Source organism: Micrococcus sp. EYE_212, assembly GCF_023147585.1.
Lineage (GTDB): Bacteria > Actinomycetota > Actinomycetes > Actinomycetales > Micrococcaceae > Micrococcus.
Genome location: NZ_JAHXOZ010000009.1, coordinates 55,599 through 113,269 on the forward strand (window position 1 = coordinate 55,599; position 57,671 = coordinate 113,269).

General features: G+C 73.2%; 46 protein-coding genes (1 of these 46 only partly in view). 32 read left to right on the forward strand and 14 right to left on the reverse strand.

From position 1 onward, the window contains the following. The first annotated feature begins 86 nt into the window (after positions 1 to 86). From KZX60_RS07365 to KZX60_RS07390, 6 genes are read left to right on the forward strand one after another with little or no spacing between them, the layout of a single operon-like run. Positions 87 to 2,993 carry a DUF4040 family protein gene (locus KZX60_RS07365; RefSeq protein ID WP_248116946.1) on the forward strand — a complete coding sequence of 969 codons (2,907 nt, stop codon included), beginning with the start codon at positions 87 to 89 and terminating at the stop codon, positions 2,991 to 2,993. Further along, positions 2,990 to 3,460 (forward strand): cation:proton antiporter subunit C, encoded by a 471-nt coding sequence (locus KZX60_RS07370; protein WP_248116948.1) that lies wholly within the window; start codon positions 2,990 to 2,992, stop codon positions 3,458 to 3,460. The genes KZX60_RS07365 and KZX60_RS07370 overlap by 4 nt, the downstream gene beginning before the upstream one ends. Further along, positions 3,457 to 5,145: a monovalent cation/H+ antiporter subunit D family protein gene (locus KZX60_RS07375; RefSeq protein ID WP_248116949.1), complete on the forward strand. Its 1,689-nt coding sequence runs from the start codon at positions 3,457 to 3,459 to the stop codon at positions 5,143 to 5,145. The genes KZX60_RS07370 and KZX60_RS07375 overlap by 4 nt, the downstream gene beginning before the upstream one ends. A 32-nt stretch (positions 5,146 to 5,177) precedes the next feature. Next, positions 5,178 to 5,579 (forward strand): Na+/H+ antiporter subunit E, encoded by a 402-nt coding sequence (locus KZX60_RS07380; protein WP_248116951.1) that lies wholly within the window; start codon positions 5,178 to 5,180, stop codon positions 5,577 to 5,579. Then, entirely contained in the window at positions 5,576 to 5,860 is a 285-nt protein-coding gene (locus KZX60_RS07385; RefSeq protein ID WP_248116953.1) for a monovalent cation/H+ antiporter complex subunit F, read from the forward strand. The genes KZX60_RS07380 and KZX60_RS07385 overlap by 4 nt, the downstream gene beginning before the upstream one ends. Before the next feature lie 13 nt (positions 5,861 to 5,873). Next, positions 5,874 to 6,251 carry a monovalent cation/H(+) antiporter subunit G gene (locus tag KZX60_RS07390; protein ID WP_248116955.1) on the forward strand — a complete coding sequence of 126 codons (378 nt, stop codon included), beginning with the start codon at positions 5,874 to 5,876 and terminating at the stop codon, positions 6,249 to 6,251. 39 nt (positions 6,252 to 6,290) lie between these two features. Here KZX60_RS07390 and KZX60_RS07395 read toward each other — a convergent pair whose 3' ends face one another. Further along, positions 6,291 to 6,824 carry a hotdog fold thioesterase gene (locus tag KZX60_RS07395; protein ID WP_248116957.1) on the reverse strand — a complete coding sequence of 178 codons (534 nt, stop codon included), beginning with the start codon at positions 6,822 to 6,824 and terminating at the stop codon, positions 6,291 to 6,293. A gap of 44 nt (positions 6,825 to 6,868) precedes the next feature. On the opposite strand from KZX60_RS07395, the gene polA reads away from it, so the two are divergent. From polA to rpsA, 4 genes are all read left to right on the forward strand, one after another. Further along, the gene (gene polA / locus KZX60_RS07400; RefSeq protein ID WP_248116959.1) at positions 6,869 to 9,697 is read left to right on the forward strand and encodes a DNA polymerase I; all 2,829 of its coding nucleotides are present in this window, start codon (positions 6,869 to 6,871) and stop codon (positions 9,695 to 9,697) included. After that, a complete protein-coding gene (locus KZX60_RS07405) occupies positions 9,681 to 11,099 on the forward strand; it encodes a GNAT family N-acetyltransferase (protein ID WP_248116961.1) in 1,419 nt (472 codons plus the stop codon). The genes polA and KZX60_RS07405 overlap by 17 nt, the downstream gene beginning before the upstream one ends. A gap of 23 nt (positions 11,100 to 11,122) precedes the next feature. Further along, positions 11,123 to 12,436, forward strand: a complete 1,314-nt coding sequence (locus KZX60_RS07410; RefSeq protein ID WP_248116963.1) for a GNAT family N-acetyltransferase — start codon at positions 11,123 to 11,125, stop codon at positions 12,434 to 12,436. Between the two features lie 123 nt (positions 12,437 to 12,559). Next, complete coding sequence (gene rpsA, locus KZX60_RS07415; protein WP_248116965.1) at positions 12,560 to 14,020, forward strand: 30S ribosomal protein S1; 1,461 nt, start codon at positions 12,560 to 12,562, stop codon at positions 14,018 to 14,020. 107 nt (positions 14,021 to 14,127) lie between these two features. On the opposite strand, the gene KZX60_RS07420 is transcribed toward rpsA, so the two are convergent. Next, the gene (locus KZX60_RS07420; RefSeq protein WP_248116967.1) at positions 14,128 to 15,369 is read right to left on the reverse strand and encodes a class I SAM-dependent methyltransferase; all 1,242 of its coding nucleotides are present in this window, start codon (positions 15,367 to 15,369) and stop codon (positions 14,128 to 14,130) included. Then, positions 15,347 to 16,081 (reverse strand): YigZ family protein, encoded by a 735-nt coding sequence (locus tag KZX60_RS07425; RefSeq protein ID WP_248116969.1) that lies wholly within the window; start codon positions 16,079 to 16,081, stop codon positions 15,347 to 15,349. Before KZX60_RS07425 ends, KZX60_RS07420 begins: the two co-directional genes overlap by 23 nt. Before the next feature lie 137 nt (positions 16,082 to 16,218). On the opposite strand from KZX60_RS07425, the gene coaE (KZX60_RS07430) reads away from it, so the two are divergent. The 9 genes from coaE (KZX60_RS07430) (at position 16,219) to KZX60_RS07470 (ending at position 27,606) form a co-directional block, all read left to right on the forward strand. Continuing rightward, complete coding sequence (gene coaE / locus KZX60_RS07430; protein ID WP_248117067.1) at positions 16,219 to 18,594, forward strand: dephospho-CoA kinase; 2,376 nt, start codon at positions 16,219 to 16,221, stop codon at positions 18,592 to 18,594. A 17-nt stretch (positions 18,595 to 18,611) separates the two neighbouring features. Beyond that, on the forward strand, positions 18,612 to 19,250 hold the full coding sequence (coaE, locus tag KZX60_RS07435) for a dephospho-CoA kinase (protein ID WP_248116971.1): 639 nt from the start codon (positions 18,612 to 18,614) through the stop codon (positions 19,248 to 19,250). Between the two features lie 38 nt (positions 19,251 to 19,288). Then, positions 19,289 to 21,427 carry an excinuclease ABC subunit UvrB gene (gene uvrB, locus KZX60_RS07440; RefSeq protein WP_248116973.1) on the forward strand — a complete coding sequence of 713 codons (2,139 nt, stop codon included), beginning with the start codon at positions 19,289 to 19,291 and terminating at the stop codon, positions 21,425 to 21,427. Next, positions 21,424 to 22,776, forward strand: a complete 1,353-nt coding sequence (locus KZX60_RS07445) for an MFS transporter (RefSeq protein WP_248116975.1) — start codon at positions 21,424 to 21,426, stop codon at positions 22,774 to 22,776. Before uvrB ends, KZX60_RS07445 begins: the two co-directional genes overlap by 4 nt. A 28-nt stretch (positions 22,777 to 22,804) precedes the next feature. Beyond that, positions 22,805 to 23,479 (forward strand): hypothetical protein, encoded by a 675-nt coding sequence (locus tag KZX60_RS07450; RefSeq protein WP_248116977.1) that lies wholly within the window; start codon positions 22,805 to 22,807, stop codon positions 23,477 to 23,479. Next, positions 23,476 to 24,195, forward strand: a complete 720-nt coding sequence (locus KZX60_RS07455) for a hypothetical protein (protein ID WP_248116979.1) — start codon at positions 23,476 to 23,478, stop codon at positions 24,193 to 24,195. The genes KZX60_RS07450 and KZX60_RS07455 overlap by 4 nt, the downstream gene beginning before the upstream one ends. Before the next feature lie 84 nt (positions 24,196 to 24,279). Continuing rightward, positions 24,280 to 25,071, forward strand: coding sequence for a putative hydro-lyase (locus tag KZX60_RS07460; RefSeq protein ID WP_248116981.1), 792 nt, complete (start codon positions 24,280 to 24,282; stop codon positions 25,069 to 25,071). A gap of 37 nt (positions 25,072 to 25,108) precedes the next feature. Further along, positions 25,109 to 26,152 carry a TerC family protein gene (locus KZX60_RS07465; RefSeq protein ID WP_248116983.1) on the forward strand — a complete coding sequence of 348 codons (1,044 nt, stop codon included), beginning with the start codon at positions 25,109 to 25,111 and terminating at the stop codon, positions 26,150 to 26,152. A gap of 200 nt (positions 26,153 to 26,352) precedes the next feature. Beyond that, on the forward strand, positions 26,353 to 27,606 hold the full coding sequence (locus KZX60_RS07470; protein ID WP_248116985.1) for a TerC family protein: 1,254 nt from the start codon (positions 26,353 to 26,355) through the stop codon (positions 27,604 to 27,606). 39 nt (positions 27,607 to 27,645) lie between these two features. Here the strand turns inward: KZX60_RS07470 and KZX60_RS07475 are convergent, their stop codons facing one another. Genes KZX60_RS07475 through KZX60_RS07485 form a run of 3 tightly spaced genes read right to left on the reverse strand, consistent with a single transcriptional unit; the run spans position 27,646 to position 32,497 of the window. Further along, positions 27,646 to 29,136, reverse strand: coding sequence for an alpha/beta fold hydrolase (locus KZX60_RS07475; RefSeq protein WP_248116986.1), 1,491 nt, complete (start codon positions 29,134 to 29,136; stop codon positions 27,646 to 27,648). Beyond that, the gene (locus KZX60_RS07480; RefSeq protein WP_248116988.1) at positions 29,133 to 31,784 is read right to left on the reverse strand and encodes a DEAD/DEAH box helicase; all 2,652 of its coding nucleotides are present in this window, start codon (positions 31,782 to 31,784) and stop codon (positions 29,133 to 29,135) included. The genes KZX60_RS07475 and KZX60_RS07480 overlap by 4 nt, the downstream gene beginning before the upstream one ends. Before the next feature lie 29 nt (positions 31,785 to 31,813). Next, complete coding sequence (locus tag KZX60_RS07485) at positions 31,814 to 32,497, reverse strand: MBL fold metallo-hydrolase (RefSeq protein WP_248116990.1); 684 nt, start codon at positions 32,495 to 32,497, stop codon at positions 31,814 to 31,816. A 330-nt stretch (positions 32,498 to 32,827) separates the two neighbouring features. Between KZX60_RS07485 and uvrA the strand changes: the two genes are divergently transcribed. From uvrA to secG, 12 genes are all read left to right on the forward strand, one after another. Then, positions 32,828 to 35,710, forward strand: a complete 2,883-nt coding sequence (gene uvrA, locus KZX60_RS07490) for an excinuclease ABC subunit UvrA (RefSeq protein WP_248117086.1) — start codon at positions 32,828 to 32,830, stop codon at positions 35,708 to 35,710. A 42-nt stretch (positions 35,711 to 35,752) separates the two neighbouring features. After that, positions 35,753 to 36,436, forward strand: coding sequence for a lysophospholipid acyltransferase family protein (locus KZX60_RS07495; protein ID WP_248116992.1), 684 nt, complete (start codon positions 35,753 to 35,755; stop codon positions 36,434 to 36,436). After that, a complete protein-coding gene (gene uvrC, locus KZX60_RS07500; RefSeq protein ID WP_248116994.1) occupies positions 36,429 to 38,393 on the forward strand; it encodes an excinuclease ABC subunit UvrC in 1,965 nt (654 codons plus the stop codon). The genes KZX60_RS07495 and uvrC overlap by 8 nt, the downstream gene beginning before the upstream one ends. Then, positions 38,390 to 39,286 (forward strand): RNase adapter RapZ, encoded by an 897-nt coding sequence (rapZ, locus tag KZX60_RS07505; protein WP_248116996.1) that lies wholly within the window; start codon positions 38,390 to 38,392, stop codon positions 39,284 to 39,286. The genes uvrC and rapZ overlap by 4 nt, the downstream gene beginning before the upstream one ends. Beyond that, positions 39,283 to 40,329, forward strand: coding sequence for a uridine diphosphate-N-acetylglucosamine-binding protein YvcK (gene yvcK, locus KZX60_RS07510; RefSeq protein WP_248116998.1), 1,047 nt, complete (start codon positions 39,283 to 39,285; stop codon positions 40,327 to 40,329). The genes rapZ and yvcK overlap by 4 nt, the downstream gene beginning before the upstream one ends. A gap of 53 nt (positions 40,330 to 40,382) precedes the next feature. Continuing rightward, positions 40,383 to 41,345: a DNA-binding protein WhiA gene (whiA, locus tag KZX60_RS07515; RefSeq protein WP_248117000.1), complete on the forward strand. Its 963-nt coding sequence runs from the start codon at positions 40,383 to 40,385 to the stop codon at positions 41,343 to 41,345. Positions 41,346 to 41,543: 198 nt separating this feature from the next. After that, the gene (locus KZX60_RS07520) at positions 41,544 to 42,170 is read left to right on the forward strand and encodes a superoxide dismutase (RefSeq protein ID WP_248117002.1); all 627 of its coding nucleotides are present in this window, start codon (positions 41,544 to 41,546) and stop codon (positions 42,168 to 42,170) included. Positions 42,171 to 42,305: 135 nt separating this feature from the next. Beyond that, positions 42,306 to 43,316: a type I glyceraldehyde-3-phosphate dehydrogenase gene (gene gap / locus KZX60_RS07525; protein WP_248117004.1), complete on the forward strand. Its 1,011-nt coding sequence runs from the start codon at positions 42,306 to 42,308 to the stop codon at positions 43,314 to 43,316. 167 nt (positions 43,317 to 43,483) lie between these two features. Next, positions 43,484 to 44,479, forward strand: coding sequence for an IS481 family transposase (locus tag KZX60_RS07530; RefSeq protein WP_206450552.1), 996 nt, complete (start codon positions 43,484 to 43,486; stop codon positions 44,477 to 44,479). 40 nt (positions 44,480 to 44,519) lie between these two features. After that, a complete protein-coding gene (locus tag KZX60_RS07535) occupies positions 44,520 to 45,767 on the forward strand; it encodes a phosphoglycerate kinase (RefSeq protein WP_248117006.1) in 1,248 nt (415 codons plus the stop codon). Between the two features lie 2 nt (positions 45,768 to 45,769). Further along, positions 45,770 to 46,558 carry a triose-phosphate isomerase gene (gene tpiA, locus KZX60_RS07540; RefSeq protein ID WP_248117008.1) on the forward strand — a complete coding sequence of 263 codons (789 nt, stop codon included), beginning with the start codon at positions 45,770 to 45,772 and terminating at the stop codon, positions 46,556 to 46,558. An 83-nt stretch (positions 46,559 to 46,641) separates the two neighbouring features. Continuing rightward, positions 46,642 to 46,893: a preprotein translocase subunit SecG gene (gene secG, locus KZX60_RS07545; RefSeq protein WP_248117010.1), complete on the forward strand. Its 252-nt coding sequence runs from the start codon at positions 46,642 to 46,644 to the stop codon at positions 46,891 to 46,893. Positions 46,894 to 47,031: 138 nt separating this feature from the next. Here the strand turns inward: secG and KZX60_RS07550 are convergent, their stop codons facing one another. The 5 genes from KZX60_RS07550 to tkt are packed head-to-tail and all read right to left on the reverse strand — an operon-like array spanning position 47,032 to position 54,497. Continuing rightward, positions 47,032 to 47,973, reverse strand: coding sequence for a glucose-6-phosphate dehydrogenase assembly protein OpcA (locus tag KZX60_RS07550; protein ID WP_248117012.1), 942 nt, complete (start codon positions 47,971 to 47,973; stop codon positions 47,032 to 47,034). Then, the gene (gene zwf, locus KZX60_RS07555; protein ID WP_248117014.1) at positions 47,970 to 49,541 is read right to left on the reverse strand and encodes a glucose-6-phosphate dehydrogenase; all 1,572 of its coding nucleotides are present in this window, start codon (positions 49,539 to 49,541) and stop codon (positions 47,970 to 47,972) included. Before zwf ends, KZX60_RS07550 begins: the two co-directional genes overlap by 4 nt. Continuing rightward, positions 49,531 to 51,138, reverse strand: a complete 1,608-nt coding sequence (locus KZX60_RS07560; protein WP_248117016.1) for a glucose-6-phosphate isomerase — start codon at positions 51,136 to 51,138, stop codon at positions 49,531 to 49,533. Before KZX60_RS07560 ends, zwf begins: the two co-directional genes overlap by 11 nt. 41 nt (positions 51,139 to 51,179) lie before the next feature. Next, positions 51,180 to 52,295: a transaldolase gene (gene tal / locus KZX60_RS07565; protein WP_248117018.1), complete on the reverse strand. Its 1,116-nt coding sequence runs from the start codon at positions 52,293 to 52,295 to the stop codon at positions 51,180 to 51,182. A 21-nt stretch (positions 52,296 to 52,316) separates the two neighbouring features. Then, complete coding sequence (tkt, locus tag KZX60_RS07570) at positions 52,317 to 54,497, reverse strand: transketolase (RefSeq protein ID WP_248117021.1); 2,181 nt, start codon at positions 54,495 to 54,497, stop codon at positions 52,317 to 52,319. A gap of 234 nt (positions 54,498 to 54,731) precedes the next feature. On the opposite strand from tkt, the gene KZX60_RS07575 reads away from it, so the two are divergent. Continuing rightward, positions 54,732 to 55,718 (forward strand): heme o synthase, encoded by a 987-nt coding sequence (locus KZX60_RS07575; protein WP_248117023.1) that lies wholly within the window; start codon positions 54,732 to 54,734, stop codon positions 55,716 to 55,718. 84 nt (positions 55,719 to 55,802) lie between these two features. Here the strand turns inward: KZX60_RS07575 and KZX60_RS07580 are convergent, their stop codons facing one another. The 3 genes from KZX60_RS07580 to KZX60_RS07590 all read right to left on the reverse strand — a co-directional run. Then, positions 55,803 to 56,756 (reverse strand): COX15/CtaA family protein, encoded by a 954-nt coding sequence (locus KZX60_RS07580; RefSeq protein ID WP_248117025.1) that lies wholly within the window; start codon positions 56,754 to 56,756, stop codon positions 55,803 to 55,805. A 63-nt stretch (positions 56,757 to 56,819) separates the two neighbouring features. Continuing rightward, positions 56,820 to 57,572: an ABC transporter permease gene (locus KZX60_RS07585; RefSeq protein WP_248117027.1), complete on the reverse strand. Its 753-nt coding sequence runs from the start codon at positions 57,570 to 57,572 to the stop codon at positions 56,820 to 56,822. Further along, positions 57,569 to 57,671: the final stretch of an ABC transporter ATP-binding protein gene (locus KZX60_RS07590; RefSeq protein ID WP_248117029.1), read on the reverse strand. The gene runs 863 nt beyond the window's last position; only the last 103 of its 966 coding nucleotides appear in the window; the start codon falls outside the window, past its right edge; it ends in the stop codon at positions 57,569 to 57,571. Before KZX60_RS07590 ends, KZX60_RS07585 begins: the two co-directional genes overlap by 4 nt.

Below are 57,671 nucleotides of genomic sequence, written 5' to 3' on the forward strand. Positions count from 1 at the left end.
GAGCCGCCCCTGAGCCGGCCCGCCGCGGACCTCCCTCCGCCCGTGGGCCCCACCGGCCCACGTCCGACGTTCCTCGACCATGCGGGGTGTCCCACTTGCTCCTGATCAGCCTCTGTCTCACCGCCCTCGCGGTGGCGGCCGCCGTCCCGCTGGGACGGTGGCTCGGCCGCGACGCGGGATGGGTGCTGGCCGTGCCCCTCCTCGCGGCCGCCGGCGTCCTCCTCTCCTCCTGGACGGGGGAGGCCGTCCGCGAGCACCACGCCTGGATCCCCGCGATCGGGGTGGACCTCGACCTGCGCCTGAACGGGCTCGCGCTCGTGTTCTCGCAGATCGTGCTCGTGATCGGCGCCGGCATCCTGGCGTACTCCAGCCGCTACCTCGGCCGGGACCGCGAGAAGGAGCGCCACGGGACGTTCTACCTGCTGATGACCGTCTTCGCCGCCTCGATGCTCCTCCTCGTCCTGGCGGACAACCTCGTCGTGCTGTTCGTCGCGTGGGAGTTCACCTCCTTCACCTCGTTCTTCCTGATCGGGCGGGCGGGGGAGAAGGGCCGCGAGCCGGCGATCCGCACGCTCCTCGTCACGGTCGCCGGCGGCCTCGCGCTGCTGGGCGCGGTGGCCGTGATGATCGTCCAGGCCGGGACGGCGTCCCTGTCGGACGTGCTCGCGGCCGACCTCTGGCGCGACCCGGCGGTGAGCACCCTCGTGGCGGTCCTGCTCGCGGTGGCGGCGTTCACCAAGTCGGCGCAGTTCCCCTTCCAGGCATGGCTGCCCGACTCGATGGTCGCGATCTCCCCGGTCTCGGCCTACCTGCACGCCGCCGCCATGGTGAAGGCCGGCGTGTTCCTGCTGCTCGTCTTCAGCCCCGTGCTGGCCGGCACCGCCGTGTGGTCCACCCTGCTGATCGCCTCAGGCCTCACCACGGCGATCTTCGGAGCCGTCTCGGCCATCCGCCGCCATGACCTGAAGGGCCTGCTCGCCTACTCCACGATGAGCCAGCTCGGCCTGCTCGTGACCCTGATCGGCGTGGGCACCCCGGCCGCCCTCACGGCGGCGATCGTCCACACCGCGGCGCACGCGCTCTTCAAGAGCGCCCTGTTCATGCTCATCGGCATCGTCGACCACCAGGCGGGCGGGCGGGACCTGCGCGACCTCGCCGCCCGGAACGTCCGCATGCCCGTCACCGGGACGGCGATCGTGCTGGCCGCCGTCTCGATGGCCGGCGTGCCGCCGCTCTTCGGCTTCGTCTCGAAGGAGGGGCTGCTGGACGCGGCCCTCGACACGCCGGGGCCGGCGTGGACGGCCTGGGTCGTCACGGGCGGGATCGCCCTGGCCTCCGTCTTCACGTTCGCCTACTCCGGGCGTCTCGTGCTCGGCGCGCTCGGCCTGTGGGGCAGCAGCCCCACGGGCGCGCGCCACACGTGGCAGTCCGGCCGGGGCGAGCCGGTGCACGACCCCTCGTCCACGTTCTGGGCCGTCCCGGCGCTGGGCGCGCTGGCCGGCCTCGTCCTGGGGCTCGCCCCCGGGGTGCTGGACGAGCCGCTCGGGGAGGCGGCGACGGCCGCGGCGGGCCTGCCGGTCCACCCTCACCTGGCCCTGTGGCACGGGCTCACCCCCGCCCTGGGCGTCTCGGCCGCCGTGATCGCGTGCGGCCTGCTCCTCGTCGCACTGCGCCGCCCCGTCGAGCGGATCGCCTCCCACGTCGAGCTGCCCCTGTCCGGTCTCGCCGCCGTGGACGGCGTGCGCCACGCCCTCGTGGACATCGGCGCCTTCGTCAGCCGCGCCTCCGGGACCATCGCCCCGCGCGGCCACCTGCTGACGCCCGCACTCGTGCTCGGCGTCTTCGCGGTGGCGGGCGTCCTCACGGTCGAGGACCTCCCGGCTGTGGTGGGCCAGCCCTCGCGCTGGCACGACTGGGCCCTGGTCCTCCTCGTGGGCGCGGGCGTCGTCGCCACCATCCGCGCCAAGACGCGCATCGCGGCGATGGTCGTCGTGGGCGTCGTGGGCTTCGGCGTGACCCTGTGGTTCTTCACCCTCGGGGCCGTGGACGTCGCGCTCACCCAGCTCCTCGTCGAGGTCCTCACGGTGTGCGTCATGGTGCTGCTGCTGCGGCGCCTCCCGGCGCGGTTCCGCACGGACGGCACCCCCCGCCGGGCGGGGGCCGTGGTGGCGGCCCTCATCGCTGGCCTCGCGTCCATGCTGGGCGTCCTCGCCTTCACGGGCCGCGGCGGGGTCTCGGAGATCTCCCGCTACTACCTGGAGCACTCCTACCACGACGCCGGCGGGTACAACGTCGTCAACGTCATCCTCGTGGACTTCCGAGCCCTGGACACCTACGGCGAGATGACGGTGCTGGGCGTCACCGGCCTGACGATCGCCGCCCTCCTGATGAACCGGCGCCCCGCGCCGCCGCGCCCCTCCGCCGTGGACCTGAACTCACCGCTGGCCTCCGTGCGGGAGAACCTCGTCTACGCCCGGACCTTCGGACGCGCGCTGAGCCCTGTCATCATCGCCCTGTCCCTCCTGCTGTTCTTCCGCGGGCACTACGAGCCCGGCGGTGGCTTCATCGCGGCGCTCGTGGGCGGTGCCGGGTACGCCCTGATGTACCTGGCCGCGGACACGGGGACGGCGCGTCGCCTGCAGTGGCCCTACATGAGCCTGATCGGCGGGGGCATCACCCTCGGCTCGCTCGCCGGCCTCGCCGGCTACCTCACCGGCAAGGGCTTCCTGGGCTCCGCGAGCGTCACGGTGCTCGGCTATGGCGTCTCCACCACGCTCGTGTTCGACCTGGGCGTCTATCTCTCCGTCATCGGGCTCGTCGTCGCCGCGTTCGCGCTGCTGGGCGGGGACGAGGCGGAGGAGGAGTCCGACGAGCACGGCCCGGTCGACGACGGCGCCCCGCCGGGAGTCCTCCCCGCGCCTCCCGGGGCACCGATCACGGCCGTCGCCCCGACCACCACGATCACGACGACACGAGAGGGGGCCTCCCGATGACCATCGCCATCACCGTGGGCCTGCTGATGTTCGGGGCCGTGTACCTGTTCTCCAAGCGCGAGCTGCTGCGCGTGATCCTCGGCATGGTGCTGCTGGGCCACGCCGCCAACCTCGCGATCATCGCGGCCGGCGGCACCGACCGTCGGACACCCCCCTTCACCCCCGGGGGAGCGGTCCCCGAGGGGGCGGCCGATCCGCTGCCGCAGGCCTTCGTGCTCACGGCCATCGTGATCTCGTTCGCCATCACCGTGCTGCTGCTCGTGCTCGCCGTCACCGGCCGCACCGACGACGCCACGGCGGACCCCCACGAGACACCCGATGCGCTGGAGGCCGCGGCCTCCGACGCCCGCTTCCCCGCGGCGGAGCGCAGGGCCGCCGCCGAGGAGCTGCGCAGCGGCGCCATCCCGCGCGTGTCCGCGCGGGCCGCCGAGCCGTCCGCCCCGCACGGTCCGGGGGCACGCGCATGAGCGACCACGCCGTCGGGCTGCTGCTGCCCCTGTTCGTCGCCCTTCCCCTGCTCGCGGCGGGCCTGCTCGTGATCGCCGGCGAGCACCGCCGACTGCATCGGGGGGCCCTCACGGCGCTCCTCGCGCTCACCGCCGTGGCCGGCACGGCCCTGCTCGTGCGGTCCCTCGACGGCTCCGTCGCGGCCGCCGGGGTGGGCGGCTGGCCGGACGGGGTCGCGATCCCGTTCGCCGCCGACACGCTCACCGCCCTCATGCTGACCCTCACGAGCGCCCTCACCCTTGTGGGCGCGGCCTTCGCCTACGGCTCCCGCGTGGCCAACTCGGTCCACTTCGCCCCGCTCATGCTCGTCCTCGTGGCCGGCGTGAGCGGCGCGCTGCTCACGGCGGACCTCTTCAACCTGTTCGTGTTCATCGAGGTCATGCTGCTGCCCTCGTACGGGCTCTTCGTCCTCTCAGCCAACCGCCGCGAGCCGCTGCGCCGCGTGGACGGCGCCCGTCTCTACGTGACGCTGAACCTGCTCACCTCCACGATCCTCGTGACCGGCGTGGGCTTCGTGTACGCGCTCACCGGCACCGTCAACCTCGCGGCCCTCGCCGGGGCGGCCGCCCGGGACGAGCGCGTCGCCCTCGCCGCGGGGCTCGTGCTCTTCGCGCTCTCCATCAAGGCCTCGGTGCTCCCCCTCCACGGCTGGCTGGCCCGCGCCTACCCGTCCACATCGCCCGCCGTCACGGCGATCTTCGCGAGCCTGCACACCAAGGTCGCGGTGTATGCGATCTACCGGATCTACTCCGTGGTGTACGACGGCGACCCGCGGCACCTCTGGCTGCTGCTCACCCTGAGCCTGCTCACGCTCGTGGTCGGCGCCGTCGCCTCCGTGGGCGAGCACGGCACGCGCTCGGTCCTCTCGTGGCAGATGGTCAGCGGCATCGGCGGCATCCTCCTGGGCGTCGCCCTCTCCACGCAGGCCGGACTGTCCGCCGGGCTCTTCTACCTGATCCACCACATGGTGGTGATGGCCTGCCTGCTCACGGCCACCGGTGCGATCGAGGTGCGGTACGGGACCGGCCGCCTCGCGGACCTGCAGGGCCTCGCCCGGCGCGAGCCCCTGATCGCCACGGCGTTCTTCGTCGGCATGCTCTCCCTCATCGGCATCCCCCCGTTCTCCGGCTTCGTGGGGAAGCTGATGCTCGCGGTGGCCGGCGTCGAGGCGGGTCGGACCGTCATGGTGACCCTGCTGCTGGCCTCCTCGCTCGTGAGCCTGTGGGCGCTGTTGCGCGTGTGGAACGCGTGGTTCTGGGGCGAGCCCCGGGCCCCGCACGGACACCGCGAGCGGCTCGCGACGTCGGCGATGCCCGTCGTGAGGGCGGGGCAGAGCGCCCTCCCGGAGCCGGCCGGCTCCGCCGCGACGGGCCGCGGGTCGAGCACGGACACCGAGCGCACCGAGTCCTGGATGTCCTCCGAGGCCCTCGACGCGCCCACGGGCGTGCTGCCCGTGGTGCTCTCCCCGGACGAGGACGCCCACCGATCGCGCATCCCGGTGCGCCTGGCGGCCCCGGCCGTCCTGATGGCCGCCACGACGCTGGCCCTCGGCCTCGGCGCCCAGGGCCTGTGGACCCTCACGGACCAGGCCGCCGCCGGCCTCGTGGACCCGAGCGCCTACATCGAGGCGGTGCTCGGCCTGTGACCCCCACTCCGCAGACCTCAGGGAGGCCCGGCATGACCCCCACGGACGGGACGGTGGACCTGCGCCCGGGCACGAAGGGCGCGCTCTCCTGGCCGGTGCGCTGGCTCGTGTTCTGGTGCTGGTACGCCTGGGCGCTGGTGACGTCGTCCGGCGCCGTGCTGCACGACCTGATCACGCCCGGCGACCAGGCCCGCTCCGGGATCGCCCGCGTGCACACCAACTGCCGCACGGACCCGGAGCTGACCCTGCTCTCGACGCTCATCACCCTCACCCCCGGCACCCTCACGCTGGGCACCCGCCGTGAGGCGGACGGCCGGCGCCTGCTCTACGTCCACGGCCTGTACGCGGACGACGCGGACGCACTCCGCGAGGAGATCCATGACATGGAGCGGCGCATGCTGCATGCGATGCGCCGCACGGGGGTGACCGCATGAGCGCGCTCGACTACGAGTGGTCCCACCTCGGCATCGACATCGCCCTGGTCCTCCTGCTGGTCTCCGCCGTCGTGTCGGCGGTCCGGATCCTGCGCGGGCCGCTCGATGCCGACCGCGCCGTCTCCGGCGACCTGCTCAGCTTCAGCGTGATCGGGATGGTGGTGCTGTTCGGCGTGCGCGCCGGGAATCCGTTCACGTTCGACCTGGTCCTCGTGGCGGCGATCGTGGGCTTCCTGTCCGGCATGTCCCTGGCCCGCGCACTCACGCGCGGAAAGCGATGAGGAGGTCCTGACGATGGACGCCTTCCTGACGGTTCTCGGCTCGATCATGGTGGTGGGGGGAGCCCTCGTGTTCCTCGGCGCCGCCGTCGGGCTGATCCGCTTCCCCGACCCCTACATGCGCATCTCGGCCACCGGCACCGCCGGCGGCGTGGGCATGATCCTGATCGTGGTCGGCGCCCTCCTGCACATGCCGAGCGTGTCGAACCTCGTGAAGGTGGTGCTGATCGTGGTGCTCCAGCTCGGCAGCGCCGCGGTGGCCACCATGGCCCTCGGGCGCTCGGCCTACCTCACGGGCGTGCCCATGGCCTCGGGCCACTACGACGAGCTCGCAGCGGACACCCCGGGGCGCGAGCACGGCGAGCCGGCGCCGCGGGCCGCCGACGCGGACTGAGGGGCTCCGGCGCGGTCGGAGCGGCCGTGGCGTGGTGCGTCAGCCCTGGCGGGCGAGCACGAGGTTCGTGATGCGGGCCGTCGAGAGGCGGCGCCCGTCCTCGCCCGTCATGACCACCTCGTGGGTGATGAGCGTGCGGCCCACGTGGACCGCCGTCGCCGTGCCGGTGACGGTTCCGGCGCGCGCCGCGGCGTGGTGCGTGGCGCCGATCTCGATGCCCACGACGTTGTGGTCCCGCCCGGCGGCGACCTTGGCGGCCACCGAGCCCAGCGTCTCGGCCAGCACGAGGTGGGCGCCGCCGTGCAGCAGGCCCACGGGCTGCTCGTTGCCGGCCACCGGCATGGTGGCGACGGCGCGCTCGGCGGTGAGCTCCGTGAACACGATGCCCATCTTCAGGGCCAGCGGGCTGACGCCGGCCCCGCCGAGGGCGTCCTGCAGCTCGGGCGGCAGGCCCGCCGCGGCGGAGAGCTCCGCGAGCTGCTCGGGCGTGAACCGCGGTCGCACCCCCGCCCGGAAGGTGAGGTCGGCGAGGGCGGCCGGGAGGTCGGGGCTGCAGGCGGGGGCGTCGGTCATGGGCACTAGGCTGGCACCTGGACCACGAGAGGAGCAACGAGACCATGGGTGAGACCGCCGCGGCCGAGACCGGCACCTCCGAGACCCGGCCGCGCCTGCTGGTGCTGGACGGCCATTCGATGGCGTTCCGCGCCTTCTACGCGCTGCCGGCCGAGAACTTCGCGACCGACACCGGTCAGCACACCAACGCGGTCTACGGCTTCACGGCGATGCTGCTGACGATGATCCGCCAGCAGGCGCCCACCCACGTGGCGGTCGCCTTCGACCTCTCCGGGCCCACGTTCCGCTCCGCCGAGTACGCGGAGTACAAGGCGGGCCGCTCGGAGACCCCCGCCGAGTTCGCGGGGCAGATCGAGCTGACCGTGAAGGTCATGGAGGCCCTCGGCATCCCCACCCTCACGGTGGAGGACTACGAGGCGGACGACATCGTGGCCACGCTCTCCGCCCGCGCCGAGGCCGCGGGGTGGGACGCCGTCGTCGTGTCCGGGGACCGGGACGCGTTCCAGCTCATCTCCGAGCACACCACGGTCCTGTACCCGAAGAAGGGCGTCTCTGACATCCCGCCGATGGACGCGGACGCCGTCATGGCCAAGTACGGCGTGAGCCCCGCCCAGTACCCGGACCTCGCCGCGCTCGTGGGGGAGTCCGCGGACAACCTGCCGGGCGTGCCCGGCGTCGGCCCCGGCTTCGCGGCCAAGTGGATCAACGCCTACGGCGGGCTCGAGGGCGTGCTGGAGAACGCGGACAGCATCACCGGCAAGAAGGGCGAGGCCCTGCGCGCCCACCTCGAGGACGTGCGGCGCAACCGCCGGCTCAACGCCCTCGTGCGGGACCTCGACCTGCCCGTCGACCTCGAGGCCATGGCGCTGACGATGCCGGACCACGACACCGTGTCCGAGCTCTTCGACGCCCTCCAGTTCAACCGCATCCGCGACCGCGTCTTCGAGGTGTTCTCCGAGCGCCTCGGCGCGGACGCCCCCGCCGCCGAGGTCGAGGAGGCCCCCGAGCACGTGGTCGCGACGACGGCCGCGGACCTGGGCGGGTTCCTCGCCGCCCACGCCGGCGCGCTGCTCGGGGTGCACGTCGTCGTGGACGGCCCGGACATGCTGCCGAAGCGCAAGGTGCCCGTGCCGGGCACCCACGGCACCCCCGTCGGGGTGGCGTTCGCCGCCGACGACGCCGCGCTCTACGTGGACCTCGACGCCGAGGGGCCGGACGCGGAGCTCATGGCGGCCGTGCGCGACGCGCTCGAGGACGCCGGCACCGCCAAGGCCGTGCACGACCTCAAGCGCACCGTGAAGGCGCTGGCCGCCCCGACCCGGCCGGCCGGCCTGGGGGAGGGAGCCGTGATCGGCGGGGTCGAGGACGACGTGCTCCTCTCGGCCTACCTGATCCAGCCCGACCGCCGGGACGTGGACCTGGCCTCGCTCGCCGAGGCGCACCTGCGCACTCCGCTCGCCGCGCCGGCCACGGGGCAACCCGCCTCCGCCCAGGGCGAGCTCGACCTCGACGGCGGAGCCGCCGCGGCCGAGCGCGCGCAGCGGGCCACAGACGCCGTCCGCGCCGCGTGGGTGGTCCGCCGCCTCTCCGCCGAGTTCACCCCCCAGGTGCTCGAACGCGGCGCCCAGCGGCTGCTCCAGGAGATGGAGATCCCGCTCGCGCGCCTGCTCGCGCGCATGGAGCTGGCCGGGATCGCCGTGGACCGCGACCACCTCGAGGCGCTGCGCGCCGACTTCGCCGAGCGCGCGGACGCCGCGAAGGAGTCCGCGTGGGCCTCGGTGGCGGAGGAGACCGGGGGCATGGAGGTCAACCTCGGCTCCCCGAAGCAGCTGCAGGAGGTCCTCTTCGAGCGCCTCAACATGCCGCGCACCCGCAAGACGAAGACCGGCTTCTCCACGGACGTGGACTCGCTGCAGGACCTGCTCGAGCAGACGCAGCACCCCTTCCTGGAGAACCTCATGGCGCACCGCGACGTCACGAAGCTCCGCCAGACCGTGGAGGGCCTGCTGGAGACCGTGGCGCCGGACGGGCGCATCCACACCACCTACTCGCAGACCGCCGCGGCCACGGGCCGCCTCTCCTCCCTGCACCCCAACCTGCAGAACATCCCTGTGCGCACCGAGGCCGGCCGACGCATCCGCGAGGCCTTCACGGCGGGCGAGGTGGACGGCACGGAGGCCGTGCTGCTCTCGGCGGACTACTCGCAGATCGAGATGCGCATCATGGCCCACCTCTCCGAGGACGCCGGCCTCATCGAGGCGTTCAACATGGGGGAGGACCTGCACAGCTTCGTCGGCTCGCAGGTGTTCGGCGTGGACCCGCACGAGGTGAGCGCGGAGCAGCGCTCCAAGGTCAAGGCGATGAGCTACGGGCTCGCGTACGGACTGAGCTCGTTCGGCCTGTCCAAGCAGCTGAAGATCTCGGTGGACGAGGCCCGCGGCCTGATGAAGGGCTACTTCGACCGCTTCGGCGGGGTGCGGGACTACCTGCGCGACGTCGTCGCCCAGGCCCGGCAGGACGGCTTCACCTCCACCATCGAGGGGCGGCGCCGCTACCTGCCGGACCTGAACTCGGACAACCGCCAGCTGCGGGACATGGCCGAGCGCGCCGCCCTCAACGCCCCGATCCAGGGCTCGGCGGCGGACATCATCAAGCGGGCCATGCTGGACGTGCAGGCCGGCCTTGAGGAGCAGCGCCTGCGCTCCCGCCTCCTGCTCCAGGTCCACGACGAGCTCATCCTCGAGGTCCCGCGCGACGAGCTCGCGGCCGCCACGGCCCTGCTCAAGGAGCGCATGGGGCGGGCCGCGGACCTCTCCGTGCCGCTGGACGTCCACGTCGGCGAAGGAAGGACCTGGCATGCCGCAGCCCACTGACACCACCGCCCCTCGAGAGTCCTCCGGCCCCACGGCGCCGCCCGATCCGGCCGGCGCGCTGGCCGAGAACGGGCTCGAGCTGCGCCCGGTGCCCTCCCCGTGGGAGGCCGGGCTGGCGGACCCCGAGGCGCCGTTCGACCTTGCGCGCCGCTGGGACGACGCCCCCGCCGTCCGCCGGCACACGGCCGTCCTGCAGCGCACCTTCCACGAGGTCGGCGACCCGGAGCTGCGCCTGGCCGACCGCTTCATCGGCGTCGAGCAGGGCGACCGCCGCCGGCTGGTGGGCGTCTACCCTGTGGGCGCCGACCCGGACGCCGTCGACCCGGTGGGCACTCTCGTGGACTTCACGAAGGACCTGAATGTGGGCGCCGGGCGCCTCCTGCCGGCCTGGTGCATCTCCGAGGTGACCGTCTCGCCCACGCACAGGCGCCGCGGGATCCTGCGCGCCATGATGTCGGACTCGCTGCGCCGCGCCCGTGAGGCGGGCGTGCCGATCGCCGCGCTCACCGCCACCGAGGCCACCATCTACCGCCGCTTCGGCTTCGGCGTCTCCACGTACTACCGCTCCGTGTGGCTCGACGTCACCCGGGGGATCCAGCTGCGCGGCGGCCGCCCCGAGGGCGACTTCCGGTTCATCGAGCCCACCACGTCGGGCGAGCTGATCGAGGGCCTGTGGCGTCGGGCCTTCGAGGGACAGCTCGGCTCGGTCGAGCGCATCCGCTTCCACGCGGCCAAGGAGACGGACCGGGACCCGCGCGTGGACGAGGGCCGGCCGCAGGGGCTGCGCGGCGTCGTGTTCTCCGGCCCCGACGGCACGGACCGCGGCGTGGCCGTCTACCGGGTGACGGGGGAGACCTCCGAGCTCGTGGCGGACGAGCCCGTGACCGCCACCGTGGTGGCCCTGTGGGCCGCCGACGCCGAGGCCTACCGGGCCCTGCTGGAGTTCCTCGGCAACCTCGACCTCGTGGTGCGGCTGCGCCTGCCCTCGGTCCCCAACGACCGCATGCTCGAGTTCCTCGTGCGCGACGAGTCCCGGATCTACACCCGCGGCGTCCACCACCACCTGTGGCACCGGATCCTGGACGTCGCCGCGTGCTTCGAGGCCCGTCCCTACCTCCACGACGGCGCCGTGGCCGTGACGGTCGAGGACGACCTCGGCCACGCGGCCGGCACGTGGGAGATCTCGGCGGCGGACGGCCGGGGGCGCGTCCGCCCGGCGGACGAGGACCAGGCCGAGCTGACCCTCGACGTGGCGGAGCTGGGCTCCGTGCTCCTGGGCGGGGTGCAGGCCGAGGTCATGCGCGAGGCGGGCATCCTGCGCGAGCACCGCCCCGGCGCGGCCACGGACCTGGACACGCTCCTGCGCCAGCCCCGCCTGCCCTTCGCCCTGACCGGCTTCTGACGCGTCCCGACCCAGGAGGACCCATGCCCCCGCACCACGCCCACGACGACAGCCTCGCCGCGCACGGCCTGCAGCTGGTGGTGGCCCCGGGACGCGCCGGCGACCCGGCGTTCGAGCGGCACACCCTGGCCGTCGAGCGGGGGTTCTACGAGGAGCCGCCCGCGGGCGAGTCGCTCGCGCAGCTGCTCGAGGCGGGGGAGGCGGACGGCCGGCGCATGGTCGACGCGTACGCCGCCGGAGACGACCCGGCCGCGTCCCGCCCCGTCGCCACGTTCGAGGACTTCCCGTCCGAGCTGACCGTCTCGCCCGGCGTCACCGTCCCCGCCTGGCTCATCAGCGCCGTGACCGTGGACCCGGGGTTCCGCCGCCGGGGGATCCTCCGGGCGCTCATGGGCCGCAGCCTCGCGGACGCGGCGGCGGCCGGGATGCCCGTCGCGGCCCTCACCGCCTCCGAGGCCGCGATCTACGGACGCTTCGGGTTCGGCGCCGCGACCCGCTGGCGCCGCACGCACCTCGACGTCCGCGGCGAGGTGCGGCAGCGCGGCGACGCGCCGGCGGGACGGGTCACGCGGGAGGAGCCGCGCGAGATCGGCCCCCTCGCCGACGAGCTCTACCAGAGGGCCCGCCGCGCGACCCCCGGCGCCACTCAGCGACCGGCCATGACCGCGATCCGCTGGGAGGACCGCAGCCGGTTCAAGAACGACGGCAAGGGCACCGGCCTCTACGCCGCCGTGCATCGGGACGCGGCGGGGCGGGCGCAGGGGATCGCGCTGTACCGTTTCAAGGGCTGGGACGTCGAGCCCCCCACGGTGACGATGGAGCTCTTCATCGCCCTCACCCCTGAGGCCCGCCGCGGCCTGCTCGCGCACCTCACGAGCCTCGACCTCGTCGAGCGGGTCGAGTGGGAGCGGGCCCCCGAGGCCGGATGGGTCGAGGCCCTCCTCGAGGACGAGCGCCGCATGCGCACCCAGCGCGACGGCGACGACCTCTACCTGCGGATCCTCGACGTGCCCGCCGCCCTCGGCGCCCGTGACGACCTGGGCGAGGGCGAGGTCGTCCTGACGGTGGCGGACCCGCTCGGCCACGCCGACGGAACGTGGCGGCTCGCGGTGCAGGAGGGCGCCGCGAGCGTGGCCGCGGCCGAGCCGGCGGAGGCCGATCTCGTGCTCGACGTGGCCGACCTGTCCGCGGTGTGGCTGGGCGGGCACGGGGCGGCGGGCGGGGCCGCGGCCCGCGTGGCGAGCGGCCTGGTGGAGGAGCGGGTGCCCGGCGCGGCGGACCGCCTGGACGCGATCCTGCGGCCCACGGCGCCCGTGCGGTCCCTGGTGGGTTTCTGATAGCCTGGAAGGGCACTTTCGTGCGCTCTTGAATCTGACCATCACAACCCATGCCGGGTGACGGACACGCGCGTGCCCGGGCCGCCTCGGCATGAACCCCAATCCCATCGGAGTCCCTCCTACATGACCACCACTTCCAACGCCCCCCAGGTTGCCGTCAACGACATCGGCACCGCCGAGGAGCTGCTCGCCGCGATCGACGCGACCATCAAGTACTTCAACGATGGCGACCTCGTCGAGGGCACCGTCGTCAAGGTGGACCGCGACGAGGTCCTGCTCGACATCGGGTACAAGACCGAGGGCGTCATCCCCTCCCGCGAGCTGTCCATCAAGCACGACGTGGACCCGGATGAGGTCGTGGCCGTGGGCGACTCCGTCGAGGCCCTCGTCCTCACCAAGGAGGACAAGGAAGGCCGCCTGATCCTCTCCAAGAAGCGCGCGCAGTACGAGCGCGCCTGGGGCGACATCGAGAAGATCAAGGAGGAGGACGGCGTCGTCGAGGGCACCGTCATCGAGGTCGTCAAGGGCGGCCTCATCATCGACATCGGCCTCCGCGGCTTCCTCCCCGCCTCGCTGGTGGAGATGCGCCGCGTGCGCGACCTGGCCCCCTACATCGGCCAGAAGCTCGAGGCGAAGATCATCGAGCTGGACAAGAACCGCAACAACGTGGTGCTCTCCCGCCGTGCCTGGCTCGAGCAGACCCAGTCCGAGGTCCGCTCCAACTTCCTCCACAAGCTGGAGAAGGGCCAGGTCCGTCAGGGCGTCGTGTCCTCGATCGTCAACTTCGGCGCGTTCGTCGACCTGGGCGGCGTGGACGGCCTCGTGCACGTCTCCGAGCTCTCCTGGAAGCACATCGACCACCCGTCCGAGGTCGTCGAGGTCGGCAAGGAGGTCACCGTCGAGGTCCTCGAGGTCGACATGGACCGCGAGCGTGTCTCCCTGTCGCTGAAGGCGACCCAGGAGGATCCGTGGCAGCTCTTCGCCCGGACCCACGCCCTGGGCCAGGTCGTGCCCGGCAAGGTCACCAAGCTCGTCCCCTTCGGCGCGTTCGTGCGCGTCGAGGACGGCATCGAGGGCCTCGTGCACATCTCCGAGCTGGCCTCGCGCCACATCGACACCGCCGAGCAGGTCGTGTCGGTCAACGACGAGCTGTTCGTCAAGGTCATCGACATCGACCTCGAGCGTCGCCGCATCTCCCTCTCCCTCAAGCAGGCCAACGAGGGCGTGGACCCGGACGGCACCGAGTTCGACCCCGCGCTCTACGGCATGGCCGCCGAGTACGACGAGGAGGGGAACTACAAGTACCCCGAGGGCTTCGACGTCGAGACCAACGAGTGGATGGAGGGCTTCGAGTCCGAGCGCGCGGCGTGGGAGCAGCAGTACGCCGACGCCCAGACCCGCTGGGAGGCCCACAAGGAGCAGGTGCGTCGCTCCGTCGAGGAGGAGGCCCAGGCGGGCACCGAGTCCTCCTCGGCCGGCGCCGGCGCCTCCACGTACTCCTCCGAGGCCCCGGCCTCCGACGGCGGCACCCTCGCCTCCGACGAGGCCCTCGCCGCCCTGCGCGAGAAGCTGACCGGCAACTGATCCGGTGCGGTGAGCCGGTGACGGCCGCCGCCCGGGCGGACGCCCACCACGGACGAGCGCCCCGTCCCTCCATCAAGGAGGGGCGGGGCGCTTCGTCGTGTCCGGGGTCAGCCGCGCCGCGTGGAGACCGTCACCGTGAACGTGCGGTTCCGCGCGACCTGCCGGGTGGGCCCGACGACGGACTGCAGGATCCCGCGGTGGTGCAGGTGCGAGTTCCACACACACCACAGCTCCCCCTCCGGAGCCAGGACGCGCGCGGCGGCCCCGAAGAGGCGGTGTGCGACCGTGGGGTCCACCGCGTTGCCGTCGTGGAACGGGGGGTTCAGCAGGATCCGCTCCTCGGAGGCGTCCGCCCACGAGGCGAGCGCGTCGTCCCGGACGGCCTCGACCCGCTCGGCCAGGCCGTTGGCCTCGGCCGTCGCCCGCGTCGAGGCGACCGCGACGGCGGACTGGTCCGTCGCGGTGATCCGGGCGTGGGGCCACAGGCGGGCCGCGCCGACCGCGATCAGGCCGTTGCCGCAGCCCAGGTCCACGGCGCGGGCCGGGGGGCGCGGGTCCTCCGCCAGCGCCTCGAGGAGCAGGCGGGAGCCGGGGTCGGCGTGCGCCCCGCCGAACGTGCCGGCCTCGGCCACGAGGCGCACGGGGCCGATCCCCGGCAGGGCCGCCGTGGTCTCGTCATGGGGCCGGGGCGCCACGCCCGCGCGGGGCGCGCGGGCCGTGAGCACGCGCGCCTTGCGGCGGCCCCGGTTCGCGACGACGTCCTGGAAGGACGCCGCCAGCACCGCGTTCATCCGCGGGCTCATGTGCTTGTCCCGGCCCCCGGCCAGCACGACGACGGAGGGGTCCGCGCCGCGCGCCAGGATCCGGGCGATCCGGTCCAGCTCGTCGAGGGAGCGGGGCAGGGGGAGCAGCACGGTCCGGGCGCCGCGGACGAGCCGATCGTCGAGCTCCGCGTGCGTCAGGGACCCGGCGGAGCCCCGCAGCAGGCCCTCCGCGCGCCAGCGCTCCAGGTTCGCCCGCACCGAGCGCTCGGCGGACGCGTCGTCCTGGGCCAGGCGGACGTCGTGCCCGGCCGCGAGCAGGGGGAGGGTGAGGGCGCCGTGCCGGTCCTCGAGAACCACCACGGGGCCGGCCGCGTGACCGCACGCCAGCCATCCGGCGAGGGTGTCGAGGAGCAGCACGTCCGCGGCGTCGTGGGCGGCGCGCCCCGCCTCGGCGGGCAGGGGCCAGCGCGTGAGGGACTCCCACGGCACGCCGCGGGTCAGGTCGTCCGGGAGCCCGCCCAGCACCACGTCGGGGGTCACCCCCGCCGGGACGCGGTCGCGGTCATCGTGCGAGGTCGTCGTCATGGTCCACCCAGTCCTCTCCGACGCGCTCCACGCGTCCGCTGCCCGCGGTGATCCCCGCGAGGCTCTGCTCGAGATCCGCCCACGCGGCGGGGGAGTCCGCCACCGCGACGTGCAGCCACGCGGCGTCGGCGGCGTAGTCGGTCGCCGTGACGTGCACCCCGGCGGCACGCAGGTCGTTCTCCCAGCGCCCCGCGTCGGCATGGGGCGCGGCGATCGTTCCGAGCGCCATGCGCTCCCGGGAGAGCAGCGGCGCCGTGGCCAGGGCGGCGGAGACGGCGCCCGAGTATGCGCGCACCAGGCCGCCCGCCCCGAGCTTCACGCCCCCGAACCAGCGCACGACGACGGCGCAGACGTCCGTGAGGTCGGCGTGGCCGGGGCGGGTCTCCCGCTGCACGAGGGCCTCCAGCATGGGGGTGCCCGCGGTGCCGGCCGGCTCGCCGTCGTCGGAGGAGCGCATGCGCTCCCGGCGCGGGCCCAGGACGAAGGCGCTGCACACGTGCCGCGCGTCGTGGTGGCGGCGCCGCAGCTCGGCGACCATCTCGCGGGCCTCGTCCTCGTCGGCGACGCGTCCCAGGTAGGCGCGGAAGCGGCTGCGCCGCACCTCCTGCTCGAGGCGGACCCAGCCCTCGGGGCGCCGTGCGCCGGCGGGGAGCACGGTGCACCGCGCGGCGTCGGCGGGCCCGGGCAGGCCCGGGGCGGGGTCGACAGACATGGGCACCAGCGTAGGCGCTCGGCACGCGCTGACCGCGGGCGCACGCTAGCCTGGTGACCCGTGCCACCCGGCACCGGCCCACCGGTGAGCGCACGAACCGCCGCCGCGGGCTGGACCCGACCCCGTCTGCGAGACCCATGACCTCCCCGCTCACGCGCCTGCACGACGCCCTCCGGCTCCGCACCAGCCCGGCGATCTTCTTCGGCTCCCTCGGCCTCATCGTCCTCTTCACCGCGGCCATGGGGCTCTTTCCGGGCCCGGTGCAGCGCACCTTCGGCATCGTCGCCACGTGGCTGCGCTACGACGCCGGCTGGATCTACACCCTGAGCCTCACCGTCCTCGTCGTCTTCATGCTCGGCCTGGCCTTCAGCCGCTATGGCCGGGTCAAGCTCGGCGACGACGACGCGGTCCCCGAGTACTCCGGCCTCGTCTGGTTCGCCATGATGTTCGCCGCCGGCGTCGGCGCCGTGCTCATGTTCTGGGGGATCGCGGAGCCGATCAACCACTACGCGAACCCGCCGCTGGCCGGCACCGAGCCCTTCTCCGACCAGGCGGCGTCGGAGGCGATGAGCATCGCCAACTTCCACTTCGGCATCCACATGTGGGCGATCCTGCTGGTGCCGGGGCTGTGCTTCGGCTACTTCACGTACAAGCGCAAGCTGCCCCCGCGCGTGTCGTCGGCGTTCCAGCCGCTGCTGGGCGACGGCATCCACGGCCCCGTCGGCAAGGCCATCGACATCATCGCGGTGGTCTCCACGGTCTTCGGCCTCGGCGTGTCCGTGGGCCTGGGTGCCCTGCAGCTGAACTCCGGCATGAACGAGGTGCTGGGCACGCCCGTCGCCCCCTGGGTCCAGGCCCTGATCCTCGCCGTGATCACCGCGGTGGGCGTCGCCTCCGTCCTCGCGGGCATGGACAAGGGCGTCAAGCGCCTCTCCTACGCCAACATCATCCTCGCGATCGCCCTCCTGGTGTACGTCCTCATGTGGGCGGGCTCGAGCATGGACGTCATCCGCGGGACGGTGCAGGCCGTCGGCGAGTACGTCACCGCACTGCCCCTGCTCTCCACCTACAACGACACCTACAACTCGGGCGCCTGGTCCGGCGACTGGACGGTCTTCTACTGGGCCTGGACCGTGACGTGGGCCCCGTTCGTCGGCATGTTCTTCGCGCGCATCTCCCGCGGCCGCACCATCCGCCAGTTCGTCGCCGCCGGACTCGGCCTGCCGACGGCGTTCGTGATCATCTGGATGGGTGTCTACGGCCATTCGGCGTTCCAGTCGGACCGGGCCACGGCCCCGTCTCCGGGGACGGGCGGAGACCTGACCCGGACCATCGTGGAGGAGGGCAACGTGCAGGCCGCGCTGTTCCAGCACCTGCAGGGCACCCCCCTCTCCCTCGGCGCCGCCGTCGTCGCGCTCGTGGTCATCTCGCTGTTCTTCATCACCTCGATCGACTCCGGCGCCCTGGTCATGGATGCCATGGTCAACGGCCACGAGGACCCTGCCCCGCGCATCCAGGGCGTCGTCTGGGCCGTGTCGATCGGCGCCGTGTGCGCCGCGATCATCCTCACGGCGGGGGAGGACGGCCTGGCCGCCCTCCAGGAGGTCATCATCGTCATCGGCCTGCCGATCCTCATGATCACCGTCGTCCAGGTGGTGCTCCTCGTTCAGGCGCTCCGTGAGGACGCCGGCGCCGTCCGTCCGATGCGCACCCGCCAGTGGAAGAAGGTGCTCCCCGCCGAGGAGTACCGCCGCCGCGCCGCGGAGGACGGCGCCGACGTGTCCGACTACGTCGTGCGCCCCGAGTTCGAGGTGGGCACGGAGCCGGAGTACGACACCCACACGCCGAAGACGTGGCACCAGCAGCGTGCGGCCGCCGAACACGCCCTCCTGACGGTCGGCCTGACCGGCGGCGTCGCGGCCGGCCGGACCGCGGTGGGGGAGGAGCTCGAGCGGCTCGGTGCCGTCGTCGTCGAGTTCGACGACCTCATGGGCGAGGTCCTCGTGCCCGGCAGTGCCGTGCTCGACGAGCTGCGCGGGGTGTTCGGCGAGGAGATCGTGCACGCGGACGGCTCCCTCGACGTGCGCGCCCTCAACCGCCTGACCACGGAGAGCACGACGGCGCGCCGCCGCATGTACGAGATCGTCGCGCCGGCGGTGCGCACCGAGGCCGACGCCCGGGCCAGGGCCGTCGGGGAGGACGCCGTGCTGGTGATGGACCTCGCGCTCCTGACCGAGACCGGCTCCGCCCGCGAGTTCGACCAGGTGCTCGCGGTCTCCGCCCCGGCCGAGCTGCGCGTCGCCCGCCTCATGGACTCCCACGCGATGAGCCGCGAGCGGGCCTGGGCGTTCATCGACGAGGAGGCGGCGGACGAGGAGCGCGCCGAGGTCGCGGACACGGTGCTCGAGAACGCCGGCACCCTCGAGGAGCTCCGCGACGAGGTCCGGGCATACTGGGACGCGAGGATCCAGCCCGTCGTCGACGCCGCCGGTGCCTCCCACCCTGCCCGCTGAGTCCTCCAGGAGAGTCGATGTCCGAGCCCCCCGCCCCCGTCGCCCACCGTCCCCGCGTCCACGTGGGGCTCACCGGGGGCATCGCGGCCGGCAAGTCGGCCGTGGCCCGGGTGCTCGAGGAGCGCGGCGCCCTGCTGGTGGACTCGGACGCACTGGCCCGCGCCGTCCTCGAGAAGGGGACGGAGGGCCTCGCCGCCGTCCAGGACGCGTTCGGGGACCGGGTGATCACCGCCGACGGGGAGCTCGACCGGGTCGCGCTGGCCCGCATCGTGTTCGGCGACGCGGGCGAGCGGGAGCGGCTCAACCGGATCGTGCACCCCCGGGTGCGGGAGATGGCCCGCGGGATCGTGGCCGAGGCGGGCCCGGACGCCGTCGTGGTCCAGGACGTGCCGCTGCTCGTGGAGACCGGCCAGGCGGACGCCTTCGACCTCGTCGTCGTCGTGGAGGCCCCGCTCGAGGAGCGGATCCGGCGCATGACGCAGGACCGGGGGATGAGCCGGGAGGACGCCGAGGCGCGCATCGCCGCGCAGGCGAGCGACGCGCAGCGCCGCGCGGCCGCCGACGTCGTGATCGTCAACGACGCCGACCTCACGCGCCTGGCCTCCGCCGCGAACCAGGTGTGGGACCGGTTCCTCGCTCCGCCCGCTGCGCCGTGACGCGCTGACGCGTCGGCGGCGCGCGTAGGGTTCTGCCCATGAGCCTGGCCAAGCAGATCAACCGCGTCGTCGCGCCGTTCGAGGTCGTCTCCCCGTTCGAGCCCTCAGGCGACCAGCCCGCCGCCATCGCGGAGCTCGCCGAGCGTGTCCAGGCGGGGGAGAAGGACGTCGTCCTCCTGGGCGCCACCGGCACCGGCAAGTCGGCCACGTCCGCGTGGCTGATCGAGAGGCTGCAGCGGCCCACCCTCGTGATGGTGCAGAACAAGACGCTCGCGGCACAGCTGGCCAACGAGTTCCGTGAGCTGCTGCCGAACAACGCGGTCGAGTACTTCGTCTCCTACTACGACTACTACCAGCCCGAGGCCTACGTCCCGCAGTCGGACACGTTCATCGAGAAGGACTCCTCCGTCAACGAGGAGGTGGAGCGGCTGCGCCACTCCGCCACCAACGCCCTCCTCACACGCCGGGACGTGGTGGTGGTGGCCACCGTCTCCTGCATCTACGGCCTCGGCACGCCCGAGGAGTACATCGAGCAGATGGTCACCCTGCGCCGCGGCGGGGAGATGGACCGGGACGCCCTGCTGCGCCAGTTCGTGCAGATGCAGTACGTGCGCAACGACATGGACTTCCACCGCGGCACGTTCCGGGTGCGCGGGGACACGGTGGAGATCATCCCCATGTACGAGGAGCTCGCGGTGCGCATCGAGTTCTTCGGGGACGAGATCGAGTCCATCCAGACCCTCCACCCCCTCACCGGCCAGGTCGTGCGGGAGGAGACGGAGATGTACATCTTCCCGGCCTCCCACTACGTGGCCGGGGACACGCGCATGGGCAAGGCGATCACGTCGATCGAGGACGAGCTGCGCGAGCGTCTCCAGGAGCTGGAGTCCCAGGACAAGCTGCTCGAGGCCCAGCGCCTGCGGATGCGCACCACGTACGACCTCGAGATGATGCAGCAGATGGGCTACTGCAACGGGATCGAGAACTACTCCCGGCACATCGACGGGCGGCCCGCCGGCTCGGCCCCCCACTGCCTGCTGGACTACTTCCCGGACGACTTCCTGCTCGTGGTGGACGAGTCCCACGTGACCATCCCGCAGATCGGCGCGATGTACGAGGGGGACATGTCCCGCAAGCGCACGCTCGTGGAGCACGGCTTCCGCCTGCCCTCGGCCATGGACAACCGGCCGCTGAAGTGGGACGAGTTCCTCGAGCGGATCGGGCAGACCGTCTACATGTCCGCCACGCCCGGCACCTACGAGCTCTCCCAGGCGGACGGCTGCGTGGAGCAGATCATCCGCCCCACCGGGCTCGTGGACCCGAAGATCGTGGTCAAGCCGACGCAGGGCCAGATCGACGACCTGCTCGAGCAGATCCGCGTCCGCGTCGAGAAGGACGAGCGCGTCCTCGTGACCACGCTGACCAAGCGCATGGCCGAGGACCTCACCGACTACCTGCTCGAGGCGGGTGTGAAGGTCGAGTACCTCCACTCGGACGTGGACACCCTGCGCCGCGTGGAGCTGCTGCGCGAGCTGCGCCAGGGCGTGTTCGACGTCCTCGTGGGCATCAACCTGCTGCGCGAGGGCCTGGACCTGCCCGAGGTCTCGCTCGTGGCCATCCTGGACGCGGACAAGGAGGGCTTCCTGCGCTCCTCCACCTCGCTCATCCAGACCATCGGCCGCGCGGCCCGCAACGTCTCCGGCGAGGTGCACATGTACGCCGACCGCGTCACGGACTCCATGCGGCAGGCCATCGAGGAGACCGACCGCCGGCGCGCCGTGCAGGTGGCGTACAACGAGGAGCACGGGATCGACCCGCAGCCGCTGCGCAAGAGGATCGCGGACATCACCGACCAGCTGGCCCGCGAGGACGCGGACACCGCCGATTTCCTCAAGGGCATGGGGGGCGTGAAGTCCGGCTTCGACTACGGCATGGGCCACCGCGGGCTCTCCTCCGTCCGCGAGGGCGCGGAGCGGGCGGGCACGGGCTCCGACGGCGACGCGCCCGCCGTCGGAGCCGGGTCCATCCCCGCCAAGGACCTCCAGGACCTCATCGAACAGATGTCCGCCCAGATGCACCAGGCCGCCACCGAGCTGCAGTTCGAGCTCGCGGCGCGCCTGCGCGACGAGGTCGCGGAGCTGAAGAAGGAGCTGCGCCAGATGGAGCGCGAACAGTGACCCCCGCCGGGCTCCTCGACACCACCCCCCGGCGCGCCGCCCGACGCCGCACCGTCCGCACCCTCGCCGCCAGCCAGGTCTTCTCCGGCCTCGGCAACGGCTCCGCGCTCGCGGTCGGCTCGGTCATGGCCGTCGAGCTCAGCGGCCACGCCGGCTGGGGCGGGACCACCACCATGGCCATGTCCCTCGCCGGGGCGCTGAGCGCGCTGCCCCTGGCCCGCCTGGCCCTCGCCCACGGCCGGCGCACGGCCCTCACCGCCGCCTACGGTCTCGCCGCCCTCGGCACCGTCGGCATGGTCCTCGCCCCCGTGCTCGGCAGCTACCCGCTGCTCCTCGCCGCCGCGCTCCTCGTGGGCCTCGGCGCCGCCGGCAACCTCCAGGCCCGCTTCGCCGCCACGGACCTCGCCGACGACGCCACCCGCGCCCGCGACCTGGGCCTCGTCGTCTGGTCCATCACCCTCGGCGCCGTCGCCGGCCCCAACCTCATCGGCCCCGGTGCCGCCCTGGCGCGACCGCTGGGGCTGCCGGACACCTCCGGCCCGTTCCTGCTGTCCCTGGCGGGCATGCTGCTCGCCGTCGCCGTCCTCCAGGTCGGCCTCCGCCCCGACCCCCTCACCACGGCCCTGCGCCTCGGGGGCGGACCCCCCGCCCCCCGCCCCCGGCTCGCGGACGGTCTCGCCGTCCTGCGCCGGGAGCGGGCGGTCGCGCTCGCCGTGACGGCCGTGGTGACCGCGCACGCGGTGATGGTGGCCGTCATGTCCATGACGCCCGTGCACCTGGCCCGCCTGGCCCAGGACGCGGCGGCCCAGGACGCGGCCTCCGGTGCGGCGCACGCCGCGCACGACCATGCCGCGCACCTGGACACCGCTCCGGACACCTTCGTGGTGATCGGGCTCGTCATCTCCCTGCACATCGCGGGCATGTACGCGCTCTCCCCGGTGATGGGCCACCTGGCGGACCGGTGGGGACGCGTGCGTCTCACCGCGGTCGGGCTGGGGACGCTGGCGGCCGCGTGCCTCCTCGCGGGGGCGGGTCGGGCCTCGGTGCCCGTGGTCACCGTGGGCCTGATCCTGTTGGGCCTCGGCTGGTCGGCGGCCACCGTGGCCGGTTCGGCCCGGGTGTCGGAACTGGTCACGGGGACGGACCGCGTGCTGGTGCAGGGCGTCACCGACGCCGGCATGGGACTGGCCGGAGCCGCGGGCGCCGGGCTGGCCGGCGTCGTGCTGGGCGTGGCCGGCTACGGCGGCCTGGCGGTGCTGTCCGCGATGCTGGCCCTCGTCGTGGCCGCTGCCGCGCGGCGGGGGGCATTGCCCGGACCGTCCCGTGTCAGGAGTGCTGATATTCGCTGATTATCAGCAGTGATGTAACATCAGGGCCATGCCACGTCGCCGGACGGACACCCCAGCGCGCGAGCCCCGACCCACCCGGGGCGTCGCCGTGATCGCGGACATCGTCGGATCCCGCACCCTCGCGGACCGGGCGGCCGCCCAGGCCGCGATCCTCCACGCCTTCGCCGCGGCCGAGCGCCAGGTGCCCCCGCTCCTGCCGGGCTGGGCCACGGTGGGGGACGAGTTCCAGTCGCTCCACACCCACTGGAGCACGGCCGCGCGCGCCGTCCTGCGGGTCGGCCTGGCGCTGCCGCCCGGGCTCGCGCTGCGGTTCGGCCTTGGCGAGGGGGACCATCACGAGGTCGGCGGGGACGCGGGGGAGGGCGGCCCGATCCTGGACGGCACCGCATGGCACCGCGCCCGCGCGGCCCTCGAGACCGCGGACGGCCGGGCCCCCGGCGCGGCCACGGCGTTCGTCGGCCCGGACCCGGAGCTCTCCCTCGCCGTGGACGGCCAGCTTCTCCTGAGGGACCACCTCGTCGGGCGGCTCCGGGCCCGGGAGCGCCGCCTGGCGGCGGCCCTGCTCGCCGGGTCCACGCAGACCGAGGCCGCACGGCAAGAGCGCATCACCCAGTCGGCGGTCTCCCAGGCCGTCGCCCGCTCCGGCGTGGGACGGATCCTCGAGCTGGACGCCCTGCATGCCGCCGCGGGGGAGGGCCGATGACCGCGCTCGCCCTGCTCGCCGTCGGCCTGTACGACCTCGCGCGTTCGCTCGCGCCGGCGGCGTGGTCCCCGGGTCGGGCGGGGCGGACCGCCCTGGGCGCCGCGGTCGTCGGCGTGCTGCTGGGCGCGGCCGCGCTGGCCGTCGTCGGCCCGCCGTGGACCTCGGTGGCGGGCGCGGTCCTCGTGGCCTGCGGAGCCCTCCTGGCGTGGGGCGCCACGGGAGCGGAACGGCCCCGCGTCCTGCTGGGCGTGGTGGCCGCCCTCGGGCTGGTCGGCGTCCTCGAGCTGGGTCTCGGCGCACCGGAGCACCGCTTCGCACCGGCGGGGCTGACGATGGTGGCGGTGGCCGTCGCCCTCGCCGAGACGTCCAATCGCATCACGCGCGCCGTGCTGCAGCTCGCCGGGCGCCGCACCGGGGAGTCGGACGCCGCCCCGGCCGCCGAGGCGGAGCCGCCCCTGCGCGGGGGCCGCTACATCGGCCCCATGGAGCGGGTGCTCATGGTGCTCCTCGGCCTCGCCCACGCGTGGCAGGTCATCGCCGCGCTCATGGCGGCCAAGGGCATCGTGCGCTTCCCGGAGATCTCGGCCGATCGGGGGGACGGCTCGCGCGCCGAGGAGTTCCTGGTGGGCTCACTGGCCAGCTGGGGGCTCGCCGCCGTCGGCGGTCTGCTCGTGTGGCTCTCCCTCGGCTCTCCGCCCTTCCCTGCGGGAGGGTGAGACAGCGACGACGCCGTGTCACACGAACACTGATAGTCCCCCCATATAAGCAGTTTCACGCGAACGCACCGGAGGCCCGCCCCCATGACCCACCACCACCACGACGCCGACTCCCCGGCTGCCCTGGCCCGCGCCGACTTCCGTTCCGGCCTCGTCCGCCCGACGTCGGGCCTGGCCCCGGGCCGCACGCAGGCCAATCTCGTGGTCCTGCCGCGGGACTGGGCCTTCGACATGCTGCTGTTCGCCCAGCGCAACCCCGGCCCCATGCCCCTGCTGGATGTCACCGAGCCGGGAGAGCCGACGACGTCGTGGGCACCCGGCGCGGACCTGCGCACCGACCTGCCGCTCTACCGCGTGTGGCGCGGCGGCGAGCTGGTCGAGGAGGTCTCGGACGCGACCGACCACTGGGGCGAGGACGCCGTCGCCTTCCTCATCGGCTGCAGCTTCGGCTTCGAGGCCGCGCTGCAGCGGGCCGGGGTGCCCGTGCGCAACCTGGACCAGGGGCGCAACGTGGCGATGTACCGCACGGACCGTCCGCTGCGCCCCGCGGGGCGGATGCGCGGCGAGCTCGTGGTCTCGATGCGTCCCGTGCCGCCCGAGCTCGTGGCGACGGCCGTCACCGTCAGCGCCGCCGTGCCGTTCGCCCACGGCGCCCCCGTGCACGTCGGCGACCCCTCCCGCCTCGGCGTCGCCGACCTCGCCGCGCCGGACTACGGCGAGGCCACGGACCTCGAGCCGGGCGACGTCCCCGTCTTCTGGCCGTGCGGCGTCACCCCGCAGCGGGCGCTCGAGGTCTCCCGGCCGCCGTGGGCCATCACGCATGCGCCGGGGCACATGTTCATCACCGACGCCGTGGAGGGGGCGGCGCGGGTCTAGACTGACGGCCGCCCCGCCGACGAAAGGACCCCCGTCCATGGACGTTCTCAGCCCCGCCTTCGAGGTCGGCACCCTCGTGGTGCTCGGCCTCATCCTGCTGCTGGACCTGCTCTACGTCGCGCGGCGGCCCCATGAGCCCTCCATGAAGGAGGCGGGCCTGTGGATCGGCTTCTACGTGACGCTCGCCCTCGTCTTCGCGGGCCTGCTCTTCGTCCTGGGCGACGCCCAGCACGGCACGGAGTTCCTTGCCGGCTGGGTCACCGAGTACAGCCTGAGCGTGGACAACCTGTTCGTCTTCCTCATCATCATGGCCAAGTTCCAGGTGCCGCGCCGGTACCAGCAGGAGGTCCTGATGGTGGGCATCATCATCGCCCTCATCGCGCGGGCCGTCTTCATCGCGATCGGCGCGGTGGCCATCGAGCACCTCACGTGGGTGTTCTACATCTTCGGAGCCTTCCTGCTCTGGACCGCATGGCACCAGCTCAACGACGACGACGACGGCGAGGAGTCCGAGCCCGGGATCGTCGCCCGGCTCACGCGCCGGCTCAACGTGGCCCCGGACTACGACGGGAACAGGCTGCGCACCACCGTGGACGGCAAGCGCATGTTCACCCCCATGGTGGTCGTGTTCATCACCATCGGCCTGACGGACGTCATGTTCGCGGTGGACTCGATCCCGGCGATCTTCGGCCTCACCCAGAACTGGTTCATCGTGCTGACGGCCAACATCTTCGCCCTCATGGGCCTGCGCCAGCTCTACTTCCTGCTCGGCGGGCTCATGGACCGCCTGGTGTTCCTCAAGCACGGACTCGCGTTCATCCTCGCCTTCATCGGCGTGAAGCTCATCCTCCACGCCCTGCACGAGAACGAGCTGCCCTTCCTCAACGGCGGCCAGCCCGTCACCTGGGTGCCGGAGATCTCCACGTTCGTCTCGCTGGCCGTCATCCTGGGCACCCTCGTGGTCGCCACCCTCGCCTCCCTGCTGTGGGGCAAGGCGCCCGAGGACGGGGCGGAGCCGGTCTTCCACGGCGCGCACCGCATGCAGGACATCGCGGAGCGGGCGGAGTCGGACGGCCGTTGAGCGGGCGGGCGCGCCCTCCGGTAGAGTGGGCCCGTCGTGGGGGAGTATCCACAACGCTGTGAACGTCAGTACGCGCGCCGATCGGTCGAGAATCCCGATGCGGCCCGCCGGGCACAGCGGCCTGGGCGCCGGGAGGAACCGGAGGCGAGGCGGAGAGACTTGCGAGCACTCATCGAGACCCCCTCACGAAAGGTGCTCCCATGGAGATCACCGGTCTGACCTGGGGGCTGACGATCGCACTGATCGTGGGCCTCCTCGCCTTCGACTACTTCGCCCACGTGCGCAAGGCGCACACGCCCACCATCCGCGAGGCCGCGGTCTGGTCCGGCGTCTACATCGGCATCGCCCTGCTCTTCGGCCTCGTCTTCTTCGCGTTCGGGGACGCCCAGCACGCGGTGGAGTACTACACCGGCTACATCCTGGAGAAGGCGCTCAGCGTCGACAACCTCTTCGTGTTCCTGGTCATCATGGCCTCGTTCCGGGTCCCGCGCGACTACCAGCAGAAGGTGCTGCTGTTCGGCATCACCTTCGCGCTCATCTCCCGCACGGTCTTCATCCTGCTGGGCGCGGCCGTGATCTCGGTGTGGTCCGACGTGTTCTACCTCTTCGGCATCGTGCTCCTGATCGTGGCCGGCAACCAGCTCAAGGGGGAGCTCGCGGGCGACTCCGCCGAGGACGAGGCGGACAACGTGATGGTCCGCCTGGCCAAGCGCTTCCTCCCCGCCTCGGACTCGTTCGACGGCGACCGGCTGTTCACGGTGGAGAACGGCAAGAAGGTCATGACGCCGATGCTGCTGGTCATGGTGGCCATCGGCGCGACGGACATCCTCTTCGCCTTCGACTCCATCCCCGCCATCTTCGGCGTGACCCAGGAGGCGTACATCGTCTTCACGGCCACCGCGTTCTCCCTCATGGGCCTGCGCCAGCTGTACTTCCTCATCGACGGCCTCCTGGACCGCCTCGTGTACCTCTCGTACGGCCTGTCCGCGATCCTCGCCTTCATCGGCGTGAAGCTGATCCTCCACGCGCTGCACGAGAACAACCTCTCGTTCATCAACGACGGCCAGAACGTGTCGGTCGTGGAGATCCCCACGGTGCTCTCGCTGATCGTCGTCGTCGGCATCCTGGTGCTGACCGTGCTGGTCTCCCTGGCCTCGCCCAAGGGCCAGGCCCTGCGGACGCTGCAGAACGCGGAGAAGTTCTCCCACCGCTTCACCCAGCTCGACCCGCAGGCGCCCCTCGAGGAGCGCCGCGCGGCCGCCGAGAGGATGGACACCTGGACGGCCAAGGCCGAGCAGGTCGACCAGAAGTGGCGGGACAAGCTCCTGGACCACAAGGACCGCTACTCCCAGATCATCCGCACGGCGCACGAGACGCGCCTCTCCGACCCGGACTCGGCGGATCCGCGCGGCGTGTCCGAGGCGATCGTCCGCCAGGCCGGACCCCGCGTCTGAGGCACGCGGCGTCGCCGCACGGGCAGGCCCCCGCCCCGATCACCCGATCGGACCGGGGGCCTCCGTCATCTCCAGGAGACGGGCGAGGACGGCCGCGCCGTCGTCGGCGAGCCCGTCGTGGTGGAATGCGTCGGTCTCCCACACGCGCAGCCCGCGCACCCGTGCGGCCGTCTCGAGGGAGAGGTCGCGGTCCACGTAGACGTCGTGCGTGTAGACGGCCGCGGCCACGGGCACGCGGTTGGCCGCGAGCGCGCCGAGGTCGTAGAGCGCGCCCCAGTCCTCGCGGGCGGCAATGAGCTGCGCGGCCTCGGCCAGCGGGTGCAGGGGCGCCCCGGCCTCGAGCTGCCACGCGAACACGTGCTCGCCCGTGAGCAGGGGGGTGCCCTCCGGGGCGGCGTCCCCGCCGCACGCGCCCGGGTCGAAGTCCGGGTGCTCCTGGAGGACGCGCGCGGCCGACCAGTCCGTCGGCGCGGCGCCCGGCTGGGCGTAGATCGCCTCGTGGAGCAGCGTGTACAGCGGCGTCTGGGCGCGGTCGGCCTGGGCGGCGACGGCGGCCCGGAAGCCCTCGCTCAGCCGCGCCTGGCGAGCACCCTCGTCGAACGCTTCGGTCAGCACGTAGAGCAGGGAGTCGACGCGGGTGTTGCCGCCCAGCAGCATGCCGAGCATCTGGGCGCGGGCCACCGTGAGCGCGGTGCCGTCCGGCAGGCGCTCGGGCGTGCCGGCCGCCTCGCGGGCCCGAAGATGGGCGACGACGCGCTCCCAGGCCACCCACGCGTGCGGGTGGCGGTCGAAGAACTCGCGGTTCCGCTCCCGCATGCGCGCGTAGGTGGCCCGGTACACGCGGTCCGCGTGCCCCGTGAGCGGGGCGAGGCCGCCCGTGACGTGGCAGCGCGCGAGGCCCTCGGGGAACCAGGAGAGGTAGCTCAGCGTGCAGAAGCCCCCGAAGCTCTGGCCGAGCGTGGCCCACGGGTTCGCGCCGAGGGCGAGGCGGACCATCTCGGCGTCCGCGACGATGGAGGGCGCCCGCAGGTGCCCCAGGTACGCGGCCTGGGCCTCGGGGGACATCCCCGCGAGGGAAGCGACGGTGGCCGGGGTGGCGGCCCCCGTCCCGCGCTGGTCCAGCAGGAGCACCCGGAACCGCCCCGCGGCCTCCTTGAGCCAGCCGCCCAGGCGTGCGGGCCGGGCGGCGCCGCTGCCCGGACCGCCCTGCAGGTACAGGAGCCAGGGCAGGTCCGCCGACCCTGCCGCCGGTCCGCGCACCTCGTGCGCGACCACGCGGAGCGTGCCCGCGCCCCCGGGCCCGAGCCCCGTGGCGGACGCGTCCTTCGCCCGCGCCTGCTCGAGGGTGTCGGCGTGGTCGACGGGGACGGTGAACCGGTGGTCCACGATCACCGTGCCGTCGAAGAGCGTCGTCTGCGCGCCGCGCACGTGCTCCGCGGCCTCCCGGGGCGCGAAGCCGCGCGGGTCGCCGGGCGGGAGCGCCGAGGCGGCCCCGCCCCCGGAGGCGGGGGAGCCGCCGTCGTGCGTCACAGCCCCCACCCGGACTCGGGCGCGCCCACCGAGACGACGCGGATGACGGGGTGACCGGCCTCGTCCGAGGCGTCGAGGTCGACGACCGCGTTGATGCCGTGGTCGAGGTCGCCGTCGTGGTCCTTGAGGACCTGGCGGACGGCCCACCAGCGGGCGCCGGTGAGCTCGAGCGGTGCGGGCACGGGGGGCGCCGTGGCCACGCGGAACAGCTCGGGGCCGCGCGCGGCGGCCGAGTCGTCGATGTCCTCGTGGTCGTCGAAGTACGCGTCGAGCGCGTCGGCCCAGTCGTCCGCAGAGAGGCCGCCGGAGAGCTCGGCCAGCCGCGCGTCCTGCTCGTCCCCGAACAGGCGCACCCGCTGGAACAGCGCGTTGCGCACCATCACGCGGAACACCGGCGTGTTGTCCGTGAGGCGCGGGGGAGCGGGCGGGGCGATGGACTCCATGTCCTTGCGGAGCTCCTCGATGTCCCCGGCCACGAGGTCCTCCCACTCCTCGAGGAGGGAGGAGTCGGTCTGCTTGACCATCTCGTCGAGCCAGTCCAGCAGCACCTGCAGCTCGTCCGTGCGCGACTCCTGCGGCACCGTGTGGCGCAGCGCCTTCACGGCGTCCGTGAGGTAGCGCAGCAGCACGCCCTCGGAGCGGGCGATCCCGTAGAAGCGCACGTAGTCGCCGAAGCCCATGGCGCGCTCGAACATGTCCCGCACCACGGACTTCGGGGCGAGCTCGAACTCGGCGAGCCACGGGGCGTCCTTGCGGTACACCTCGAACTGCTGCTCGAGCAGCTCGGCGAGCGGCTGCGGGTACGTGACCTCCTCGAGGGCGGCCATGCGGTCGTTGTAGTCCATGCCCTCGGCCTTCATGGCGGCCACGGCCTCGCCCTTGGCCTTCTTCGCCTGGGCGGAGAGCACCTGGCGCGGCGGGTCGAGGGTCGCCTCGATCACGGAGACGACGTCGAGCGCGTGGTCCGGCTCGGCCGGGTCCAGGAGCTCGAGGGCGGCCAGGGCGAAGGGGGAGAGCGGCTGGTTGAGGGCGAAGTCCGCCTGCAGGTCCACCGTGAGGTCCACCGTGCGGCCCTCGGCGTCCGGCTCCGGGAGCTTCTCCACGATCCCCGCGGCGAGCAGCTCGCGGAAGATGCCGAGCGCCTGCCGCATCAGCGCCGCCTGGCGGGCCGGCGTCTCGTGCGTGCCGCGCAGCAGGCGCCGCACCGCGATCACGGGGTCCCCGGGCCGGTCCAGGATGTTCAGGAGCATGGAGTGGGTGAGCTGCATGCGGGAGGACAGCGGCTCCGGCTCGGCCTCCACGAGGCGCTCGAAGCTGGCCCGGCCCCACGAGACGAACCCCTGCGGCGGCGACTTCTTCTTCGCGCCCTTGAGGGACTGCTTCATGCGCTTCTCGCGCTCGGCCTCGTCCTTGACGGACGCGAACTTCGCGGCGGCCCTGCGCGCGGCCGCGGCGTTCTCGATCACGTGCTCGGGGGCCTGGACCACCACGGTGCCCGAGGTGTCGTAGCCCGCGCGCCCGGCCCGTCCGGCGATCTGGTGGAACTCGCGGGCCTGGAGGAGGCGGGTCCGCTCGCCGTCGAACTTGGACAGCGCGGTGAGGAGCACGGTGCGGATCGGCACGTTGATCCCGACGCCGAGCGTGTCCGTGCCGCAGATGACCTTGAGCAGGCCGTCCTGCGCGAGCTTCTCCACGAGGCGCCGGTACTTCGGCAGCATGCCCGCGTGGTGGACGCCGATGCCCGCGCGCACGAGCCGGTTGAGCGTGTGGCCGAACCCGGCGGAGAAGCGGAATCCCGCGATACGCGCCGCGATGGCCTCCTTCTCCTCCTTGGTGGTCACGGAGATCGAGGAGAGCCCCTGCGCCGTCTCCACGGCGTCGAGCTGCGAGAAGTGCACCACGTACACGGGGGCCTGGTGGGTGGAGACGAGCTCCTCCACCTTCTCCTGCAGCGGGACCTCGGACCACTCGTAGGTCAGCGGGATGGGCCGCTCCGCGTGGGCGACGACGGCGACCTCGCGCCCGGTGCGGGACCGCAGGTCCTCCTCCAGGCGGGTGGTGTCCCCGAGGGTCGCGGACATGAGCAGGAAGCGGGCCTGGGGGAGCTCGAGCAGGGGGACCTGCCAGGCCCAGCCGCGGAAGGGGTCGGCGTAGTAGTGGAACTCGTCCATGACGACGGTGTCCAGCTCCAGGCCCGTGCCCTCGCGCAGGGCGCGGTTGGCGAGGATCTCCGCCGTGCAGCAGATGATCGGCGCATCACCGTTGACCGTGGAGTCACCCGTGACCATGCCGACGTTCTCCGCGCCGAACACGTCCACGAGCTGGAAGAACTTCTCCGAGACGAGGGCCTTGATGGGGGCCGTGTAGTAGGAGACCTTCCCGCGCGCCATGGCGTCCGCGTGGGCGCCGAGCGCCACGAGCGACTTCCCGGACCCGGTGGGGGTCGCCAGGATCACGTGGTTGCCCTGGACGAGCTCGAGGACGGCCTCCTCCTGCGCCGGGTACAGGGAGATCCCGCGCTCGTCCGTCCACGCGGTGAACGCCTCGAACACCGCGTCGGCGTCCGGGGACGCGTCCAGGGCGTCGAGGCGGGCGAGGAGGGCGGGCGGAGTCGTGGCGGAGGCGGGAGCGGGGGCAGAGGAAGTCATCCCGCCCAGGGTATCGGCGCCGGCCGGGGTCACCAGCCGCGCTCGGCCCACTCCGGCAGGTGCGGCCGCTCGTCGCCGAGCGTGGTCGAGTCGCCGTGGCCGGGGTGGACGTGCGTGTCGTCGTCGTAGACGTCGAAGAGGCGCGCGGTGACGTCGGCGAGCAGGGAGGCGAACCGCTCCGGATCCTTCTCCGTGCTGCCCACGCCGCCGGGGAAGAGGGAGTCTCCGGTGAAGAGCAGGGTCGCCTCGTCGGGGCCGGGCTCGTAGGCCAGGGCGATCGAGCCCGGGGTGTGGCCGCGCAGGGCGATCACGTCGAGCACGAGGCCGTCCACGGCGATCCGGTCGCCCTGGCCGACGGCCCGGTCGATCTGCACGCCGGACTCCTCGGCGATGGCGGCGGCGTCGTCGGCCCCGGCGTAGAGGACCGCCTCCTCGTGGGCCCCGGCGACCTCGGCGAGCGCCCGGACGTGGTCCCAGTGACGGTGCGTCGTGACGATCGCCGCGAGCCAGGTCTCGCACGGGGTGTCGACGTCGGCCGAGGCCAGCAGCGCCTCGATCGCGTCCGCGTCGTCCGCGGCGTCGATCAGCACCTGTGCTCCCGTCGTCTTGGAGGTCAGGAGGTACACGTCGTTGTCCATCGCGGAGACGGGGCGGACGCGCACGGAGATTCCCGGCAGGTCGTGCAGGACGCGGTTCTTCGAGGTCGCGGGCATGCGGACCAGTGTGGCCGAAAGGCCCCGGAGGCGCCAGGGGCGGACCGGCCCGGACCGGAGAGCACCGACCCGGGCCGGGGCCCGGACCGGGGCTCGGACGGGGAACGACGGTCAGCGTCGGCGCGCCCGGGCGGGCCGGCTCCGCCGCGCGGGGAGTCCCCCTGCCGTGTCCGGTGCCCCGCCTACACTGGCCGGGTGCCGAAGAACACCGCCCCCACCCCGTCCACCGCCGCCCCCGAGTCCGCTCCCGGTCCCGCCGTCGAGCCGGAGCGTGCCGGGCTCGCGTCCGGCCACGGCCGCCTCGCGCAGGCCGGCGCCGAGCGGGACCGCATCGTCGTGAAGGGCGCGCGCGAGCACAACCTGAAGAACGTGGACGTGTCCATCCCGCGGGACGCCATGGTGGTCTTCACGGGCCTGTCCGGCTCGGGCAAGTCCTCCCTCGCGTTCGACACGATCTTCGCCGAGGGCCAGCGGCGCTACGTGGAGTCGCTCTCCTCGTACGCGCGCATGTTCCTGGGCCGCGTGGACAAGCCGGACGTGGACTTCATCGAGGGCCTGTCCCCGGCGGTCTCCATCGACCAGAAGTCCACCAACCGCAACCCGCGCTCCACGGTGGGCACCATCACCGAGATCTACGACTACATGCGTCTGCTCTGGGCCCGCGTCGGCGTGGCCCACTGCCCCGTGTGCGGGGAGCCCGTGAGCCGCCAGACCCCGCAGCAGATCGTGGACCAGCTCGAGGAGCTGCCCGAGCGCACCCGCTTCCAGGTGCTGGCCCCCGTGGTCCGCGGCCGCAAGGGCGAGTTCGTGGACCTCTTCGCCCAGCTGACCACGCAGGGCTTCGCCCGCGCGGTGGTGGACGGGGAGACGGTCCAGCTCTCCGACCCGCCCACGCTGAAGAAGCAGAACAAGCACACCATCGCCGTCGTGGTGGACCGCCTGGCCATGAAGGAGGGCATCCGCCAGCGCCTCACGGACTCCGTGGAGACCGCGCTGAAGATCGCGGACGGCCTCGTGGCGGTCGAGTTCGTGGACGTGGAGGTCGAGGAGCAGAAGGGCAAGAAGAACACGGGGGAGTGGGGCGGCAAGGACGCCGAGGGCAACCCGCGCTTCCGCACGTTCTCGGAGAAGCTCAGCTGCCCCAACGGGCACGAGCAGACCGTGGACGAGATCGAGCCGCGCTCCTTCTCCTTCAACAACCCCTTCGGCGCGTGCCCCGAGTGCACCGGCATCGGCTCGCGCCTGCAGGTGGACCCGGACCTCGTGGTCCCCAACGACGAGCTGTCCATCCGCGAGGGCGCGATCGTCCCGTGGTCGCTCGGCAAGTCCACCTCGGACTACTGGCTGCGCGTGCTCGGCGGGCTGGCCACGGAGATGCGGTTCTCGCTCGACGCCCCGTGGCACGCGCTCACAGCGGAGCAGCAGGACGCGGTGCTCCACGGCAAGGACTTCAAGGTCGAGGTGTCCTTCCGCAACCGCTTCGGCCGCGAGCGCCGCTACACCACGGGCTTCGAGGGCGTCCTCCCGTACGTGATGCGCAAGCACGGGGAGACCGAGTCGGACGGAGCGCGGGAGCGCTACGAGTCCTTCATGCGCGAGATCCCCTGCCCCGTGTGCAAGGGCGCGCGCCTGAACCCCACCGTGCTCAACGTGCTCGTGGGCGGCAAGTCCATCGCCGAGGCGACCGCCCTGCCCATGCGGGACACCCTCGAGTTCCTCGAGGGGCTCACCCTCACGGACCGCGAGCGGCAGATCGCGGACCAGGTGCTCAAGGAGATCCTCGCCCGCCTCGCGTTCCTCCTCGACGTGGGCCTGGAGTACCTGAACCTCGAGCGCCCCGCGGGCACGCTCTCCGGCGGCGAGGCGCAGCGCATCCGCCTGGCCACCCAGATCGGCTCGGGGCTCGTGGGCGTGCTCTACGTCCTGGACGAGCCCTCCATCGGCCTGCACCAGCGGGACAACCGCCGGCTGATCGACACGCTGCTGCGCCTGCGCGACCTCGGCAACACGCTGATCGTGGTGGAGCACGACGAGGACACGATCGCCGAGGCCGACTGGATCGTGGACATCGGCCCCCGCGCCGGCGAGCGGGGCGGCGAGGTCGTGCACTCCGGCTCCCTCGAGGAGCTCAAGGCGAACACGCACTCCGTGACCGGCGACTACCTCGCGGGCCGGCGCTCGATCGCGGTCCCCGAGCGGCGCCGTCCCCTGGACAGGAACCGCAAGCTGACCGTCAAGGGCGCCCAGGAGAACAACCTGCAGAACGTGTCCGTGGACATCCCGCTGGGCGTGCTCACCGCCGTCACCGGCGTCTCCGGCTCGGGCAAGTCCACGCTCATCAACGAGATCCTCTACAAGGTGCTGGCCAACCGGCTCAACGGCGCCAAGATGGTGCCCGGCCGGCATCGCACGGTGGCGGGCCTCGAGCACCTGGACAAGGTGGTGCACGTGGACCAGAGCCCCATCGGCCGCACGCCGCGCTCCAACCCGGCCACCTACACCGGCGTGTTCGACGCGATCCGCAAGCTCTTCGCGGAGACCCCGGAGGCGAAGGTGCGCGGCTACCAGCAGGGCCGGTTCTCCTTCAACATCAAGGGCGGGCGCTGCGAGGCGTGCGCGGGCGACGGCACGCTGAAGATCGAGATGAACTTCCTGCCGGACGTCTACGTCCCGTGCGAGGTGTGCCACGGCGCCCGGTACAACCGCGAGACCCTCGAGGTGCTCTACAAGGGCAAGAACATCGCCGAGGTCCTGGACATGCCGATCGAGGAGGCCGCGCAGTTCTTCAGCGCGTACACCCGCATCTCGCGCTACCTGGACACCCTCGTGGACGTCGGCCTGGGCTACGTGCGCCTCGGGCAGCCGGCCACCACGCTCTCCGGCGGCGAGGCCCAGCGGGTCAAGCTCGCCGCGGAGCTGCAGAAGCGCTCCAACGGCCGCTCCATCTACGTGCTGGACGAGCCCACCACGGGCCTGCACTTCGAGGACATCCGCAAGCTGCTGCAGGTGCTGCAGTCGCTCGTGGACAAGGGCAACACCGTGCTCACCATCGAGCACAACCTGGACGTCATCAAGTGCGCGGACCACGTGATCGACCTCGGACCCGAGGGCGGGTCCGGGGGCGGCACGATCGTCGCCACGGGCACCCCGGAGGACGTCGCGAAGGTCGCGGAGAGCCACACCGGCCGGTTCCTCGCCGAGCTCCTGGCGTAGCATGACCCGATTCCCGACCACACGCTGAAGGGCGGAGACACCATGGCCACCTCGGAGCCCATCCGCCGGTCCGCGGCGGCGTTCCTGCGTCTGTCGTGCCGGCCGGAGGTGACCGGCCTCGAGAACGTTCCCGCATCCGGGCCGTTCATCCTCGCCTCCAACCACCTCTCCTTCTTCGACTCCGTGATCCTCCAGGCGCTCGCCCCGCGCCCGGTCGCGTTCTTCGCCAAGGCGGAGTACTTCACGGGCGCCGGGCCCCGAGGCCGCGCCCAGAGGTGGTTCTTCGACGCCGTCGGATCGATCCCCGTGGAGCGCGGGGAGCAGGCGGCCTCCGTCGCGGCCCTGGACCAGCTGGTGGGCCTGATCGAGGCCGGCCAGGGCGTGGGCATCTACCCCGAGGGCACCCGCAGCCGCGACGGGCGCCTCTACCGCGGACGCACGGGCGCGGCATGGCTCGCGCTCACCACGGGCGCCCCCGTGGTCCCGGTCGGCCTGCGCGGCACCGAGGGCCTCCAGCCCCCCGGCACCAACGGGTTCCGCCCGCACCGCTTCACCCTCGCGGCAGGCGAGCCGCTCGACTTCGGGCACCCCGGCCGCCGGCACGCCCTGCCGCAGCGGCGCGAGGCCACCGAGGCGATCATGGCCGCGGTCGCCGCGCTCTCCGGCCAGGAGCGCGTGGACACGTACAACGCCGCGCCGTCGTCGGACCAGGGCGCCCGTGGCTGATCCGTCCACCTACCGCCCCGCGCCGGGCGAGATCTCCACGTCCCCGGGCGTGTACCGCTTCCGGGACGCGGACGGCCGCGTCGTCTACGTGGGCAAGGCGAAGAACCTCCGGTCGCGCCTGAGCTCCTACTTCCAGGACCCGGCCCGGCTGGCCACCAAGACCCGCACCATGGTCTTCACCGCGGCCGCCGTGGAGTGGACCGTGGTGGGCTCGGAGCTCGAGGCGCTGCAGCTCGAGTACACCTGGATCAAGCAGTACCGGCCCCGCTTCAACATCATGTACCGGGACGACAAGTCCTACCCCTACCTCGCCGTGACCATGAACGAGCAGTTCCCGCGCGTGCAGGTGATGCGTGGGGACAAGCGGCCCGGCGTGAAGTACTTCGGGCCCTTCCACCCCGCCAAGGCCATCCGCGAGACCGTGGACCTCATGCTGCGCGTCTTTCCCGTGCGCACGTGCTCCGCGGGGGTGTTCCGGCGCGCGCAGGCCCAGGACCGCCCTTGCCTGCTCGGCTACATCGGCAAGTGCTCCGCCCCGTGCGTGGGGCGGATCAGCCCGGCCGAGCACCGCGAGCTCGCGCAGGACTTCTGCGACTTCATGGCCGGGGACGCGACCCGCTTCATCCGCGAGCTCGAGGCGGCCATGGGGGACGCCGTCGCGGACCTGCGCTACGAGGACGCCGCCCGCCTGCGCGACGACGTCGCCGCCCTGCGCCGCGTGTTCGAGCGCAACGCCGTGGTGCTCCCGGAGAACACCGAGGCGGACATCTTCGCCCTCCACTCGGACGAGCTGGAGACCGCCGTGCAGGTGTTCCACATCCGCCAGGGCCGCATCCGCGGCCAGCGGGGCTGGGTCATGGACCGCGTGGAGGACGTGGGGGAGGACGTCATGGTGGAGGAGCTGCTCAAGCAGGTCTACGGCGACGCCGCGGACACCGAGCGGATCCCCGCCGAGGTCCTCGTGCCCGTGATGCCGAGCGAGGCGGAGCAGCTGACCGAGTGGCTCTCCGGGCTGCGCGGGGCCCGGGTCTCCATCCGCGTCCCGCAGCGCGGCGCCAAGCAGGACCTCCTGGGCACGGTGCGCCAGAATGCGGAGATGGCCCTCGGTCTCCATAAGTCGCGCCGCACGGGGGACCTCACCGCGCGCTCGGCCGCCCTGACCGAGCTGCAGGAGGCCCTGGAGATCGCCGAACCCCTGCTGCGCATCGAGTGCTACGACATCTCGCACTCGCAGGGCACCGACGTGGTCGGCTCGATGGTGGTCATGGAGGACGGCCTGGCCAAGAAGAAGGACTACCGCCGCTTCAACGTCACCGGTGAGGCAGCGCGGGACGACACCGCGTCCCTGCGGGACGTGCTGCGCCGCCGGTTCTCCCGGCTCGCCGCCGAACGCCGCGAGGGCGTGCCCCTGACGGGGCAGATCGCCGAGGACGGCGAGACCGGGTCGGAGGAGCGCCGGTTCGCGTACCCGCCCTCGCTCGTCGTCGTCGACGGCGGCGCGCCCCAGGTGGCGGCCGCGGCCGAGGTGCTCGCCGAGCTCGGCCTCGAGGACCTCCCTGTGGTCGGCCTCGCCAAACGGCTCGAGGAGGTGTGGCTGCCCGGGGACGAGTTCCCCCTGGTCCTGCCGCGCAGCTCCGAGGGGCTGTTCCTGCTGCAGCGCATCCGCGACGAGTCCCACCGGTTCGCCATCGCCGGCCACCGCTCCCGGCGGACGAAGGGCATGACCGCCTCCGTCCTGGACGAGGTGCCCGGCCTGGGCCCCGCCAAGCGCCAGGCGCTGCTCACCCACTTCGGCTCGACGGAGCGCATGCGGGCGGCCGGCATCGAGGGGCTCACGGAGGTGGCCGGCATCGGACCCCGCCTCGCCGAGGCCGTGCACACGGCGCTGACGGCGTCGGCACCGGCGCCCGCAGACCCCTCTGTCGCGTCCGCCCCGGCGGATACAGTGACCCCATGACCGCTCCGAGTCTGCAGCCCGAGAAGCCCCCGTCCCCCGAGGTCGTCGTCATCACGGGCATGGCCGGCGCCGGCCGCACGACCGCGGCCCACGCCCTCGAGGACCACGGCTGGTACGTGGTCGAGAACATGCCCCCGCAGCTCTTCGTCACCCTCGCGGACCTCGTGGCCCGCTCTCCCGAGGCGTTCGCGCGCGTGGCCATCGTGGTGGACATGCGCTCCCGCACGTACGTGGAGGCGCTGTGGACCGCGCTCCAGCAACTCGAGAACAACGGCGTGGAGTTCCGCATGGTCTACCTCGAGGCGGAGGACGAGGTGCTCGTGCGCCGCTTCGAGGCGGGCCGCCGCCCTCATCCGCTGCAGGGCAACGCCCGGCTCCTCGACGGGATCCAGGCGGAGCGGGAGGTCCTCGCGGACCTGCGCGCCCGCGCCGACGTCGTGGTGGACACCTCGAACCTGAACGTGCACGGGCTGGCCACGGAGATCACCCAGCTCTTCTCCGAGTCCGGCACCATCACCCTACGCCTGAACATCATGAGCTTCGGGTTCAAGTACGGACTCCCCGCGGACGCCAACTTCGTGGCGGACATGCGCTTCATCCCCAACCCGCACTGGGTGCCCGAGCTGCGCCCGTTCACGGGCCGCGAGGAGCAGGTCTCGGACTACGTGCTGCAGCAGCCGGGCGTGCAGGAGTTCCTCTCCGCGTACACGGCGGCCCTCGTCCCCGCCTTCGAGGGGTACCGCCGCGAGAACAAGCACTATGCGACCCTCGCTGTCGGGTGCACCGGCGGCAAGCACCGCTCGGTGGCGGTCGTGGAGGAGCTGGCCCGCCGGCTGGCCCAGCGCCCGCACGTGAGCGTGCACGTGCAGCACCGGGACGTGGGCCGCGAATGACGTCCCCCCTCACGGGCCAGCTGCCCCTGCCCCCCGGATCCGACGGCCGCGGGGGAGTGCGCACCCCGGGCGCCGCCCGCCCCGGCGTGCGGGTCACCGCCCTCGGTGGCGGCCACGGCCTCTACGCCTCCCTCTCCGCGCTGCGGCTCGTGGCCGGCCACCTCACGGCCGTCGTCACGGTGGCCGACGACGGCGGCTCCTCCGGCACGATCCGCAAGGAGATGGCGGTCCTGCCGCCCGGGGACCTCCGCATGGCGCTGGCCGCCCTGTGCGACGACACGGACTGGGGCCGCACGTGGGCGCAGGTGATGCAGCACCGCTTCCGCTCCACCGAGGTGCCCGCCCATGAGGCGACGCTGGACAACCACGCGCTCGGCAACCTGTTGATCGTCGCGCTCTGGGAGCTGCTCGGCGACCCCGTGGACGGGCTGCGCTGGGCCGGCGCGCTCCTGCGCGCCCACGGGGAGGTCCTGCCGATCTCCCGCACGCCCCTGACGATCGAGGGCGACGTGCTCAGCTCCGACGCCGAGGGCCGGCTGCGCACGCGCCGTGTCGAGGGGCAGGTGGCGCTGGCTCGGGCCGCGCTCGAGGGGCGCGTCACGGGCGTGCGCCTCAACCCTGCGGACGCCGTGCCCGCCCCCGAGGCGCTGTCCGCCATCGAGCTGGCCGACTGGGTCGTCATCGGCCCCGGATCCCTCTACACGTCCGTCCTGCCGCACCTGCTCATGGCGGACGTGCGGGCGGCCCTGAGCGCCACGCCCGCGCGTCGCCTGTACCTCATGAACCTGCACACCGGGACGCAGGAGACCACGGGCCTCACGCACGCCGACCACCTCGCCGTGCTGCACTCCCACGCCCCCGACCTGCGGCTCGACGTCGTGATCGCGGACGCGGACGCGGTCCAGGACCGTGCCGAGGTCGTGCGGGCCGCCCGCCGCATGGGCGCGCGCGTCGTCTTCAGTAGAGTGGGCAGTGCCCTCGACCCGCAGGTCCACGACCCGCTGCGCCTGGCCGTGGCGATCGACGAGGCCATGACCGACTGATCGCGTCGGCGACGGCCGCCCATCCGGGCGCAGACCCCAGAAGGAGGCCGAGCGTGGCCCTGACCATGACCCTGAAGGAAGAGCTGGCGCGCGTGCCGGTGGGCTCGACGTCCGAGCGGCGGGCGGAGACCGCCGCCATGCTCCGGTTCGCCGGGGGGCTGCACCTCGTCTCCGGCCGCGTGGTCATCGAGGCCGAGCTGGACCACGGGGCGAGCGCCCGCCGCCTCCGGGCCGCGATCACGGAGCTGTACGGCCACACGACCGAGATCGTGGTGGTCTCGGGCGGGAACCTGCGCCGGGGCCAGCGCTACGTCATCCGCGTGGTGCGGGGCGGCGGGGACCTCGCGCGGCAGTCCGGGCTGCTGGACCTTCGCGGCCGCCCCGTGCGGGGCCTGCCGGCGGTGCTCGTGAACGGCACCCGCGGGGACACCGCCGCCGTGTGGCGCGGCGCCCTGCTCGCCCACGGCTCGCTCACGGAGCCCGGCCGCTCCGCCGCCCTCGAGGTCACCACGCCCGGCCCGGAGGCAGCCCTCGCCCTCGTCGGCGCCGCGCGGCGCCTCGGCGTCGGCGCCAAGGCCCGCGAGGTCCGCCAGGCGGACCGCGTCGTCGTGCGGGACGGCGAGGGGATCGCGACCCTCCTGACGGCGGTGGGCGCGGAGCAGACCGCCACGCTGTGGCAGGAGCGGCGCGAGCGCAAGGAGGTCCGGGCCACGGCCAACCGGCTCGCCAACTTCGACGACGCCAACCTGCGCCGCTCGGCCCAGGCCGCCGTCGCCGCCGGGGCCCGCGTGGAGCGCGCCCTCGAGATCCTCGGCGCAGACGTGCCGGACCACCTGCTCGAGGCCGGACGCCTCCGGATCGCCCACAAGGAGGCCTCCCTCGACGAGCTCGGCCGCCTCGCGGACCCGCCCATGACGAAGGACGCGATCGCCGGTCGCATCCGCCGCCTCCTGGCGATGGCCGACAAGCGGGCCGCGGAGCAGGGACTGCCGGGGGCCTCCCCCACCGGATCCTGAACCCCGGATCCAGCGCACCGATCCCGCGCTCCGGATCCCGAGCGCCGGATCCCGAGTGCCGGGGCGGTGGGCCATGGCGCCGCAGGGCCCCGCGCGACCAGAATGGTGGTGTACGGAATACGCCGCCGAGAGGCGGAGTTCGCACCAGGTGACGGCCACGGGCGCCCCGCCCGCGGTCCCGCCGACGAAGGAGGAAGCATGACGGAGTACGTTCTGCCGGAGCTGGACTACGACTACGCCGCCCTGGAGCCGCACATCTCTGCGCGCATCATGGAGCTGCACCACTCGAAGCACCACGCCACCTACGTGAAGGGCGCCAACACGGCGCTCGAGAAGCTCGCCGCCGCCCGCGACGCCGAGGACTTCTCCGCCGTCAACCAGCTCTCCAAGGACCTGGCGTTCAACCTCGGCGGCCACACGAACCACTCGATCTTCTGGAAGAACCTCTCCCCGGAGGGCGGCGACAAGCCCACGGGCGAGCTCGCCGCCGCGATCGACGATCACTTCGGCTCGTTCGAGAAGTTCCAGGCGCACTTCACCGCCGCCGCCCTCGGCATCCAGGGCTCCGGCTGGGCCGTGCTGGCCTACGAGCCCATCGGCGGCAACCTGGTCATCGAGCAGTTCAACGACCAGCAGAACGGCGTCCCCGTGGCGACCATCCCGCTGTTCCAGCTGGACATGTGGGAGCACGCCTTCTACCTGGACTACCAGAACGTGAAGGCCGACTACGTGAAGGCGGTCTGGAACATCGTGAACTGGGCCGACGTCCAGGACCGCTTCGAGGCGGCCCGCTCCGGCGCCCGCGGCCTCGTCCTCCCGGCCTGACCCGCCCGACCCCGCAGCGCGCAGGGCGGCGCGCATCCTCCTCCACGGAGGCGTGAGCGCCGCCCTTCGGCGTGTGCGGACGCAGGAACCCGAAGATCCCGAACCCCCAGAGCCAGATCGACAAGAGGGAACCCCATGACCAAGATCGCCATCAACGGATACGGCCGCATCGGACGCAACGCTGTCCGCGTGCTCCTCGAACAGGGCCACGACGACCTCGAGCTGGTCGCGGTGAACGACCTCGCGAGCACGGAGGACCTCTTCTGGCTCACCAAGTACGACACCATCCTCGGCCGATTCCCGGGCGAGCTGGAGCTCACCGACAAGGGCTTCCGCATCAACGGCAAGGAGGTGGCCTTCTTCTCCGAGAAGGACCCCTCCGCGCTGCCGTGGGGCGAGCTCGGCGTGGACGTCGTGGTGGAGTGCACGGGCATCTTCACCACGGGCCCGAAGGCCAAGGCCCACCTGGACGCGGGCGCCAAGAAGGTCCTGCTCTCCGCACCCGGCAAGGAGGTCGACGGCACCTTCGTGATGGGCGTCAACGAGGAGGACTACGACTCGGCGTCCATGGACATCGTCTCCAACGCGTCCTGCACCACCAACTGCCTGGCCCCCATGGTCAAGGTGCTCAACGACGAGTTCGGCATCGTCGACGGCATCATGACCACGATCCACGCGTACACGGGCGACCAGAACCTGCACGACAACGTGCACAAGAAGGACCGCCGCCGTGCCCGCGCCGCCGCGCAGAACATGGTCCCCACCTCGACCGGCGCCGCCAAGGCGATCGGCGAGGTCATCCCGGAGCTCAAGGGCAAGCTGGACGGATTCGCGATGCGCGTGCCGACCATCACCGGCTCCGCCACCGACCTCACCGTCGAGCTGACCCGCCACGTGGAGGTCGAGGAGGTCAACGAGGCCTTCCGCAGGGCGGCCGAGTCCGAGCGCCTCAAGGGCCGCCTCGTGTACTCCGAGGACCCGATCGTCTCCTCGGACATCGTGACCTCCCCGGCCGCGTGCACCTTCGACGCTCCCCTGACGAAGTCCATCGGCCAGACCGTGAAGATCATCGGCTGGTACGACAACGAGTACGGCTACACGTGCCAGCTCATGGACATGGCGTCCCACATGGGCCGCCAGCTCTGACCTGCTGAGCACCCCCGACGGCCCGGCCCGGTGGCATACCACCGGGCCGGGCCGTCTGCCTAGATGTGATGTCCAGGGACGTTGTTACGTGAACAGCTGACAAGCGAAGGCCTCCTGTTGCGAGAGTGGAGTTGTCGAGAAACCGCTCACGCGAACAGAAGGCCTTCATGTCCCACGCTAACGCCGCCCTGACCCCTCGCGCCCGCCTACGCCTGGCCAAGCTCATCGTCGAGGAGCACTGGCCGGTCGCCACCGCGGCCAAGATGTTCATGGTCTCCCCACCCACCGCACGCAAATGGGCCACACGCTTCCGGGCGGAGGGACCTGCAGGGATGGCAGACCGGTCCAGCCGGCCGTCCACGATGCCGACCAGAACACCGCCGGCGGTGGTGAAACAGATCGTGGCCGCCCGATGGCGCCGACGCCTGGGGCCGGCACAGATCGCTGGAGAACTCGGGATGCCGGCCTCCACCGTCCATGCCGTGCTCGTGCGCTGCCGGATCAACCGCCTCGCCCGTCTGGACCGGGTCACCGGCGAGCCGATCCGCCGCTACGAGCACCCCCACCCCGGGTCGCTGATCCACGTCGACGTCACCAAGTTCGGGCGCATCCCCGACGGGGGCGGACACCGATTCGTCGGGCGCCAGCAGGGCATGAAGCACCGCGCGGCGACCTCGGACCGCGAAGGAACCCGTGATGCCCGATACCAGCCCCGGCTCGGGGTGGGCTTTCTGCACACCGTGATCGATGATCACTCCCGCTTCGCCTATGTCGAGATGCACTCCGATGAGCGCAGCCAGACGGCCATCGAGGTGTTGCGCCGCGCGGTCGCCCACTTCGCGCGCCTGGGCGTGGAGGTGGAGCGGGTGCTCTCGGACAACGGCTCGGCCTACCGCTCGCATGCCTGGCGTGATGCCTGCACCGAGCTCGGGATCAAGCCCAAGCGGACTCGGCCCTACCGGCCGCAGACGAACGGGAAGATTGAGCGGTTCCATCGCACGCTCGCTGACGGGTGGGCCTACGCCCGGTTCTACAGCTCAGAGACGGAGCGCAGGGCCGCGTTGCCTGGATGGCTGCACTTCTACAATCATCATCGCGTCCACTCCGCGATCGGCGCCGCGCCTGCCACCAGGCTCAATAACCTCCCTGGACATCACACCTAGACTGACCACGTACGCGCACGACGCACCCCAGGAGGCCCGCATGACCGCCCAGACCCTGACCGACCTGCTCGAGGCCGGCGTCGCCGGACGCACCGTGCTCATCCGCTCGGACCTCAACGTCCCGCTGGACGGACAGACCGTCACCGACGACGGCCGCATCCGCGCCTCCCTCCCGGCCGTCAAGGCCCTCGCCGACGCCGGCGCCCGAGTCGTCGTGATGGCGCACCTCGGCCGCCCCCAGGGGGAGCCGGACCCGAAGTACTCCCTGAAGCCCGTCGCCGCCCGCATGGGCGAGCTGCTCGGCGCCCCCGTCGCGCTGGCCGAGGACGTCACCGGCCCCTCCGCGCGTGAGAAGGCCGCGGGCCTGGAGGACGGCCAGGTCCTCCTGCTCGAGAACGTCCGCTTCGACGCCCGGGAGACCTCCAAGGACGACGCCGAGCGCGCCGAGCTGGCCTCCGAGATGGCGGCCCTCGCGGGCGAGGACGGCGCGTACGTGGGCGACGCCTTCGGCGCGGTGCACCGCAAGCACGCCTCCGTCTTCGACATCGCCTCCCAGCTGCCCGCCCACCAGGGCCCGCTCGTGGCCGCGGAGCTCGAGGTCCTGACGCGCCTCACCGCCGACCCGGAGCGCCCCTACGTCGTGGCGCTCGGCGGCTCCAAGGTCTCGGACAAGCTCGCCGTGATCGAGAACCTGCTGGACACCGCGGACGTCCTGCTCATCGGCGGCGGCATGCTCTTCACCTTCCTCAGGGCCCAGGGCCACGAGGTCGGCGCCTCCCTCCTCGAGGAGGACCAGCTGGAGACCGTCCGCGGATACCTCGAGCGCTCGGGCAAGGACGCCGCCGAGATCGTCCTGCCCACCGACATCGTCATGGCCTCCGGCTTCGCGGCCGACGCCGAGCACGAGGTGCTGCCCGCCGACGCCCTCACCACGGGGGCGCATGGCGCCTCCGCTCTGGGGCTGGACATCGGCCCCGCCACCGCGGAGGCGTTCGCGGAGCAGGTCCGCGAGGCGAAGACCGTGTTCTGGAACGGCCCCATGGGCGTGTTCGAGTTCCCCGCCTTCGCCGAGGGCACCCGCGCCGTGGCGCAGGCGCTCACGGACGTGACGCGCGACGGCGGCCTCTCCGTGGTGGGCGGCGGCGACTCCGCCGCGGCCGTGCGTTCCCTCGGCTTCGAGGACGAGGCCTTCGGCCACATCTCCACCGGAGGCGGCGCCTCCCTCGAGTACCTCGAGGGCAAGGAGCTGCCCGGCGTCGGCGCCCTGCAGGGCGGGACGGAGGCCTGAGCATGGCCCCGGCGCGCACCCCGCTGATCGCGGGCAACTGGAAGATGAACATGGACCACCGCGAGGCGGTCACCCTGGTGCAGCGTCTCGCCTGGCTGCTGCAGGACGCCGGCCACGAGCAGGAGCACGTGGAGGCCGCGGTGTTCCCGCCCTTCACCGACCTGCGCGCGGTGCAGACCCTCGTCACGGGGGACCGCATCGAGCTCGCCTACGGCGCGCAGGACCTCTCCCCGGAGGACTCCGGCGCGTACACCGGCGACGTCTCGGGCGCGTTTCTGAACTCGCTCGGCTGCGCCTACGCGATCGTCGGGCACTCCGAGCGCCGCACGATCCACGGCGAGGACGACGCCCTCGTGGCGCGCAAGGCCGCCGCCGCGCTGCGCCACGGGCTCGCCCCCGTGGTCTGCGTGGGCGAGGGCCTCGAGGTCCGGCAGGCCGGCCGTCACGTCGAGCACACCGTGGAGCAGCTGCGCGGCTCCCTCGCGGGGCTCACCGCCGAGGACGCCGCGCGCGTCGTCGTCGCCTATGAGCCCGTGTGGGCCATCGGCACCGGCGAGGTCGCGAGCGCCGGGGACGCCCAGGAGATGTGCGCGGCGCTGCGCGCGGAGGTCGCCCGCATCCACGGCGACGACGTCGCCGCCGGGATGCGCCTGCTCTACGGCGGCTCGGTGAAGTCCTCGAGCGCCCCCGAGCTGCTCGCCCAGCCGGACGTGGACGGCGCCCTCGTGGGCGGCGCCAGCCTCGACGCGGACGAGTTTGCTAGGATCGTCCGGTTCGACGCGGCCGCCTGAGCGGGCGCGCGGACGAGATGACCTTCGGAGCCGGTCCCGGTGCGTGACGCCCGGGGCCGGGCCGTGACCCTAAGGAGCGGACCGTGGACGTCCTGACCCCCATCCTGCAGATCCTCGTCGTGGTGCTCAGCGTGGTGATCGTCCTCCTGGTGCTCCTGCACAAGGGGCGCGGCGGAGGCGTGTCGGACATGTTCGGCGGCGGCGTGACCACGTCGATGAGCTCCTCGGGCTCCGCGCAGCGCCTCCTGACCCGCGTGACGGTGGCATCCGTGGTCCTGTGGGGCGCGTCGATCATCGCCATCGGTCTCATCGGCCGCCTCAGCATCGACTCCTGAACCCCGGCCCTGCTGGCGGGCCATGCCGGCCACGCCCCGCCGTGACGCCCGCCGAGACGAGGACCCCGCGATCCGCCATGGATCGCGGGGTCCTGTCGCGTCGGGAGCCTCGCGTGTCCGGGGCCGCCGAGCTCCCCGTCAGCGCTCGCTCGCCTGCACCGCGGAGAGGTCGGCGAGGGGCAGGCCCTCGTGGAGCACGGCGCCGAACACCTCGTCCGGGTCCAGGCGGCGCAGCTCCTCGGCCAGGCAGTCCTGGTCGGAGCGGCGGGGCAGCGCGATGCGCTGCACGGGGCGGCCCTGCTGGTAGAGCCGGGCCACCTGGGACTGCGAGCGTGAGAGGACGACGTCGCCCTCGGGGCGGCGCAGCCGCACGGACCGGATCCCGCGCCCGACCTTGGAGTGCGCGATGGTCACGGGGATCCGCAGGCCCAGCGTGAGCCACGAGGCCAGCAGGAGCGTGCTGGGGGAGTCCGGGGCGCCGTCCACGCTCACGGAGGTCAGGCTCCGCGCGTCGAGGTTGTCCAGGATCCCGGCCACCTGGATGCGCCACAGCGTCAGGCGGGTCCAGGCCAGGTCCGTGTCCCCGTCGCGGTGGCCGGCGCGCAGGCCCCACAGCGCGGACTCGGCGTGGGCGGAGGCGCCCGAGTCGGTGATGCGCCGGTGGGCCAGGCGGCCCAGGGGCGTGGCGGAGGGCACCGCGGGCGGCAGGCCCGGCCACCACGCCACGATCGGGGCGTCGGGGAGCAGGAGCGCCCCCACGAGGGACTCGTCGGCCTGCGCGTTGTCCCCGGTGCACCACAGGATCACGACGTCGGACGCGCCGGCGTCGCCGCCCACGCGGATCTCCGCGTCGAGGCGGGTGGGCGCAGCGGGGTCGCCGAGCGCGAGCACGATGATCCGGCAGGGATGCTCCAGCGAGGCCGCGTTGGCGGCCTCGAGGGCGGACTCGATGCCGGCGTCGTCGGTGCTGATCACGAGCGTGAGCACGCGGCCGAGGGCCACGACTCCGCCCTTCTCCCGCAGGCGGGTGAGGCGCTTGGCCACGTGGGAGGTGGTGGTGTCCTGCATGCTGATCTTCACGGCCGCCTCCATGCTCGTCCGTCGCGGGCCATGAGGGCGTCCGCCGAGGGCGGACCCCACGTCCCGGGCGCGTAGGGCTCGGGCTGCGCGTCGAGGGAGGCCCAGTGCTCCTCGAACGGGTCCACGATGCGCCAGGACTGCTCCACCTCCGCCTGCCGCGGGAACAGCGGAGGCTCGCCCAGCAGGACGTCCAGGATGAGGCGCTCGTAGGCCTCGGGGGAGTCCTCGGTGAACGCGTGGCCGTAGCCGAAGTCCATGGTCACGTCGCGGACCTCGGACTGGGTGCCGGGCACCTTGGAGCCGAAGCGGATGGTCACGCCCTCGTCCGGCTGCACGCGGATGACGATCACGTTCTGCCCGTACTCGTCCCCGGCGTGCACCGGGAACAGCAGGTGCGGGGGCTTCTTGAACACGACGGCGATCTCCGTGACCCGCCGGCCGAGGCGCTTGCCCGCCCGCAGGTAGAACGGCACGCCCTGCCAGCGGCGCGTGTGGATGCCCACCTTGAGGGCCGCAAAGGTCTCCGTGGTCGAGGCCGGGTTGAACCCCTCCTCGTCGAGGAAGCCCGTGACCTTCTCCCCGCCCTGCCAGCCGCTCGTGTACTGGCCGCGGGCGGAGGCCGCCTCGAGCCCGGCGGGCGTGTCCGGCACCTGCACGGCGGCGAGGACCTTCTCCTTCTCCGCGCGCAGGTGGTCGGCGTCGAAGGAGATGGGCTCCTCCATCGCGGTGAAGGCGAGCAGCTGGAGCAGGTGGTTCTGGATGACGTCGCGGGCCGCGCCCACGCCGTCGTAGTAGCCCGCGCGGCCTCCGATGCCGATGTCCTCGGCCATGGTGATCTGCACGTGGTCCACGTGGTCTGCGTTCCACAGCGGCTCGAAGATCCGGTTGGCGAACCGGAAGGCCAGGATGTTCTGGACCGTCTCCTTGCCGAGGTAGTGGTCGATCCGGAACACGGCGTCGGAGGGGAAGACGCGCTCGATCACGGCGTTGAGCTCCTGTGCGCTGGCCAGGTCATGGCCGAACGGCTTCTCGATCACCACACGCCGCCACGGGCCGTCGGCCGGCTGGGAGCGGTCCGCGAGGCCCTGGTCCGCGAGGTGGCGGGAGACGGCCTCGAACCAGTCCGGCGGGATCGAGAGGTAGAACACCGCGTTGCCGGCGGTCCCGCGGGTGGTCTCGAGCTCCGCGAGGATGTCCCGCAGGCGTGCGTAGGCCTCGGCGTCGTCGAACGCGCCCGAGACGAACCGCAGCCCCCCGCGGAACTGGTCCCACACCGTCTCGTCGAACGGGGTGCGGGAGGCCGCCTCGACGGAGGTCCGCACGTAGTCCGCGAACTCGTCGTCGGACCAGTCACGGCGTCCGAACCCCACGAGGGAGAACGAGGGCGGCAGGAGGCCGCGGTGGGCGAGGTCGTACATGGCCGGCAGCAGCTTCTTTCGCGCGAGGTCACCCGTCACCCCGAACAGCACGAGCGAGGACGGCCCGGCGATGCGGGTCAGGCGGCGGTCGCGCGGGTCGCGCAGGGGGTTGGACGGGCGGCCGGCGCGCACGGGGAGCTCAGCGGCCACGGGCGGCGTCCCGCAGGGCGGCGATCCCGGCGGCGCGCCGGGGCAGGTGCACCGTGATCACGGGGCGCCCGAGCGCGCGCAGCACGTCGGCGTCGCCGGAGGCCTGCGCGGCGATCAGGCGGCCGAGGGAGAACGGGCGGTCCGGGACCTCCACGTCCGTCCCGGCCGCGCCGGTGACCTGCAGGAACACTCCCGTGGCGGGGCCGCCCTTGTGGTACTGGCCGGTGGAGTGCAGGAACCGCGGGCCCCAGCCGAAGGTCACCGGACGCCCGGCGAGCGCGGCGAGCTCCGAGCGGATCCCGGCGAGCTCGGCGTCCGCGTGGCGCGAGAGGTAGGCCTGCACGGCCAGGTAGCCGCCCGGCGGGATGAGCCCGACGACGGCGCCCAGGGCCGAGCGCAGGTCCGCGGACTCCGTGACGGCGGCGGGGCCCGAGACCTCGACGCCCTGGAGCACGGCACCGGACTCCGCGGGGCCGGCCGGTGCGTCGAGCAGCGCGCGGGCGGCGGCCTTGGCGGCCTCCACGTCCGGCTGGTCGAACGGGTTGATCCCCAGCAGGCGGCCGGCCACGGCGGTGGCCACCTCCCAGGTGAGCATCTGGGCGCCGAGGGAGCCCGAGACGCGCAGGCCGTGGGCCGGGGCGTCGTCCTCGGGGACGTCGGCGCCGACGATCTGGACCTGGAGGAGGTCACCCGCGGCGGAGACGGTCTCCGGGTCGCCGGGGGCCACGACGACGGGCAGCAGGCCCGTCCCGTCCTTGCCCGTGGACTCGGCGAGGAGCTGCTCGGCCCAGTCCCCGAAGCCGGGGAGGCCGGAGCCGCGGTCGGAGATCACCAGCTTGTCGCGCAGCGGGCTCGTGCCGCCGATCGCGGCGCCGAGCCGCAGCCCGGGGTTCTCGACGTCGTCCGCGGTGAGCAGGCCTGCGACGGACTCCGCCTCGTCGAGGAGGGCGGCGACGTCCGCGCCGGCCAGGCCCGCGGGCACGAGGCCGAACGCGGTGAGGGCGGAATAGCGCCCGCCCACGGTCGGGTCGGCCGTGAAAACGGCGCGGTAGTGGGCGGCCTCGGCAGCCTCGTGCAGGGGCGAGCCCGGATCCGTCACCACCACGATCCGCTCGGCGGGGTCGACGCCGGCCTCGCGCAGCGCGCGCTCCACGATGCGCCGCTGGGAGTCGGTCTCGACGGTGGAGCCCGACTTGGAGGAGACCACGAGCACGGTCCGGTCCAGGTCACGGCCGATCACGTCGGCCACCTCGAGGGGGTCGGTGGAGTCCAGCACCTCGAGGGGGACGCCGGCGGCGGCCGCGATGACCTCGGGGGCGAGGGAGGAGCCGCCCATGCCGGCGAGGACCACGCGGGTCAGGCCCGCGCGGCGCAGCTCGGCGGCCAGGGCCTCGACGTCCGCCACCACGGCCCGCGCGTCGGCGAACGGCGAGATCCAGCCCAGGCGGCGCGCGGCCTCGTCCCGGGCCTGCTCGCCCCACAGGGTGGCGTCCTGGGCGCCGAGGCGGGAGGCGACGCGGTCCTCCAGGAGGGCGGGCAGGTGGCGGTCGATCGCCTCGAGGGCGGATCCGGTGGCGGTCAGGCCGAGCGTGCTCATGGTGGTCCTTCCGGGTGCGGTGGAGGTCGGTCGGGCTGTGCTCAGCGGTGGGCGTCGAGGCCGGCGCGCACGGAGTCGAGCAGCTCGGCCCACGCGGACTCGAACTTCTGCAGGCCCTCGGCCTCCAGCTGCTCGACGACCTCGGTGTAGGAGACGCCCGCGGCGCCGATCGCGTCGAGGTCGGCCTCGGCCTGGGCGTCGGCGCGGGTGACGGTGTCACCCGTGACCTCGCCGTGGTCCGCGAAGGCCTCGAGGGTCTTCTCCGGCATGGTATTCACGGTGCGGGGGGCCACGAGGCCGGCGACGTACAGGGTGTCCGGCAGGGCGGGGTCCTTCACTCCGGTGGACGCCCACAGGGGGCGCTGCACGGGGGCGCCGGCGGCCTCGAGGAGACGCCACCGCTCCGTGTCGAGGGCCTGCGTGAAGGCCCGGTACGCGAGGCGCGCGTTGGCGAGGCCGGCCCTGCCGGTCAGGCCGCCGGCGTCGCCACGGCCGCCCGCGCGCAGGCGCGCGTCCACCTCGGTGTCCACGCGGGAGACGAAGAAGGAGGCCACGGAGTGGATGCGGGAGAGGTCGTGGCCGTTCTCCCGGGCCTGCTCGAGGCCCGACTGCCACGCGTTGAGCACCTCGCGGTAGCGGGGCAGGGAGAAGATGAGCGTCACGTTCACGCTGATGCCCTCGGCGAGCACCGCGGAGATGGCCGGCAGGCCCTCCACCGTGGCGGGGATCTTCACCATGAGGTTCGGGCGGTCCACGACGGCGGCCAGCTCGCGGGCCTGCGCGATCGTCCCGTCGGTGTCCCGCGCGAGGCGGGGGTCCACCTCGATGGACACGAAGCCGTCCGCTCCACCCGTCGCCTCCTGCACGGGCGCAAGGACGTCTGCGGCGCGGCGCACGTCCGTCGTCGTCAGCGCCGTGACGGCGTCGTCGACGGTGGCACCGGCCGCGGCGAGCTCGGCCAGCTGCGCCTCGTAGGCGTCCGCGTCCTTCAGGGCAAGGGCGAAGATGGAGGGGTTCGTCGTCACGCCGGTCACGGAGCGGGTCGCGATCAGCTCCTCGAGCGTGCCCGAGTCCAGGCGCGTGCGGGAGAGGTCGTCCAGCCACAGGGACACGCCGGCCTCGGCGAGGGCGGCGGTGCGGGGGTTCTTCTCGGTCATGGGAGGCGCCCTTCGTCCAGTTCAGAGCAGGCCGCGGGCCGTGGCCGCGACGTTCTCGGGGGTGAAGCCGTACTCGGCGAGGAGGAGGGGCCCGTCGGCCGACTCGCCGTAGTGCTCGAGGCTCACGCGGGCCCCGCGGGATCCGGCGGTGACGGTGTGCTCGAACCACGGCTGGGCGATCCCGGCCTCCACGGAGACGCGGACGGGGGCATCCGGGCCGTCGGGGAGGACCTCGGCCCGGTAGGCCTCGTCCTGCTCCGCGAACCACTCGAGGCACGGGGCGGAGACCACGCGGGTGGGCACGCCGTCGGCCTGCAGCAGGCCCCGCGCGCCCAGCGCCACCGACACCTCGGAGCCGGTGGCGATCAGCAGGACGCGCGGCGCGGCGGGGGAGCCGTCCGGGCCGGCCGCCTCCGCGAGCACATAGGCCCCTCGGGCGGTGCCGGAGGCCGCGGCGAGCGCGCCCTCCCCACGGTCGAGCACGGGGACGTTCTGCCGGGTGAGCACGAGGCCCGCGGGGTGCGTGCGGCGCTCGAGCACGGTGCGCCACGCCCACGCGGTCTCGTTCGCGTCGGCGGGGCGCACGACGTCGAGGCCCGGGATCGCGCGCAGTGCGGCGAGGTGCTCCACGGGCTGGTGGGTCGGCCCGTCCTCGCCGAGGCCGACCGAGTCGTGCGTCCACACGTAGATGCTCGGCACGCCCATGAGGGCCGCAAGGCGGACGGCGGCGCGCTGGTAGTCGGCGAACTGGAGAAAGGTGCCGGCGTACGCACGGGTCAGCCCGCCGATCGTGATGCCGTTGACGATCGCGCCCGCCGCGAACTCACGGATGCCGAAGTGCAGGGTGCGGCCGTACGGGTCGCCCTGCCACGTGCTCGTGGAGCGGCGTGCGGGGACGAAGGAGTGCTCGCCCTTCATGGTGGTGTTGTTCGAGCCGGCGAGGTCGGCGGAGCCGCCCCACAGCTCGGGCATCACGGGGGCGAGGGCGGTCAGGACCTCGCCGGAGGCGGCGCGCGTGGCGATGCCCTTCGCATCGGCGTCCCAGGTGGGGAACGCCTCAGCGAAGCCCTCGGGCAGATCGCCGGCGGTCAGCCGGTCGAAGAGGCGGGCGCGCTCCGGGTTCGCCTCCCGCCACGCGGCGAGGGCCTCCTCCCACTGCGCGCGGTAGGCCTTCGAGCGCTCGCCCACGGCGCGGGCGTGCTCCAGGAGGCCCGGCTCCACCGCGAAGTGCTCCTCGACGTCGAAGCCGAGGTGCGCCTTGAGCTCGCGGACCTCGTCCTCGCCGAGCTTCGCGCCGTGGATGCCGCCGGTGTTCTGCTTCGTGGGGGAGGGCCAGCCGATCACGGTGCGCAGCTTGATCAGGGAGGGGCGCCCGGTCTCGGCCTTCGCCGCGGCGAGGGCCTCGTAGAGCCGCTCGACGTCCTCCGTGTACTCGGAGACGTCGTGCCCCTGGGCGCCGTTGGTCCAGTCGACCTCCTGCACGTGCCAGCCGTAGGCCTCGTAGCGGGCGGCGACGTCCTCGGTGAAGGCGATGTCGGTGTCGTCCTCGATGGAGATGCGGTTCGCGTCGTAGACGACCACGAGGTTCCCGAGCTCCTGATGGCCGGCGAGCGAGCACGCCTCGGCGGTCACGCCCTCCTGGACGTCGCCGTCCGAGGCGATCACGAAGACGTGGTGGTCGAAGGGCGAGGTCCCGGGGGCGGCGTCGGGGTCCAGCAGGCCGCGCACCCGCCGCTGGTCGTACGCGAAGCCGACCGCGGAGGCCAGGCCCTGGCCGAGCGGGCCCGTCGTCATCTCCACGCCGGGCGTGTGGCGGTACTCCGGGTGGCCGGGGGTCAGGGATCCGCGGGTGCGCAGGGCCTCGAGGTCCTCGACCTCGAGGCCGTACCCGGCGGCGAAGAGCTGCAGGTAGAGGACGAGGGAGGCGTGGCCCGCCGAGAGGATGAACCGGTCTCGGCCGGCCCAGCGGTCGTCGGCCGGATCCAGGTGCATGACGTTCTGGAAGAGCTGCCACGCCACCGGCGCGAGCGAGATCGCGGTGCCGGGGTGGCCGTGGCCCGCACGCTCCACCGCGTCCACGGCGAGGACCTTGAGCGTGTCCACCATGCGGCGGTCGGCGTCGTCGTACACGAACTCCCGCGCGGGCGGCACGCGGTCCAGAGCGGGGATGGGCCCGGCGGCGGGGGACGGGGCGTCGGTCACGGGACTGCTCCTGGCATGTGGGGGACATCGGGGCGCGCCGTCGGGATCGCTCCCGACGGGCGGCGTCCCCGCCAGCCTAGCCCGCGGACCCCCGGCCGGTCCCGGAGTGACGCCCGCCTCCCCGGGCGCGCCGCGGGGCCCGCGGGTAGGATGGAGCAGGGCCCCGTGCAGGGCGTGGAGGTTTCCCCGCGCCCCGCCCCCGGCCTGACCCCGTCCCCTCACCGTGAGAAGCAGATGTCATCCTCCGTGGAGTCGCACTCCCCAGCACCCGCCGCCGACGTCCGGTCGGCCCCCGCGCCCGAGCGGCCGCCGGTCCCCCTGGGCCGGAAGCTGCGCGCCTACCTGGAGCTCACCAAGCCCCAGGTGATCGAGCTCCTGCTGGTGACCACGCTGCCCACCATGATCTTCGCGCAGCGCGGATTCCCGGACCTCACCACCATGATCGCCACCCTCGTGGGCGGTGCCATGGCGGCCGGCGCCTCCGGCGCGTTCAACTGCTACATCGACCGGGACATCGACCGGATCATGAAGCGCACCGAGCGCCGGCCCCTCGTCACGGGCGAGCTCACCCCGCGGGAGGCCCTGGTGTTCTCGTGGACCCTCGCTGTCCTCTCCGTGCTGGTCCTCGGCTTCGGCGCCAACTGGCTGGCGGCGGGCCTGGGCGTGGCCGCCATCTTCTTCTACGTGGTGGTCTACACGCTGATCCTCAAGCGCCGCACGGAGCAGAACATCGTGTGGGGCGGGATCGCCGGCTGCTTCCCCGTGCTGATCGGCTGGGCCGCGGTCCGCGGCACGGTCGAGTGGCCCGCCCTCGTGCTCTTCACCGTGATCTTCCTGTGGACCCCGCCGCACTACTGGCCCCTGTCCATGAAGTACAAGCGGGACTACCAGGAGGCGGACGTCCCCATGCTCGGGGCCGTCGCCTCGGCGCGTCTCGTGTCCAACCAGGTGGTGCTCTACGCGTGGGCCACCGTGGTGTGCTCGCTGCTGCTGGTGCCCATGGGCTGGGCCGGCATCGTGTACACGGCCGTGGCGCTCGGCGTCGGCGGCTGGTTCGTGTGGGAGGCCCACGTCCTCCAGCGCCGCGCGCAGCGCGAGGACTTCGACGACCGCAAGGCCATGAAGGTCTTCCACCTCTCCATCACGTACCTGACGCTGCTGTTCGTGGCTCTGGCCATCGACCCGTTCGTGGGCGAGCCGCTCATGCGCTTCGGCGCCTGAACCGGCCCTCGGCCCCGTCACGACGACGGCCCCGCATCCTCCGGCCGGAGGATGCGGGGCCGTTCTGCGTCGCCGGTGCGGGTCTCAGTGCCCCGGCGTGACGTGTCCGCTGGTCTGGCGCTGCCACGCCAGGGTGCCGGCGACGACGGCGACCGTGGCACCGGCCAGGTGGGCCGCCACGACCCCGATGGGCAGCCCCGCGACGTGCTGCCAGTAGCCGAGGATCCCCTGGAGGACGACGGCCGCCAGCAGGAACCAGGCCGAGGACCGCTGGCCCGCGCCGGAGCCGAGCGTGCGGTGGATGAGCACCAGCAGCACCACCGTCGCGATGACCGTGAGGTAGACCGGCACGACGTGCAGGCGGGTGATCATGACGGCGTCGAAGCCGTGCCGGGCCGCCGCCGGGTCGCCGGAGTGCGGACCGGTGCCGGTCACGAGGGTGCCCAGGACGAGGGCGGCCCAGAGGGCGGCGTACGCGACCCGGGCGGCCAGGCGCGTGCCGGGGGTGGTGACGCCGTCCACGAGGGGTGCGCCCGCGCCGTGGCGGTGCGCCTCCCGCACCCGCAGCCACAGCATGGCCGCGAGGGCGATGAGCACCCCGGAGATGACGAAGTGGACGCCCACGATCCGGGGGTCCAGGTGCATCCACACGGTGATGCCCCCGATGACGGCCTGGAGCGCGATGCCCGCCAGGAGCAGGCACGCGAGCAGGAACGACGTGCGGTGCGTGCGGCGGAGGGGCCACAGCTGCACGATCATGAGCAGGGCGATGACCCCCAGGACGCCCGTGAGGGTCCGGTTGCCGAACTCGATGATGCCGTGGATGCCCATCTCCGGCGTGGTGGTGAGGGATTCGGGCGTGCACGTCGGCCACGTGGGGCAGCCCAGTCCGGAGCCGGTGAGCCGGACGGCCCCGCCCGTCACCACGATGACCATCTGGGAGATGAGGGAGGCGAGGGCGAGGGCCACGGTGGTGGCGGTGATGCGGGAGGGATCCGCCGCGCCGGCGGCGCGGTGGGAGGAGGATGAAGCGGTCACGAGAACCGGTCCTTTGCGGGGTCGAGGGTGGGTCGGGGGAGCAGGGAGGGCGGTGCCGGGCCGTCAGGGGCGCCAGCGGAACCAGCGCAGGGCGGCCAGCACGGCCGCCGCGGTCCACGCCACGAGGACGACGAGGGGCAGCGGCTCCGACGCGCCGTCGAGCAGGGCGCCGCGCAGGGCCGCGCCGAGGGCGCCCGAGGGCAGGAGCTCAAGCCAGCCCCACAGCGCGGGGAACACGGTGCCGCCGACCGCGCCGAACAGCACCCACAGCAGGTTGGCGGCGGCGAGGGTCGCCTCGGGGCGCGCCGTGCCCGCCAGGAGCAGGCCGAGGGCGGTGAACGCCGCCGCGCCCAGCACGAGGGCGACGGCGGCGGGCAGGATCCCCGCCGGGTCCGGCCGCCAGCCCAGCGCGAGGCCGACGCCGCCGATCACCGCGGTCTGGACCACGAGCAGGACGGCGACGGACGCGGCCTTGCCGGCGACCAGCCCGAGCGTGCCGAGCGGCGTCGTGGCGAGCGCGGCGAGCACGTCGTAGCGGCGCTCGAAGCCCGTGGAGATCGCGGTCGCCGTGAAGGCCGAGCTGATGACGGCCAGCGCGAGGACGCCGGGGACGGCCACGTCCAGGCCGGAGCGGGAGGGCGCGTCCAGCAGACCGGTGGCGTGCACGCCGATCAGCGCGAGCAGCGGCAGGATCAGGGTGACCATCAGCTGCTCGCCGTTGCGCAGGGCCGTGCCGGTCTCGTAGGCGGCCTGGCGCGCCACGCGGGAGCCCAGGGGGGCGGCTCCGGCGTGGGGGGCGGCGGTGGGGGTGCTCATGCGGCGCTCTCCTGGAGGATGTGCTCGAGGCGCAGGCTCGCCCGGTCCCAGCGCGTGGGCAGCAGGCCGTGGGCCCGCCACGTGCCGGCGAGGGCCTCG

Bases quoted from the DNA above. Each gene is read 5' to 3' on its own strand.
- KZX60_RS07370 (WP_248116948.1), top strand. From the start codon at position 2,990: ATGACCATCGCCATCACCGTGGGCCTGCTGATGTTCGGGGCCGTGTAC.
- KZX60_RS07375 (WP_248116949.1), top strand. From the start codon at position 3,457: ATGAGCGACCACGCCGTCGGGCTGCTGCTGCCCCTGTTCGTCGCCCTT.
- KZX60_RS07380 (WP_248116951.1), top strand. From the start codon at position 5,178: ATGACCCCCACGGACGGGACGGTGGACCTGCGCCCGGGCACGAAGGGC.
- KZX60_RS07385 (WP_248116953.1), top strand. From the start codon at position 5,576: ATGAGCGCGCTCGACTACGAGTGGTCCCACCTCGGCATCGACATCGCC.
- KZX60_RS07390 (WP_248116955.1), top strand. From the start codon at position 5,874: ATGGACGCCTTCCTGACGGTTCTCGGCTCGATCATGGTGGTGGGGGGA.
- KZX60_RS07395 (WP_248116957.1), bottom strand. From the start codon at position 6,824: ATGACCGACGCCCCCGCCTGCAGCCCCGACCTCCCGGCCGCCCTCGCC.
- polA (WP_248116959.1), top strand. From the start codon at position 6,869: ATGGGTGAGACCGCCGCGGCCGAGACCGGCACCTCCGAGACCCGGCCG.
- KZX60_RS07405 (WP_248116961.1), top strand. From the start codon at position 9,681: ATGCCGCAGCCCACTGACACCACCGCCCCTCGAGAGTCCTCCGGCCCC.
- KZX60_RS07410 (WP_248116963.1), top strand. From the start codon at position 11,123: ATGCCCCCGCACCACGCCCACGACGACAGCCTCGCCGCGCACGGCCTG.
- rpsA (WP_248116965.1), top strand. From the start codon at position 12,560: ATGACCACCACTTCCAACGCCCCCCAGGTTGCCGTCAACGACATCGGC.
- KZX60_RS07420 (WP_248116967.1), bottom strand. From the start codon at position 15,369: ATGACGACGACCTCGCACGATGACCGCGACCGCGTCCCGGCGGGGGTG.
- KZX60_RS07425 (WP_248116969.1), bottom strand. From the start codon at position 16,081: ATGTCTGTCGACCCCGCCCCGGGCCTGCCCGGGCCCGCCGACGCCGCG.
- coaE (WP_248117067.1), top strand. From the start codon at position 16,219: ATGACCTCCCCGCTCACGCGCCTGCACGACGCCCTCCGGCTCCGCACC.
- coaE (WP_248116971.1), top strand. From the start codon at position 18,612: ATGTCCGAGCCCCCCGCCCCCGTCGCCCACCGTCCCCGCGTCCACGTG.
- uvrB (WP_248116973.1), top strand. From the start codon at position 19,289: ATGAGCCTGGCCAAGCAGATCAACCGCGTCGTCGCGCCGTTCGAGGTC.
- KZX60_RS07450 (WP_248116977.1), top strand. From the start codon at position 22,805: ATGCCACGTCGCCGGACGGACACCCCAGCGCGCGAGCCCCGACCCACC.
- KZX60_RS07455 (WP_248116979.1), top strand. From the start codon at position 23,476: ATGACCGCGCTCGCCCTGCTCGCCGTCGGCCTGTACGACCTCGCGCGT.
- KZX60_RS07460 (WP_248116981.1), top strand. From the start codon at position 24,280: ATGACCCACCACCACCACGACGCCGACTCCCCGGCTGCCCTGGCCCGC.
- KZX60_RS07465 (WP_248116983.1), top strand. From the start codon at position 25,109: ATGGACGTTCTCAGCCCCGCCTTCGAGGTCGGCACCCTCGTGGTGCTC.
- KZX60_RS07470 (WP_248116985.1), top strand. From the start codon at position 26,353: ATGGAGATCACCGGTCTGACCTGGGGGCTGACGATCGCACTGATCGTG.
- KZX60_RS07480 (WP_248116988.1), bottom strand. From the start codon at position 31,784: ATGACTTCCTCTGCCCCCGCTCCCGCCTCCGCCACGACTCCGCCCGCC.
- KZX60_RS07485 (WP_248116990.1), bottom strand. From the start codon at position 32,497: ATGCCCGCGACCTCGAAGAACCGCGTCCTGCACGACCTGCCGGGAATC.
- KZX60_RS07495 (WP_248116992.1), top strand. From the start codon at position 35,753: ATGGCCACCTCGGAGCCCATCCGCCGGTCCGCGGCGGCGTTCCTGCGT.
- rapZ (WP_248116996.1), top strand. From the start codon at position 38,390: ATGACCGCTCCGAGTCTGCAGCCCGAGAAGCCCCCGTCCCCCGAGGTC.
- yvcK (WP_248116998.1), top strand. From the start codon at position 39,283: ATGACGTCCCCCCTCACGGGCCAGCTGCCCCTGCCCCCCGGATCCGAC.
- KZX60_RS07520 (WP_248117002.1), top strand. From the start codon at position 41,544: ATGACGGAGTACGTTCTGCCGGAGCTGGACTACGACTACGCCGCCCTG.
- gap (WP_248117004.1), top strand. From the start codon at position 42,306: ATGACCAAGATCGCCATCAACGGATACGGCCGCATCGGACGCAACGCT.
- KZX60_RS07530 (WP_206450552.1), top strand. From the start codon at position 43,484: ATGTCCCACGCTAACGCCGCCCTGACCCCTCGCGCCCGCCTACGCCTG.
- KZX60_RS07535 (WP_248117006.1), top strand. From the start codon at position 44,520: ATGACCGCCCAGACCCTGACCGACCTGCTCGAGGCCGGCGTCGCCGGA.
- tpiA (WP_248117008.1), top strand. From the start codon at position 45,770: ATGGCCCCGGCGCGCACCCCGCTGATCGCGGGCAACTGGAAGATGAAC.
- KZX60_RS07560 (WP_248117016.1), bottom strand. From the start codon at position 51,138: ATGAGCACGCTCGGCCTGACCGCCACCGGATCCGCCCTCGAGGCGATC.
- tal (WP_248117018.1), bottom strand. From the start codon at position 52,295: ATGACCGAGAAGAACCCCCGCACCGCCGCCCTCGCCGAGGCCGGCGTG.
- KZX60_RS07575 (WP_248117023.1), top strand. From the start codon at position 54,732: ATGTCATCCTCCGTGGAGTCGCACTCCCCAGCACCCGCCGCCGACGTC.
- KZX60_RS07585 (WP_248117027.1), bottom strand. From the start codon at position 57,572: ATGAGCACCCCCACCGCCGCCCCCCACGCCGGAGCCGCCCCCCTGGGC.